Below are 54,608 nucleotides of genomic sequence, written 5' to 3'. Positions count from 1 at the left end.
CGGCGGATACCCGGCGGCTGGTGGAGCCTGGTCGCCGCCGCGCTGGTCGTGTTCGTGATCGCCAACCTGGCGCTGTCCTTCTTCGGGGACGGTGACGAGCCGACGATCTCGTACACCGAGTTCAGCAAACAGGTCGACGACAACAACGTCAGCAAGATCTACTCCAAGGGCGACGCCATCCAGGGCCAGCTGAAACAGGCCCAGGACAGCCCGGACGGCGACGGGACGTACACCAAGTTCAAGACCCAGCGGCCGGCCTTCGCCGACGACCAGCTCTGGGAGGACCTGGCCAGGAACGACGTCACCGTCACCGCGGAACCGGTGGTCCAGCAGCGCAGTCTGCTGGCCAACGTGCTGATCTCGCTGGCGCCGATGCTGATCCTGGTCGTGCTGTGGATCTTCATCGCGCGGCGGATGCGGCCGGGCATGGGCGGCGGGGGCGGCATGTTCGGGCGCAAACCGCCCCCGAAGCCGGTCGAGCTGGAGCCCGGGCAGAAACGGACGACGTTCGCGGACGTGGCCGGCATCGACGAGGTCGCGGGCGAGCTGAACGACGTCGTCGACTTCCTGAAGAACCCCGACGCCTATCGGCGGATGGGCGCCAAGATGCCGCGCGGTGTGCTGCTGGCCGGTCCGCCCGGCACCGGCAAGACGCTGCTGGCGAGGGCCGTGGCGGGCGAGGCGCGGGTGCCGTTCTTCTCGGCGTCGGCCTCCGAGTTCATCGAGATGATCGTGGGCGTGGGCGCCTCCCGGGTGCGTGAGCTGTTCGCCGAGGCCCGGAAGGTGGCGCCGTCGATCATCTTCATCGACGAGATCGACACCATCGGCCGCGCGCGGGGCGGCGGTGGCACGGTGGGCGGTCACGACGAGCGCGAGCAGACGCTGAACCAGATCCTGACGGAGATGGACGGCTTCTCGGGTTCGGAGGGCGTGATCGTGATCGCGGCGACCAACCGCGCGGACGTCCTGGACCCGGCGCTGACCCGGCCGGGCCGCTTCGACCGGGTGGTCAACGTCTCGCCGCCGGACCGGGGCGGCCGGGAGGCCATCCTGCGCATCCACACCCGCGAGATCCCGCTGGCGGACGACGTGGACCTGGCCCAGGTCGCCCGTACGACGCCCGGCATGACCGGCGCGGAACTGGCCAACCTCGCCAACGAGGCAGCCCTGCTCGCCGTGAAGCGGCAGCAGCACTGGGTGACGCGGACCGACCTGTCGGAGGCGCTGGAGAAGGTGCAGCTGGGCGCCGAGCGGGCACTGGTGATGCCCCTGGAGGAGCGTCGGCGCACCGCCTACCACGAGAGCGGGCACGCCCTGCTGGGCATGCTGCAGCCGGGCGCCGACCCGGTCCGCAAGATCACCATCGTCCCGCGCGGGCGGGCGCTCGGCGTGACCCTGTCCACGCCGGACTCGGACAAGTACGCGTACACCCAGGAGTACCTGCGCGGGCGGATCATCGGCGCGCTCGGCGGGATGGCGGCCGAGCACGTCGTGTTCGAGGTGGTCACCACCGGCGCGGAGAACGACCTGGAGCAGGTCACCAACATCGCGCGCGGGATGGTGGCCCGCTGGGGCATGAGCGAGCGGGTGGGCCGGCTCTCCGCCCTTCCCGGTGACGCCCAGCAGGCGTACGGCCTCGCCGCCGCGCCCCAGACCCTGGACGTGATCGACGGCGAGATGCGCCGCATCGTGGACGAGTGCTACGAGGAGGCCTGCCGCAAGCTGCGCGACCACCGCGGGCAGCTGGACGCCCTGGCGGAGGCGCTGCTGGAGAAGGAGACGCTGGAGGAGGCGGACGCCTACCGGATCGCGGGCATCACCCGGCTGACCAAGGACGACCCCGAGTCCTCCTGAGCGGCGGCTACGGCACCCGGGCGATCAGATAGCGGAACACGTTCGGCATCCACACCGTCCGGTCGGCCCTGCGGTACGGGTGCAGGGCCTCCCGCATCTCCTTGTCGACCTGGGCCGGGTCGGTCGCGGTGATCGCCGCGTCGAACAGGCCGGTGGAGAGCAGTCCGCGCACCGCGCTGTCCATGTCGGCGTACCCGAAGGGGCAGGCGACCCGTCCCGAGCCGTCCGGGCGCAGTCCGGCGCGCTCGGCGACCTCCTCCAGGTCGTCTCGCAGGGCCGGGCGCCAGCGGCCGGCACCGTGCAGCGGATCGGCCAGCTTGTCGGCGACGCGCAGCACGGTGGCGGTGGCGCAGCGTTCCGGTGGTCCCCAGCCGGCCAGCACCACGGCCGCCCCGCGCGCGGCGTACGCCGCCGCCGCGGTGAGCAGGCCGGCGAGGTCGTCGGAGTCGCCCGCGCGGCATCCGATGGGCTCGAAGGCGGTGACGATGTCGTAGCCGCCGGCGCGACGGCCGGGCGCGCCCGGCGTGCCGCTCGTGCCGAGTCCGTCGAGCCTGTCGAGTCCGTCGAGTGACGCGGTGACCGCCGGGGCGCCCGCCCGCGCGTGCGTGCCGGTCGTCTCCGCGCGCAGGCGTTCCCGAGCGAGGGTGAGCCGTTCGGGTGAGGAGGACTCGACGCCGGTGGTCTCGGCGCCTCTGGCGGCGGCCGTCAGCAGGGCCAGCCCGCTGCCGCAGCCGAGGCCGAGCAGCCGTGTGCCGGGGCCCACGTCGAGCCGCTCGTAGACGGCCTCGTGGAGCGGGACGAGCATCCGCTCCTGGATCTCGGACCAGTCACGCGCGCGTGCACTCAGGTCCACGCGGGGCTTGTCCCCCGTGTGCGGGTGCTGACGCACGAGCGTAGGTGTCATATGTAAGCGCCCCATTCCGCCGAGAGTTGCCGCTGTCCCCGTTGTTCCGAAGCCCCCGTGACGTGCGCTCGCCCCCCGTATGCCAGGAAACTCCGGGCTCGCGGTGGCGTCCAGTGGTGGGGGGCTCCGGCTTGGTGTTCGGGGGCGGTGGGGGCGAGATTTCACATGCCGGCAACCTCGCGTGGTACGGCGTCGGGCCGTGGACAAGGGGCGGTGCGGGGCGCTGTCGGGGCACGCGGTAACGTCACCGGCGTCGGTGTCGCTGACCCGAGTGCACGGGTGTGCGCGGATGCGCCCCTTGCGCACCGGCGAGCGCCCCGCTTCCGGGCGCGGCGCGGGGTGGAGGCGTACGCGCCGGGGCGTACGTCAGGCTACGTACCACCTTGTGATGAGCTGTGCGGCTTCTCCGCAGATCAGCGCACCCGCCCTCGTCAGGACGCATCAGCGGCAACTGACGGGTACGTGCAAATTATTTGGGATGCCCCGGAATAGGAACACAGCGGGACCCCGGCTCGTTGTGATTACGTGAGCACGACACCACCTGTTCTCGCCGCAGAGCTGGCACAGGCGTGGGCCGACATTCAGCGGTACCACCCCGAGCTGCCGGACCTTGCCGCGCCCGAGTCCCTGATCGGGGAGTCGTCGTCCGCCTGCGGGCACGAGCTCTCCTTCGAGCGACTGCTCCACGAGGCAGTCCACGGCATCGCCGCCGCGCGCGGAATCCGCGACACCTCCCGCGCCGGCCGTTACCACAACCGCAGATTCCTCGCGATCGCCGAGGAGCTGGGCCTCGACCACCCCGAGGAGCCGCACCCGAGCAGCGGCTTCTCACTGGTCACGCTCAACCCCGAGGCCAAGCGCCGCTACCGCGCGACGATCGAGCGCCTGCAGCGCGCCCTGAAGGCGCACACGGCGGCCACCTCCGCCGACACCGCCCGCAGCTTCCGCGGCCCCGCCGCCCGGCACGGCTCCTCCGGCGGGGGCGTGCGGGTGAAGGCGGTGTGCGACTGCGGGCGCAACGTCCGGGTCGTCCCGTCCGTCCTGGCCCAGGCACCGATCGTCTGCGGCGGCTGCGGCAAGCCGTTCCGGATCCCCGAGGTCGTGGGCGCGGCGGCGAGCTGAGGCTCCGGCTGCTCGTGGCAGCCGAAGCCGGCCTCGCCGTACCCCGCGGCGCCGGTCGGGCATCCGGCGTGCGGTCCGGGCACGCCGGATGCCGCTCCGGCGTGCCCGGGCGCGGGTCCGCGCCCTCGCCCGAACCCTTGGTCGGAACCCCTCGATCGGGTGTGGCACAATGGCTAGCTGTACTCGACAGCCGCACAGGACCCCTCTCTCCTCCGGCTGACGCGTCCATCGGGCACTCGGGTACCGCAACCCCACGCGGCTCTCTCGCCGTGCCCAACCACGTCAAATCCAGGAGAACCCACTCCCGTGGCAGTCAAGATCAAGCTGAAGCGTCTGGGCAAGATCCGTTCGCCTCACTACCGCATCGTCGTCGCCGACTCCCGCACCCGTCGTGACGGCCGTGCGATCGAGGAGATCGGCAAGTACCACCCGACGTACAACCCGTCGGTCATCGAGGTCGACGCGGACCGCGTGGCTTACTGGCTCGGCGTCGGCGCCCAGCCGACCGAGCCCGTGCTCGCCATCCTCAAGAAGACCGGCGACTGGCAGAAGTTCAAGGGCGAGCCCGCCCCGGCTCCGCTGCTCGTCGCCGAGCCGAAGAAGGCGCGCCCGTCGTTCGAGGCCCTGGGCGGCGACGACGAGGGCAAGGGTGAGGCCATCACCCAGAAGAAGAAGGCCGAGAAGAAGGACGAGGCCGCGGCCGAGTCCTCCGAGTCGACCGAGGCCTGAGCATGCTCGAGGAGGCTCTCGAGCACCTCGTGAAGGGCATCGTCGACAACCCTGACGATGTGCAGGTCGCCTCGCGCAACCTGCGTCGCGGGCGGGTGCTGGAGGTCCGGGTCCACCCCGACGACCTCGGCAAGGTGATCGGTCGCAACGGCCGCACCGCACGCGCCCTGCGTACCGTCGTGGGCGCCATCGGCGGCCGCGGTGTCCGGGTCGACCTCGTCGACGTGGACAACGTCCGCTGACGCAACGCAGCACCGGCTCGGGCCGGGGAGGGCCACTGGGCCGTCCCCGGCCCGCAGTCGTATGAGCCGTCTTCGGCTCGCAGTCGTTCCGACAGGAGAGCAAGCACAGTGCAGCTGGTAGTCGCACGGATCGGCCGCGCCCACGGCATCAGGGGCGAGGTCACCGTCGAGGTCCGCACCGACGAGCCGGAACTGCGGCTCGCCCCGGGCGCCGTACTCGCCACCGACCCCGCCTCCGCGGGGCCCCTCACCATCGCCGCCGGCCGGGTCCACAGCGGCCGCCTCCTCCTGCGCTTCGAGGGCGTCGGCGACCGCACCGCCGCCGAGGCGCTGCGCAACACCCTGCTGATCGCCGACGTCGACCCCGAGGAACTGCCCGAGGGCGAGGACGAGTACTACGACCATCAGCTGATCGACCTCGACGTGGTCACCGCGGACGGGGCGGAGGTCGGCCGGATCACCGAGATCTCCCACCTGCCCACCCAGGACCTCTTCATCGTCGAGCGCCCCGACGGGACCGAGGTGATGATCCCGTTCGTCGAGGAGATCGTCACCGAGATCGACCTGGAGGAGCAGCGGGCCGTCATCGACCCGCCGCCGGGGCTGATCGACGACCGCGCGGAGATCGACTCCAGCCGGGACGAGGCGTAATGCGGCTCGACGTCGTCACGATCTTCCCCGAGTACCTGGAACCGCTGAACGTCTCCCTGGTCGGCAAGGCACGCGCGCGTGGCCAGCTGAACGTGGGGGTGCACGATCTGCGCACGTGGACGTACGACCGCCACAGCACGGTCGACGACACGCCGTACGGCGGCGGCCCCGGCATGGTCATGAAGACCGACCCGTGGGGCGACGCCCTGGACTCCGTGCTGGCAGACGGCTACGAGACCGGCTCGCACGGCCCGGCACTCATCGTCCCCACCCCCAGCGGCCGCCCCTTCACCCAGGAGCTGGCCGTCGAGCTGTCCGAGCGGCCCTGGCTGATCTTCACCCCGGCCCGCTACGAGGGCATCGACCGGCGGGTCGTCGACGAGTACGCGACCCGGATACCGGTCTACGAGGTCTCCATCGGCGACTACGTCCTCGCCGGCGGCGAGGCGGCCGTCCTCGTCATCACCGAGGCCGTGGCCCGGCTGCTGCCCGGCGTCCTCGGCAACGCCGAGTCGCACCGCGACGACTCCTTCGCGCCCGGCGCCATGGCCAACCTCCTGGAGGGCCCCGTCTACACCAAGCCGCCCGAGTGGCGCGGCCGCGGGATCCCGGAGGTGCTGCTCAGCGGGCACCACGGCAGGATCGCCCGCTGGCGGCGGGACGAGGCCCTGCGCCGCACCACGGCCAACCGGCCCGACCTCATCGAGCGCTGCGACCCCAAGGCCTTCGACAAGAAGGACCGGGAGATGCTTTCCATCCTGGGCTGGGCACCCGACCCGGAGGGCGAGCCGTACGGCCGATTTTGGCGCAGGACCGACGGCGTGGAAGAATAGACCGCTGTTGTGCGCCGTCCGGCGTGCGCCCCTGCCACAGGGGGACACGACGCCCGCCCCGACGCGCCCGACAGCATCCCGAACCTCTAGTTCCCGTTGATGACCTGTGGCATCAGCGAAGAAAGCAGACGAAATGTCTCACCTGCTCGACTCCGTCGACGCCGCGTCGCTGCGCAGCGACGTCCCGGCCTTCCGCCCGGGTGACACCGTCAACGTCCACGTCCGCGTCATCGAGGGCAACCGCTCCCGTGTGCAGCAGTTCAAGGGCGTTGTGATCCGTCGCCAGGGTTCCGGCGTGCGCGAGACCTTCACGGTCCGCAAGGTCTCCTTCTCCGTCGGCGTCGAGCGCACCTTCCCGGTGCACACCCCGATCGTGGAGAAGATCGAGCTCGTCACCCGCGGTGACGTCCGCCGCGCCAAGCTGTACTACCTGCGCGAGCTGCGCGGCAAGGCGGCGAAGATCAAGGAGAAGCGCGAGAACTGAGCGCTTCCCGGGGCTTGTCCCCGTGGGGTCCACAGCGGGGCCGGATAGCATCTGGCCCCGATGGACACCGAAGCACAGCCGACGGAGCGCGACCGCTCCTCCCGCCCTTCCGCCACCGAGGACGCCTCGGACGCCGGGGGGCCGGAGGAACGGTCGCGTTTCGCGTTGGTGTCGCGGATCGCCGAGTGGCTCCCGGGCGGACGGATCACCCTGACCGCGCTGTTCTGCCTGCTCTTCGTGCTGCTGCTCAACACCCTGGTGCTGCAGCCGTTCCAGATTCCCAGCGGATCCATGGAGCCCGGATTGAGGATCGGCGACCGCGTTCTCGTAAATAAGTTGGCGTACCGTTTCGGAGCCGAGCCGCGGCGCGGTGACGTCGTCGTGTTCGACGGCAGCGGATACTTCGGGGACGCCGACTACATCAAACGCGTCGTGGGCGTGGGCGGAGACCACGTGGTCTGCTGTGACAAGGAAGGGAGGCTCCGGGTGAACGGCCTGTCGGTCGACGAGTCGACATTTCTGTACCCCGGCGACCGGGCGTCGTCGGTGCCGTTCGACGTCGTCGTGCCCGACGGCACCCTGTTCGTCCTCGGCGACCACCGCAGCGCCTCCAGCGACTCCCGCGACCACCTGGGCTCACCCGGCGGCGGCATGATCCCCGTCGACGAGGTCATCGGCCGCGCGGACGGAATCGCCTGGCCCGTCGGCCACGTCACCCGCCTGCACCGGCCCGACGCCTACGCGCGCGTGCCCGCGAGCACCCCGGACGGTGCCCATGGGTAATCGCGGCAAACCGCGCGGTTCGTCCAACGACCCCGTCGACAACCTCCTGCCCACCGGCACACGGCGCGCCGCCGCACCGGCCGGCGGGCGCTCCCGCGCGGAGCGGCGCAAGCTCCAGCGCAAGGTCAAGCGGCGCCGGCGCCGCTCGGCCATCAAGGAGATACCGCTCCTCATCGGTGTCGCCGTCCTCATAGCACTGGTCCTGAAGACCTTCCTGGTGCAGGCGTTCGTGATCCCGTCGGGCTCCATGGAGCAGACGATCCAGATCGGCGACCGGGTCCTGGTCGACAAGCTCACCCCGTGGTTCGGCGCCGAGCCCGAGCGCGGGGACGTCGTCGTCTTCAAGGACCCCGGCGGCTGGCTCAACGACGAGCAGCCCACCCAGAAGAAGGACGACCCCGTCGTCGTCAAGCAGGTCAAGGAAGGGCTCACCTTCATCGGCCTGCTGCCCTCCGACAACGAGAAGGACCTCATCAAGCGGGTCGTCGGGGTCGGCGGCGACCGCGTCAAGTGCTGCGACGCGCAAGGCCGCGTCACCGTCAACGGCGTTCCCCTGAACGAGGGGGACTACCTGTTCCCGGGCAACGCCCCGTCCGTCACCGAGTTCGACGTCACCGTCCCCGAGGGCCGGCTGTGGGTGATGGGCGACCACCGTGCCGACTCCGCCGACTCCCGCGTCCACCAGGACACCTACGGCGGCACGGTCTCCGAGGACCAGGTGGTGGGGCGGGCGATCGTGATCGCCTGGCCGTTCAACCACTGGACCACGCTCGACGAACCCGAAACATTCTCTTCCGTGGCCGACCCGGCGTCCGGGTCGACCGCGGTCGCCCAGGTGTCGCATAGGGTTGCCTCCGACGTTTCGAACGTGCCGGCACCCAAACCTCTGGAGCCCGGCGCGTCGGATCCGAACGCAATGATCCAGCTCCCGAGCCCTGCGGAACTCCCGCTCGTTATGGGAGTGGTGGGCCTGCGCCGTATCCGGGGCAGGCAGCGGCACAGAGTAAGGAGTTGGCGTGGGGGATGTGGCGGTTGGCGCACGGTCCGGGCACGACGGCGAGGAGCACCGCGGACACCCCGTGGAAGCGGCCGGCCCGGCCGCGGACAGCGCCGTAGCCTCCGGGAGTGACACGACGGCAGCCGAGGGCGGCAGGGTGAGCGACGAGCAGGACACGGCAGGTGGGCAGGGCTCCGGCGGCACTGCCCCCAACCCCCCCAAGAAGCAGCGCTCCTTCTGGAAGGAGCTGCCGATCCTGATCGGTATCGCCCTGGTGCTCGCGCTGCTGATCAAGACGTTTCTGGTGCAGGCGTTCTCCATCCCCTCCGACTCGATGCAGAACACCCTGCAGGAGGGCGACCGGGTCCTGGTCGACAAGCTCACCCCGTGGTTCGGCTCCGAGCCGGAGCGGGGCGAGGTCGTCGTCTTCCACGACCCCGACAAGTGGCTGCTGGGCGAGGTGACGCCCGAGCCGAACGCGCTGCAGACCTTCCTCAGCTGGATCGGCCTGATGCCGTCCTCCGAGGAGAAGGACCTGATCAAGCGGGTCATCGGCGTCGGCGGCGACACGGTCGAGTGCAAGGGCACCGGCCCGCTGAAGGTCAACGGCAAGGCGCTGAACGAGCCGTACGTGTACCCCGGCAACACGCCGTGCAGCGTCGACGACCAGGGCGGCCAGTTCAAGGTGAAGGTCCCCGAGGGCTACATCTGGGTCATGGGCGACCACCGGCAGAACTCGCGCGACTCGCGCTACAACCAGTCGGACAAGCACCAGGGCATGGTCCCGGTGGACGAGGTCGTCGGCCGCGCCATCGTCAAGGCCTGGCCGATCAACCGCTGGGGCACCCTGCCGGTCCCGGACACCTTCGACCAGCCCGGCCTGAACCAGCAGTCGTCGGCCGCCGCGGCCCTGCCGGCCGCGCCGCACGCGCTCGCCCTGGCCGGAGTGGTGCCGGTGGCGCTGTGGCGCCGCAAGCGGTTCACCATCGGGGACCCGCGCTAGGGGACGTCTCGCCGATCATGCCGGGCTCGCGGCGCCTGGCACCGCGCCTCGCCGCGTTGTCGTCGGTCCCCGATGCGCCGCATCGGCTCCCTCCTCCGCCTTGCGATGCACGGCACCAGCCGCCGCTCCCTGATCCGGCCTGATCGACGAGACACCCCCTAGACGGTCCGGGGCCGTCCCCCGCGGCGGCCCGCCCCGGGACGGTCCCGGCCATCCGGTGACCGAGGAGCTGACCGGGTCCGGTACCGCCGGGTAGGGTGCGGACCCATGGGTGGCGAGAGCACGACACACACGGCCCCGCAGAGCGCGGGCGGCACAGGCAACGGCCCGGCGGGCGGCCGGACCGGACAGCGACTGTCCGGGCTGGCGGTCGCGCTGGGCCTCGTGCTGTTCCTCGCCTCCTTCGGATGGGGCGCGGTGGTCTACCGGCCGTACACCGTCCCGACCACCTCGATGGCGCCGACGATCGGCGCGGGCGACCGTGTGCTCGCCCAGCGCGTCGACGGCGCGGACGTGCGCCGCGGCGACGTCGTCGTCTTCAAGGACGCCACCTGGGGCGACGCGCCGATGGTCAAGCGGGTGGTCGCCGTGGGCGGGGACACCGTCGCGTGCTGCCAGGACGGCCGGCTGACGGTCAACGGCAAGGAGATCGAGGAGCCGTACCTGCCCGACGGGGAGGCCGGGTCCGCGAACTTCCCGACCGTCACCGTCCCCGAGGGGAGGCTGTTCCTGCTCGGTGACGAGCGGCACGGCTCCCTGGACTCCACGGCCCATCTGACGGACGCCGCGAGCGGCAGCGTGGCACGCGACAAGGTCTCCGCGCGGGTCGACGCCGTCGTCTGGCCCATGGACGGCATGCTGCCCCCTGCCACCGGCTTCGAGGCCCTCGGCGGCAGCCTGTCCGAGCCGGGGCCGCTGCGGACGATCGGCGCGATGACCGTCGTGGGTGCCGTGCTGGTGCTCGGCGGCGCCGCGTACGGGCCGATCGCGCAGCGCGCCGCCCGCAACCGGAGCCGGACGGAGTCCACCGGTGCTCACTGAGGCGCCGGACGGCGGACCGGCCGGCGACGAGGTGCGCAAGGTCGCTCGCGTCGTGCTGCTCGACCCGCAGGACCGCATCCTGCTGCTGCACGGCCATGAGCCGGACGATCCGGCGGACGACTGGTGGTTCACGCCGGGCGGCGGCCTCGAGGGCGAGGAGACCCGTGAGGAGGCCGCGTTGCGGGAACTCGCCGAGGAGACGGGCATCACGGAGGTCGAACTCGGACCGGTCCTGTGGCGGCGGATGTGCTCCTTCCCGTTCGCCGGCCGCCGCTGGAACCAGGACGAGTGGTACTACCTGGCCCGGACGGCCCATACGTCCGAGGTGGTGCCCGAGGCCGTGAGGCTGACCGAGCTGGAGCGGCGCAGTGTCGTCGGAGCTCGGTGGTGGACGTGTCAGGAACTGACCCGGGCACATGAGACGGTGTATCCGACCAGACTCGCCGAGCTGCTGCGCAGACTACTCGACGAAGGTCCCCCGGCCGGACCGGAGATCCTCGACACGGAAATCGTCTAGAGGCTCACGGGACTGGCGCACAATGGGGGGATCGCACGGCTGAAGGGGAACATGCCATGAGCGCCGAGGACCTCGAGAAGTACGAGACCGAGATGGAGCTCAAGCTCTATCGGGAGTACCGCGATGTCGTCGGTCTGTTCAAGTACGTGATCGAGACCGAGCGGCGCTTCTACCTGACCAACGACTACGAGATGCAGGTGCACTCCGTCCAGGGTGAGGTGTTCTTCGAGGTGTCCATGGCGGACGCCTGGGTGTGGGACATGTACCGGCCGGCCCGGTTCGTGAAGCAGGTCCGGGTGCTCACGTTCAAGGACGTGAACATCGAGGAGCTCAACAAGAGCGATCTGGAGCTGCCGGGCGGGTGATCGCGGCGGTCATCGCCACCCGTGTGAGTGACGGGTTTTTCCACAGTCGCTGAGTTGTCCACCAAGATCCACTCGGTGATGGCGGGTGCGTGACAGTCGGTGCCGGAGGTGGTGCCGACATGAACGCACATCTGGCACACAGCGCACTCGGCAGGTACGGCGAGGAAGTGGCCGCCCGGCGGCTGACCGAGGCCGGCATGACGGTCCTGGAGCGCAACTGGCGCGCCGGACGGACCGGTGAGATCGACATCGTGGCGCGGGACGGCGACGTCCTCGTCGTCTGCGAGGTCAAGACCCGCAGGGCGGGGCGGTTCCAGCACCCCATGGCGGCGATCACGCCGGCCAAGGCGGGCCGCCTGCGACGGCTGGCGGAACGCTGGCTCCAGGAACACGGCGGAGCACCGCCCGGCGGGGTCCGCATCGACCTGGTCGGAGTCGTCCTGCCCGACCGGGGCGCGCCCGTCGTCGAGCACGCGCGGGGGGTGGCGTGATGGGATTCGCGCGCACCTGCTCCGTGGCCCTCGTGGGCGTGGAGGGCGTGGTCGTCGAGGTCCAGGCCGACCTGGAACCGGGCGTCGCCGCGTTCACCCTGGTGGGCCTGCCGGACAAGAGCCTCACCGAGAGCCGGGACCGGGTCCGGGCGGCGGTGGTGAACTCCGGCGCCGAGTGGCCGCAGAAGAAACTCACGGTCGGGCTCAGCCCGGCCTCCGTGCCCAAGGCGGGCAGCGGATTCGACTTGGCCGTCGCCTGTGCGGTGCTCGGCGCCGGAGAGCGCATCGACCCGCGAGTCCTCGCCGACATCGTGATGATCGGCGAGCTGGGCCTGGACGGACGGGTGCGGCCGGTGCGCGGCATCCTGCCCGCCGTCCTGGCCGCGGCCGACGCCGGGTACGAACAGGTCGTCGTACCGGAGTGCGCGGCCGCCGAGGCCGCCCTGGTGCCAGGCGTGTCGGTGCTCGGCGTCCGCAGCCTGCGCCAGCTGATCGCCATCCTCGCCGACGAACCCGTGCCCGACGAGGAGAAGGAGGAGCTGGGCCGCCCGGACCCGCTGCTCGCCGGACTGCGCGTCCCCGGCACCGGCGCCGCCACCGGCATGCACAGCGTGGGCGCCGCCCAGCAGGACCACGGCTACGACCTCGCCGACGTCGTCGGTCAGCTCTCGGCCCGTACGGCGGTGGAGGTCGCCGCGGCCGGCGGCCACCACCTGTTCCTGGAGGGGCCGCCCGGGGCCGGCAAGACGATGCTCGCCGAGCGGCTGCCCGGCATCCTGCCCCGGCTCAGCCGGGAGGAGTCCCTGGAGGTCACGGCGGTGCACTCGGTGGCCGGCCTGCTGCCACCGGGCAAACCCCTGGTCGACGTCCCGCCCTACTGCGCGCCGCACCACTCGGCCACCATGCAGGCACTCGTCGGCGGCGGCCCCGGCGTCGCCAGGCCCGGCGCCGTCTCGCTCTCCCATCGAGGGGTGCTCTTCCTTGACGAGACCCCGGAGTTCAGCGGCCAGGCACTCGACGCGCTCCGGCAGCCCCTGGAGTCGGGGCACGTCGTGATCGCGCGCAGCGCGGGCGTGGTGCGCTTCCCGGCGAAGTTCCTGATGGTGCTCGCGGCCAACCCCTGCCCGTGCGGGCGCTTCTCGCTGACCGACAGCCTGTGCGAATGCCCGCCGTCGGCGATCCGCCGCTACCAGGCCAGGCTCTCCGGTCCGCTGCTCGACAGGGTCGACCTGCGGGTGGAGGTGGACCGGGTGTCGCGCGCCGAACTGACCGGCCTCGGCGCCCGGGGCGACTCGACCGCGACGGTCGCCGACCGTGTGCGCGCGGCGCGGGAGCGGGCGGCGGCGCGCTTCACGGGTACCCCGTGGCGGACCAACAGCGAGGTGCCCGGGCGGGAACTGCGCAGCCGCTGGCACGCGGCGAGCGGCGCGATGGACGAGGCCGAGCGCAGCCTGGAACGCGGGGTGCTGACCGCACGCGGGCTCGACCGGGTGCTGCGGGTCGCCTGGACCGTCGCGGACCTGGTCGGCCACGACCGGCCCGACGCCACCGACGTGGCCCTCGCCCTGCAACTGCGCACAGGTGTCCCGCGCGGGGTGCCGATGGCCATCGGGGCGCTGACGTGAGCGGTGGCAGGGGGGTGAGCGGTGGTCCCGACGTGAGCGGCGGTCCCGTGGTGAGCGGTCGTTCCGAGGTGAGCGGGCGTCCCGAAGTGAGCGGGCGTCCCGAAGTGAGCTGTGGCTCGGACGTGAGCGGTGGCGGTGAGGTGAGCGGTGGCCCGGATGTGAGTGGCTGCCCGGATGCGAGCGGTGGCAGTGACGTGGATGGTGGCCCGGACGTGGGTGGTGGCTCGGACGTGAGCTGTGGCCCGGACAAGGGCCGTGGCCAGGACATGTGCTGTGGCAGTGACGTGGGTGGTTGCCCGGACGTGGGTGGTTGCCCGGACGTGGACGGTGGCCCCGACTGGACCAGCGGCCCGGATGTGGACGGTGGCCCCGGCCGGATCAGCGGCCCGGACGTGAGCTGTGGCCCCGGCCGGATCAGCGGCGGCCCCGACATGCGCGGCGGCGGCGATCCCGATCTGCCGGCCCGGGTCTTCCTCACCCGGGTCATCGAACCCGGCGACGAGATCACCGGGCGGTGGGTGCGGGAGTTGGGTGTGGCGGAGGTCGTACGGCGGTTGCGGGACGGGGAGAGGCCGCTGCCGGGAGTGAGCGGGCGGCGGTGGGAGGGGCTGAGGGCGCGGGCGCTTCGGGCCGAGCCCGAGCGGGATCTCGACGTCGCCCGGGCGGCCGGGGTGCGGTTCCTCGGCCCGGGGGACGTGGAGTGGCCCCGGCAGCTCGACGATCTCGGCGACGCCAGGCCGCTGGGGCTGTGGGTGCGGGGCCGGGCCGACCTGCGGATGTGGGCGTTGCGCTCCGTCGCCCTCGTGGGGGCGCGGGCCTGCACCGAGTACGGCGCCCACATGGCCGCGGGCCTCGCCGCCGGGCTGGCCGAGCGGGGCTGGGTGGTCGTCTCCGGCGGCGCCTACGGCGTCGACGGCGCCGCCCACCGGGGCGCCCTCGGCGCGGGCGGCGCGACCATCGCCGTCCTGGCCTGCGGAGTCGACCGGCCCTATCCGCGCGGACACACCGAGCTGATCGCCAGGATCGCGGAGCAGGGCCTGGTGATCGGCGAGCTGCCGCCCGGGGACCATCCCACGCCCAGCAGATTCGTGCTGCGCAATCGGGTGATCGCCGCTCTCACCCGCGGCACCGTCGTCGTCGAGGCCGCCCACCGCAGCGGCTCCCTCGTCACCGCGCGGGCGGCCCAGCGGCTGGGCCGGCACACCATGGGCGTGCCGGGACCGGCGACCAGCGCGCTGTCGGCGGGCGTGCACGAGCTGCTGCGCGGGGACGCCGTGCTGGTCACCGACGCGGCGGAAGTCGTGGAGCTCGTGGGAGCCATGGGCGAGCTGGCCCCCGACCGGCGCGGGCCGGTGCTGCCCAGGGACCTGCTGGCGCCCGGCGCACGCCGGGTACTGGCCGCGCTGCCCGGGCGGGGCGCGGCCGCGGCGCGGGAGATCGCACTGGGCGCGCAGACGACCGAGGACGACGCGATCGCGAGACTGTACGAGCTTCGAGCACTTGGTTACGTCGAACGACACGGCGACGGCTGGAAGTTGACACGCCAGGCGATGATCTCCGTTCGACGCCCTCGGAGCCCCTGTTGACCCAGCGTGTTCAGCCGTCCGGGGGAACCCCTACGCCCTTGGGAAATCACGGAGTTGGCGGATTGCTGCGGTCACGCAGAGCGACCGCCGTGACCCGGTAGGGCGCGCAGCGGAACGTATCTGCGCCCCCCGCGCGCTCCGATGTTCGCGCACCGCGACACCTCAGTCACGCTACGCTCACGAGGATTCCGACACAGTCCGGCAACTCCACCCCAGAGCGACAGCTCACTCACGTACCACCCTTCACGGCAGAACGGCACAAGGCGACGAATGCCCCAGCACACCTCCGGGTCCGACCGGGCGGCGGTCACACCGGCCGCCCGCGACGGTGGCAGCGTGCGGCCGCCCGCTCCCTCGACGCTCGACGAGCTCTGGCGGTCGTACAAGGCCACGGGCGACGACCGGCTGCGCGAGCAGCTGATTCTGCATTACTCGCCGCTCGTCAAATACGTGGCGGGACGGGTGAGCGTCGGTCTGCCGCCGAACGTGGAGCAGGCCGACTTCGTGTCCTCCGGGGTGTTCGGGCTCATCGACGCGATCGAGAAGTTCGACATCGACCGGGAGATCAAGTTCGAGACGTACGCGATCACGCGGATCCGGGGCGCGATGATCGACGAGCTGCGGGCGCTGGACTGGATCCCGCGCTCGGTACGGCAGAAGGCGCGCAACGTGGAGCGGGCCTACGCGACGCTGGAGGCGCGGCTGCGGCGGACGCCGTCGGAGAGCGAGGTGGCCGCCGAGCTGGGGATCGCCGTGGACGAACTGCACGCCGTGTTCAGCCAGTTGTCGCTGGCCAACGTGGTGGCCCTGGAGGAGCTGCTGCACGTCGGGGGCGAGGGCGGGGACGGGCTCAGCGTCATGGACACGCTGGAGGACACCGCCGCGGACAATCCCGTGGAGGTGGCCGAGGACCGGGAGCTGCGGCGGTTCCTGGCGCGGGCGATCAACACGCTGCCGGAGCGGGAGAAGACCGTCGTCACCCTCTACTACTACGAGGGGCTCACCCTGGCCGAGATCGGGAACGTGCTCGGCGTGACCGAGAGCCGGGTCAGCCAGATCCACACGAAGTCCGTGCTGCAGCTGCGGGCGAAGCTGGCCGGCTTCGGGCGCTGAAGCGCGTACGGCACTGTACTCCCGTCGTGGGCGGTCGGTCCGTAAAGTGGGTTGACGTGCCAAGGATTCGAGCGGCCTCCGTGGCCGAGCACCGGTCGATGCAGCGAGCCGCCCTGCTGGACGCGGCTCGGTCCCTGTTGTCCGAGGGCGGTACGGAGGCGCTGACCTTCCCGGCTCTCGCCGAGAGGACCGGGCTGGCGCGGTCGTCCGTGTACGAGTACTTCCGGTCGCGGGCCGCGGTCGTCGAGGAGCTGTGCGAGGTCGACTTCCCCGTGTGGGCGGCGGAGGTCGAGGCGGCGATGGCCGCGGCGGACGGGCCGGAGGCCAAGGTCGAGGCGTACGTGCGGCGGCAGCTGTCGCTGGTCGGCGACCGGCGGCATCGGGCCGTGGTGGCGATCTCGGCGAGTGAGCTGGACGCGGGGGCGCGGGAGAAGATCCGGGCGGCGCACGGGGCGCTCGTCGCGATGATCGTGGATGTGCTGGGGGAGATGGGGCAAGCGGAGCCCCGGCTCACGGCGATGATGCTGCAGGGCGTCGTCGACTCGGCTGTGCGGCGGATCGAGCTGGGCGTCGAGGAGCCGGGGGTCGTGGCGGAGGCCGCGGTGCGGATGGCACTGCGGGGGGTCCTGGGCTGAGCCCGGTCTCCAGATCGGCCGACAAGGGTGAGCGGCCCGGCGCTACAGGGCGCCGCTCGGCCGCGGCAGCGGCACTCCCAGCACCGGCAGCAGCACCGACGGGCCCTCGTTCACCAGCCACGGGGGCATGATCGACAGCGGGTCCAGGTAGGCCTCGCCCCTCCGCAACCCCCAGTGGACGCACGTGACCGGGCAGTGGGAGCCCGCCGGTTCCACCGTGCCGACCACCTCGCCCGCCGTCACCGGGTCGCCCTTCTTCACGGACGGGCGTACCGGCTCGTACGTCGTGCGCAGCGGGGGAGCGCCCGTGCCGTCGAGTTCCACGGAGACCACGCCCCTCCCCGCCACCCGGCCGGCGTAGGACACCCGGCCGGTCGCGACGGCCAGGACCGGCGCGCCGGGCGCGGCCGCCAGGTCGACTCCGCGGTGGCCCCGGGCGTACGGGGACGGGGGCGGGTCCCAGGCGCGCAGGACCGGCGGGCGGCCGGGGAGGGGCCAGGTGCGGCCCACCGCCGGGACGGGTGGGGCGGGGGAGGGCGCGCCGTCCGCCCGGCCGGCCGGTGTCAGGACCGGCCACAGGCCCAGCAGCGCCGCCGTCACCAGGTACGCGTATCGCTTCGCTCGCATGCCGGAACCGTGCCGCACCCCCGCTGATCACCGCCGGAGCCTGTGGACTACTCCCCGGTTGTGGAGAGCGGCGTCACCCGGCGCTCCGCCGGTCCCGTACACTTCTGATGGCGATCCGGGTCACCGGGTCGACTTCGCACGCCCCGACACCGGGTCCCGGCACCGTCCGGAACCCGGGAGTCAGCGCCCCTCGGTCCTTTGTGGCAACGGCGCGCTGCGGGCGTCAGGCGCGGGAGCCGTCCGGCATCCGCGGCACAACCGAGAAACTCAAGGAGAGTACGGCCATGGCCGTCGTCACGATGCGGGAGCTGCTGGAGAGCGGCGTCCACTTCGGTCACCAGACCCGTCGTTGGAACCCGAAGATGAAGCGCTTCATCTTCACGGAGCGCAACGGCATCTACATCATCGACCTGCTCCAGTCGCTGTCGTACATCGACCGCGCCTACGAGTTCGTCAAGGAGACCGTGGCCCACGGCGGCACGGTCATGTTCGTCGGCACGAAGAAGCAGGCGCAGGAGGCCATCGCCGAGCAGGCCACCCGCGTCGGCATGCCCTACGTCAACCAGCGCTGGCTGGGCGGCATGCTCACCAACTTCTCGACCGTCTACAAGCGTCTGCAGCGCCTGAAGGAGCTGGAGCAGATCGACTTCGAGGACGTCGCGTCCTCCGGTCTGACCAAGAAGGAGCTCCTGGTCCTCTCCCGCGAGAAGGCCAAGCTGGAGAAGACCCTCGGTGGTATCCGCGAGATGCAGAAGGTGCCGAGCGCCGTCTGGATCGTGGACACCAAGAAGGAGCACATCGCCGTTGGTGAGGCCCGGAAGCTGAACATTCCGGTCGTCGCGATCCTCGACACCAACTGCGACCCCGACGAGGTCGACTACAAGATCCCGGGCAACGACGACGCGATCCGCTCCGTCACCCTGCTCACCCGCGTCATCGCCGACGCCGTCGCCGAGGGCCTCATCGCCCGCAGCGGTGTCGCCACCGAGGGCAAGGGCGAGAAGGCCGCGGGCGAGCCGCTGGCCGAGTGGGAGCGCGACCTGCTCGAGGGCGAGAAGAAGGCCGAGGAGGCCCCGGCCGCCGCCGAGGCGCCCGCCGCCGAGGCCGCTCCGGCCGCCGAGGGCGAGCAGGCCTGACCGTCAGCGTCAGCCGTTGACGGCGGGAGCTGACATCAAGTCCGCTCCCGCCGTTCACCCGTAGGTCAGCGCGGCGTCCGCGATCCACACCCTGGATCGCGGACCGTGCAGATCTCCGATCCTCCAGACTTCGAGAAAGATTCACAGACTCATGGCGAACTACACCGCCGCCGACGTCAAGAAGCTCCGCGAGCTCACGGGCGCCGGCATGATGGACTGCAAGAAGGCGCTGGACGAGGCCGAGGGCAACGTCGAGAAGGCTGTCGAGGCGCTGCGCATCAAGGGCCAGAAGGGCGTCGCCAAGCGCGAGGGCCGCTCCGCCGAGAACGGCGCCGTGGTCTCGATCATCGCCGACGACAACTCCTCCGGTGTCCTCGTCGAGCTGAAGTGCGAGACGGACTTCGTCGCCAAGGGCGAGAAGTTCCAGGCCGTGGCCCAGGCCATCGCCGAGCACGTCGCGAAGACCTCCCCGGCCGACCTGGAGGCCCTGCTCGCCTCCGAGATCGAGGCCGGCAAGACCGTCCAGGCGTTCGTCGACGAGGCCAACGCCAACCTGGGCGAGAAGATCGTCCTGGACCGCTTCGCGCAGTACGCCGACGGCTTCGTGCTCGCCTACATGCACCGCACGATGCCCGACCTGCCCCCGCAGATCGGTGTCCTCGTCGAGTTCGACAAGCCGAACGCCGAGGTCGCCAAGGGCATCGCCCAGCACATCGCCGCCTTCGCGCCGAAGTACCTCTCCAAGGAGGACGTCCCGGCCGAGGTCGTCGAGTCCGAGCGTCGTATCGCCGAGGAGACCACCCGCGCCGAGGGCAAGCCCGAGGCCGCGATCGCCAAGATCGTCGAGGGTCGCGTCAACGGCTTCTTCAAGGACGCCACGCTGCTCGGCCAGCCGTACGCGCTGGACAACAAGAAGTCGGTCCAGAAGGTTCTGGACGAGGCCGGTGTCACCCTGAAGCGCTTCGCACGCATCAAGGTCGGCATCTGAGTCCGTACCGCAACGGGTACTCGATCCCGATAGGGTCGGGTGCGGTCGTTTGCGTACGCCGCCACGCACACACGTGTGGCGGGCGACAGCAGATCTGACGAGGAGGCCATTGCCGCGCATGGGATGCGAACGACACCCCACCGGCAATGGCCTTCTTCGTATGTGCAACACGTGAAAGAGGCGGGATCCCCATGACCACCAAGGCCCAGAAGAGCGACGACGGCAAAGTGCCCGGCCGGTTTCTGCTGAAGCTGTCCGGAGAGGCCTTCTCCGGTGGCGGGGGCCTGGGCGTCGACCCCGACGTGGTGCACAAGATCGCCCGCGAGATCGCGGCCGTCGTGCGCGACGGAGCGCAGATCGCGGTCGTCATCGGAGGCGGCAACTTCTTCCGCGGCGCCGAACTCCAGCAGCGCGGCATGGACCGCGCCCGCTCCGACTACATGGGCATGCTCGGCACCGTGATGAACTGCCTCGCCCTCCAGGACTTCCTGGAGAAGGAGGGCATCGACAGCCGGGTCCAGACCGCCATCACGATGGGCCAGGTCGCCGAGCCGTACATCCCGCTGCGCGCCGTGCGCCACCTGGAGAAGGGCCGCGTGGTCATCTTCGGCGCCGGTATGGGCATGCCGTACTTCTCCACCGACACCACCGCCGCCCAGCGCGCCCTGGAGATCGACGCCGAGGCGCTGCTGATGGGCAAGAACGGAGTCGACGGGGTCTACGACTCCGACCCCAAGACCAACCCGGACGCCGTGAAGTTCGACGCGCTCGGCTACGGCGAGGTCATCACGCGCGACCTGAAGGTCGCCGACGCCACGGCCATCACGCTGTGCCGCGACAACAGCCTGCCGATCCTCGTCTTCGAGCTTCTTGCGGAGGGCAATATCGCTCGCGCCGTCAAGGGTGAGAAGATCGGCACGCTGGTGGGTGACCAGGGCAGCCGGGACTGACCGGTGACCACGGCCCCTGACCGGGGGATGGACAATGTCCTGCCGGTCGGGAACCGTGCAGGAAGAAGACGCGACGCAGCCGGCCGCCGACCACAACGTCAACCGCAGCCGGGCCTACTCAAGACACGCAGGAGCAAGTGGTGATCGAAGAGACCCTCCTCGAGGCCGAGGAGAAGATGGAGAAGGCCGTCGTGGTCGCCAAGGAGGACTTCGCCGCGATCCGCACCGGCCGTGCGCACCCGGCGATGTTCAACAAGATCGTGGCCGACTACTACGGCGCACCGACGCCGATCAACCAGCTGGCCTCGTTCTCCGTGCCGGAGCCGCGCATGGCCGTCGTGACCCCGTTCGACAAGAGCGCGCTGCGCAACATCGAGCAGGCCATCCGCGACTCCGACCTGGGCGTCAACCCGAGCAACGACGGCAACATCATCCGTGTGGTGTTCCCGGAGCTGACCGAGGAGCGCCGCCGCGAGTACATCAAGGTCGCCAAGGGCAAGGGCGAGGACGCGAAGATCTCGATCCGCTCCGTGCGCCGCAAGGCCAAGGACGCCATCGACAAGCTGATCAAGGACGGCGAGATCGGCGAGGACGAGGGCCGTCGTGCGGAGAAGGAGCTCGACGACACCACCGCGAAGTACGTCGCCCAGGTGGACGAGCTCCTGAAGCACAAGGAAGCCGAACTGCTCGAGGTCTGATGAACGACTCTTCCTGGGGGACGCCGCAGACCGGGTACTGGCAGCCGTCCGACCAGGGGCCGATCCGGGGTCCGGTCCAGCGGGCCGCCCCGGCGGGTCCCGCGTACGATGCGCTTGACGCGCAGCAGACTCGGCCCATGCCCATCGTGCCCGACGTATCCGCACACGGCGGAAACCAGGATGACGACCGGGGGGCCGCTCGGCTGAGTGGCCCCCTGTTCCGAGACGAGAGCACGTCGGCGCCGTCCCACGCTGCGACGCCGCAGAATCCGGAGCCCATGCACGACGCCCCGCAGCCGGCGCCCGCACCGCAGAAGAAGAGCGCGGGCCGCGACCTCGGTGCCGCGATAGGGGTCGGGCTCGGACTCGGCGCGGTGATCGTCGCCTCGCTGTTCGTCGTCAAGGCCGTCTTCGTCGGTGTCATCGCGGTCGCCGTGGTGGTCGGGCTGTGGGAACTGACCAAGCGCCTGGAGGAACGCAAGGGCATCCGGGCGCCGCTGGTGCCGCTCGCGATCGGCGGCGCCGCCATGGTCGTCGCCGGGTACGTCCGGGGTGCCGAGGGCGCGTGGGTCGCGATGGCGCTCACCGCGCTGGCCGTGCTGGTCTGGCGGATGACGGAACCGCCGGAGGGCTACCTCAAGGACGTCACGGCCGGCGTCTTCGCCGCGTTCTACGTGCCGTTCCTCGCCACGTTCGTCGCGATGATGCTGACGGCCGACGACGGGCCGTACCGGGTGCTGACGTTCCTGCTGCTGACGGTGGTCAGCGACACCGGGGCGTACGCGGTCGGCTGGCGGTTCGGCAAGCACAAGCTGGCGCCCCGGATCAGCCCCGGCAAGACCCGCGAGGGCCTGCTGGGCGCGGTGACGTTCGCGATGGCGGCAGGCGCGCTGTGCATGCAGTTCCTGGTGGACGACGGCAGCTGGTGGCAGGGCCTGCTCCTCGGTCTCGCCGTCGCGGCCAGCGCCACGCTGGGCGACCTCGGCGAGTCCATGATCAAGCGCGACCTGGGCATCAAGGACATGGGCACCCTGCTCCCCGGCCACGGCGGCATCATGGACCGGCTGGACTCCCTGCTCCCCACGGCACCGGTCGTGTGGCTCCTGCTGGTCCTCTTCGTGGGCAGCACCTGACCGCCCACGCCCTACGCTGACGAGCCCCCGCCCTGCCCAAGGGCGGGGGCTCTGTCCTTGGTCCTTTCGGGCGGCCGGGTCACCCGATTGGATCTGCGACACTGGTAGAACCATGCCCAAGCCCGGAGAACTGGCAGTAGTTGGGCAGCAATAAGCCCCCTACCAGCGCGTTCGGCGCGGATAGGGGGCCTGGTTCAGGTCACTGGGCCGTCTCTGGGCCGTCAGGCTCGTGCGGGGCCGGGAGAAGCACCCGATCCACGGCCTTCCTCGTACGCTCCTGGCTCGACGGCATCAGATGCGCGTACACCCGCAGAGTCAGCCCCGGGTCGGAGTGGCCCAGGTACTCACTCACGGCCTTGATGCTCTCGCCGGCGTCCAGGAGCACCGAGGCGTAGAAGTGCCGCAGCGCGTGCATGCCGTGCTCACGGGCCGACTGGTACTTGCCGTTCTCTCCGGCCTCTGCGATCAGACCGGCCGACGCGAGGGCGGGCTTCCACTCCTGGATGTTGAAGTTGCTGCGCCAGACGAGTCCGCTCGCGGTGTTCGTGAACAAGAGGCGAGCCGATACCTTCGGGCCGTCCGGCTTGCGCCAGGGCAAGGTGATCTCGACCGGCTTGAAGGCGTCCATGTGGGCCCGCAGGGCATCAGCCACCGAGGGGGGCAACGGTACGTCCCGTTCCTTGTTGCACTTCGGTGGGGCGAACACGGCCTTGCCCCGAATCAGCTTCACCTGTCGGACCACCCGAATGATGCCGCCGTCGAAGTCGAGCGCATCCTCAGCCAGTCCCACGATTTCCCCCTGACGGAGCCCGCACCCGGCACCCACGTCCACCATGGGCTGGTAGCGCTGGGGGAGTGCCGCGCGGACCGCCTGAACCTGGGCAGGCAGCCACGGCACAACACGGCGTTGCTCGGTGGCCGGCGGGCGGACGGATTTCGCGGAGCACGGGTTGCGGGGCAACAGCCCGTCGTCGACCGCAGCACTGAGCACGGCCCGCACGTCGCCATAGATGTTCCGCGCATAACCGCCACTCACGGCCGGGTCGTTCTCCAGCGCGCTCACCAGGCCGCGGATGTGCTCCGGGCGGAACGAGTCCAGCGGCCGAGAGCCGATCAGCCGGAATGCGTGCAGGCGCAGCCGCTGCTCGACCACCACGTGACTGGCCGGGTCGATGCCGTGCGTCTTGAGCCATTTCTCGGCGTAGCTCTTGAAGGTGATCCGAGCTGCACGCGGGTCGATGTACTGGCCGCGCGACATATCCGAAGCGATGTCGGTCAGCCACTTCTCGGCGAGGCGCTTCTGGCGGTCCGGGAAGCTCTTGGACTTCTCGGTGCCGTCGGGGCCGACGTACCGAGCGCGGTAGCGCATGCCGGTGCCGTGCCGCTCGGTCTTGACCCTGACAGACTTGCCGTCCGGCCCGGTCGCGGTCTTGTACCAGCGGTCTTGGATGTGCCCAGCCATCAGGCGGCCTCCCCGAGCTGGGAGTCCACCCAGGCCCGTACGTCACGCGGGTCGAAGCGCAGGTGCCGGCCGACCCGGAAGCCGCGAGGGCCGGTGTGTTTCCGGCGCCACTGGTAGACCGTCTCCACGCTGGGAAGGTCAAACATCTCGACCAGGTCCTCAGGGGTCAGGAACCGGTTCGGCAGCTCTGAGGCCATGGTCAGCAGTTCCTTTCGTCGGCGAGCTGTGCGGGCAGTTCTTCGCGGGCGAGTTCGCGGCTTTGTTGGATGTCGCGGCGGATGTTGGCGGCGAGCCAGGACTCTCCGGGGGTGTGGCCGTGGCCGGCGTAGGTCCAGTGGGCGAGGGTCAGGGTGGTTGCCTCCGTCTCGCCGTCGGGGTCGGGCAGGCCGAGGGCGGCGCGTTGTTGGGCGGCGCGGTAGTCGGCGCGGGTCTGGCGGAGGGCGCCGAGGGTGGTGGAGTAGCGGCGGGACTTGGTGGAGAAGTGGCCGCGGAAGCCGAGCATGTGGGCCCAGTCGCGGAGCTTGCGGTCCGGGTAGAGCGGGTGCAGGTTGAGGCAGGCGGCGATGAGCCGGGCCGGGTGGTCGGGTACGCCGAGGAGGGCCAAGGCCTCTTTGTTGCCGATGCGGCGGTCGACGGTGCCAGTTGTCTCGGCGGCCTTCGTGGCGTACTTCGCGACGTAGGAGGCGACGGCCTGTTCGGTGATTTCCTCGCCGTCGCCGAAGGCGCGGATCGGGCGTACGTCGAGCTGCATGCCCCAGCGCAGAGCGCGAGCAGGTTGGCCGCCGGAGGCGGGGACGTCGACCGCGACGCGGGCCGCGGCTGCGCGGATGGCGTCGGTGAGCAGGTCGAGGGTGGCCCAGGCCGGGGGCGGGGAGTCGGGTCCCTCGGGGCCGTCGAAGCGGATCACGGCGTGGAAGTGCACGGCGCCGCGTTTCTGGTACTCGGCGACCTTGCCGAAGGAGACCCGGGACTGTTCGCGGGCGGCTTTCTGGGTGAGCCCGGCGCGGCGGGCGATCTCACGGCGGAGGTAGATCGTGAAGTAGCGCCACAGGTCGGAGGCGTGGTTGTTCCACAGCACGGCGCCCGCGTAGTCGTAGGTGTCGGGGTCGAGGGGGGTGCCGAGTTCGGGGGCGTCTTCGGGGTGGTGGGTGCCGCAGGCGCAGGGCCGGTTGCCGGGGCGGTTGTGGACGGGGCCGAAGGAGGGGGCGGTGAGGGTGGCGAAGACGCGGGGGTGGTCGCGGATGGTGTCGGGGGTGCCCTTGGCCGGGTCGCCGATGAGGCCGGCGCGGATGAGGTGGTAGGTGTCGCCCGCGTAGGTCCAGGCGCAGGCGGGGCAGCGGGAGGCGCGGCGGTTGCCGCAGGCGATGCGGAGCCGTCCGCCGGGCTCGGTGTCGGTGGAGTAGTGGTGCAGGACGTGCCGGGTCTGCTTGTCGCGGACGACGACGGAGCCTTGCAGGTGGATGGGGTCGGTGCAGCCGCCGGTGCGGCGGATCTGGTCTTGGATGCGGTCGAAGCCGGGAGACCCGGCCAGCCTCAGCACGTCGGCGAGGGTGGCCGGGTCCAGGCCCGCCATGGTGGCGGTGTCGGTCACGCGTCACCGTCCGCAGCGGTGGCGGCGATCCGGTCGAGGGCCGCGGCGGCTTCGTCGGCGGCGCGAGCGAGGGCGCGCAGGGCGTCGGTGGTGCCCGGACGGGCGATCAGCGCGAGGTCGATGGACTCGCCGCCGACGCGGAGGCTGACGAAGCCTTCGTCCTCGGGCGTGGGGTCGAACACGTTCACGCGGGCGGAGGTGTCCGGCTCCAGGTGGGCGGAGGTGGTGAGGGTCCTCATGGCGGCCGTCACCTCCCGGCGCGGACGAGGCCGGCGGCGGGGGCGGTGCGGCCGGTGCCCTTGCAGCTGGGGCAGGTGATGGTGAGGGTGGCTCGGGTGCCGTCCGGGTGGCGGGTGCCGGTGGTGATGGCGGCGGTGGCGAAGCCGTCGCAGTCGCGGCAGATCCGCCGGGTCGGGGTGTGCTGGGGCATGATGGGGCTCCCTTTCGGGTCCGTTGGATTCGGGAGGGGTCAGGCGCCCGGAGCGGACGAAGTTTGGCGACCGAGGCCGCTCCGGGGGCCGCTTAGCGTGTGTTGCGCCTGCCGTGCCCCTTGACCGCGTACATCACCGAGTCGGCGGAGGAGAGAGCGTCGGTGAGGGTGGGGACCGGCAGGTGTGACCGGTGGCAGTGGCCGACCGAGGCCGACACCGGCAGGACGCAGCCGTTGTGCTCGACGGGCTGGTCCAAGGCGGCCTGGAGGGCGTGGAGGCCGGGGGTGCGGGCGGGCTCGGTGACGATGGCCGCGAATTCGTCTCCGCCGAGGCGGGCGGCGATTCCGTGGCGTCCGCACCAGCTGGTGAGGCGCCGGGCGGTCGCGGTGAGCGCGGTGTCTCCAGCGGCGTGGCCGTGGGTGTCGTTGATGGCCTTGAAGTCGTCGAGGTCGACGAGGACCACGCAGGCGTGCGGGTGCCTGGCCAGCAGGTGTTCGGCGCGGGCGGTCCATCCGGCGCGGGTGTGCAGGCCGGTCAGGGGGTCGCGGCGGGCGGTCGAGAGGCGACGGACCAGCAGGCTGCCGTGGAGGGCCCAGCCCAGGGCCGGTAACCCGGCGGCGATCACGTGCGTGTCCATGTCGGTCACCGCTCCTTCTGGAGGTCCTTGACGAGGAGGCGGAGGACGACGGCGACCACGGCGACGGAGACGCCGGTGATGGCGACCGCGAGGAGCATGGAGACCAGGACGGCGCCGACAACCAGGACCACGGCGCCACCGCCGGCGGCGAGGGCGAGCGCGCTGCCGGGGGTGAGCTGCACGGTGGGCCGGTGCGGGGTCGGGACGACCGCAGCCGGGGCGGTGGGCATCGGGCTACTGGGCTGCAGCGCCGGGGGCGGGGCGGTGTCCTGCGGCGGGTACTTCGGAGTGAACACGGTGAATCTCCTCTCACGGTCAAGTCACTTGTCGAGGGCGGTGCCGATGACGGGGCTAAGGAAGCTGTCGGCGACGAGGTAGCCGCCGAGGAGGAGCACGATCACGAGCCACCAGGGCGGGCGGACAAGCTTGACGCCGAGGTAGCCGACGACGAGGAGCGCGAGCCAGAGCGGAACGTCCACGACGCCTCCTAGGACTTGCAGCGGTGGGTGCGGGCGGCGAGTTCGGCGGCGGAGCGGTCCGGGTAGTCGGCGGAGAAGCCGCAGCCCGGAGCGGTGCAGGCGGCGGTGTGCTTGTTGCGGCCCCGGCCGTCGTAGTACGTGGCGACCTGGACCGGGCCGATGCGGATGCGGTCGCGGAAGCGGCGGTAGACGGCCACGAGCGATCTCCTCCCTGGGCTAGGTGAGTTGGAGCTGGGCCGCGATGGCGTCGGCCATCGGGGCGGGCAGGCCGAGCCGGGCCGATAGCGCGTCGGCGGGCATCGGTGTGCCGGTGGATGCCTGATGGGCGTCGGCGATCTTGCGAGCGTGGTCCAGCAGCGCGGCCGGGACCGACGGAGACGCGGGCGCCGGCGCGGGAGGGGACGGCGCAGCCGGGGCCAGTTCAGGCACCTCGGGTACCGGGTCCGAAGCCGGGGCGGGTTCAGTGGTGTCTATGCGACGCATGTCGGCTTCCGGCGCGGGCGGTTTGTCGTCCACGGGCTGTGCAGACCGCACGGGGGCGGTGGGGCTGTGGACGAGGAGGGTTCCGCCGAGGAAAGCCAGGGCAGGCCAACCGGCGACGAGGATGCGCAGCCAGGCGGGAACGTCGGCCAGGTCGAGGAGTCCGGCGGTGGCGACGTTCGCGCCGAGCGAGGCCGCCAAGGCGATGACGAACCACGTCCAGGCCGAGCGGTCGCGGCGGGCCGTGCGCAGCCGTCGCCAGGCGGCGACCAACAGCAGGTCGACGGAGACCGGATAGGCCCAGGCTTTCCAGCCGGACTGTCCAGCAGCCGCAGCCAGGTCGTGCAGGTGAGCGAAGGACAGAGCACCGGCGATGACGGCCTGAACGAGTACGGCGTCGGGGCGAAGTGGGCGGAGCATGGGGCACCTCCCTTCGAAGGGAAGTCGGGCCGGAAGGGACGGAGCGCGAGGCGCATGCTGCCCCTGGTCCAGCGGCTGTCAGTCGGTGACCGGGCGGGGCTTGACCAGTGACGGACCAGGCGCCGGCGCCTCGGCGGGCACGAAGGGACGGAAGGGCTCCAGCACGGGAAGATCCGGGACCAGGTGAGCGAACTCCCGGCAGACAGCAACTACGTCGTCGCGGGAGGTGTGCGGGGTGCGGATCTTCGACCAGCCGCCCGTGGAGTCCGCTGCCACAGCCGTACCGGGCCGTTCCATCGGGATGAGGCTCGCGGCCGGGACCGCGTCCGGGGCGACATCGGCGAGGCCCATCTCGGCGGTCTGCTTGTCGTTGACCCGGTGGACCACGCGGCCGGTGAGTTGGGCGCGGAGCATGGTGGCGCCCTTGCCCAGCTCTGAACCGAAGCGCTGAGCGCAGATCTCCAGGTAGATGCCGACCGCGCGGGCCATCTGCGCCAGCCGGATCAGCGCGGTCACGATCCGCTCCCGCCGCTCCTCGTCCTTGCGCGAGGAGATCAGGAACAGCTCGGCGACCTCGTCGACCAGGACCACGACCGGCACCGGCCGCACCTCGTCGGGGAGTTCCCAGATGTCGGAAGCGCCGTGCAGGCTCAGCAGGTCGAAGCGGTCTTCCATCTCCGCGACCAGCACATCCAGCAGCGACGCGGCATCGTCCGGGTTGGTGACCAGCGCCGACAGCCGCGGTGCGAAGGCTGTCTGTTCCACCCCGCGCTTGCAGTCGATGCCGACCAGCGCGACGGGGAGCTGCGCCAGTCCCTTGATCAGGCTGCGCTGGTACATCGACTTACCGGAGTGGTTGGCGCCGAGGGTGAGGGCCATGGGTGCCTTGCGGTAGTCCCGCTCGAACGCGGTCCCGTCCTCCCGCAGCGCGACCGGCACCGCCATGTCGTGCGGCCGTGCCTTGCGTGGCATCCTCACCCGGCGCAGTACGTCGTAGCCCGTCATGCGCAGCTCCACGTATCCAGGCTTGGTCGCCACCACGGTCACCGAGTGCACGCCCCAGGCGTGGCGCAGCCGTTCCGAGGAAGCCATCACGTCCGCCGGTTCCAGACCAGCGGGCAGCCGCAGGGTGACCCGCAGGCCGGTGGAGGTGGGGCGGATCCGGCGGATCTTCGGCGGGACCGGCTGCACCTCGCGGCGGGCGACGTTGCGGGTGACGAACGCCCGCAGGCCGGACGGCTGCACCGTCAGCCCGCACACGTCCATCGTGGAGCGGTAGGCGAAGGCGAACCGGCCCCAGGTGAGCGGCGCCCCGACCAGCGACCAGTACACCCGGGGGGCGCGGTACTTGGTGTAGCCGAGCCCGCCGGCACCGGCTAAGGCTGCCGTGGTCTCCAGCCATGTCGTCATGTCGGCCATGGTCAGGCCGCCGGGGTGATCGCGACCGCGCGGAACGAGATGCCGTGGCGCTTCTGTCCGTTGAACTCGTTCTCCCAGTCACGGGCCTTGAGGCCGATCACCTTGACCGGCATGCCCGGCACCAGGTCCCCCTGGTAGCCCGTCTCTGGGATGGTCACCTGGTACAGGTTCCCCTCGCCCTCGTCGGAGACCAGCAGGCCCACGGTCGACAGGCCCGCACCGGTCTCCCGGTCGATGGCCCGCTCACCGGTCTTGGCGTTGGCCATCTTCGGCACCGGCGCGGTCGCCACGAACACCACAGCGGACGACAGATCGATCTTGAACGACGGCATGAGCACATCCCTTGTTTCGGGAGGCCGCCTCGTGCGACCTCTCTAGACATCTCCAGTGGAGCACGTGTCTAGAGATGCCGTCAAGGGAGATGTCTAGAGACGTTGTATCGCGCAGATGCGGGCTACACGCCAGAGCGCAACGCATCTATGGATGCCCTAGGGTGGGGTGTCTAGAGAAGAGAGGAGGGCTCCGAATGGCCACCACCGACGACCGTCGGCCGAAGTACCAGAGGATCGCGGACTCTCTGCGTGAGGCGATCCAGTCGGGCGAATACGGTCCCGGTGATCGGCTCCCGGGAGAGAACGACCTGATGGCCGAGCATGGCGTAGCCCGTATGACCGCGCGACAAGCGCTCGGTGTGCTCCAGAACGAGGGTCTTGCAGAGTCCCGTAAGGGCGCCGGCGTGTTCGTGCGTGCCTTCAAGCCGCTGAGGCGGCGAGGCATCCAGCGACTGTCCCGCGACCAGTGGGGTTCGGGCCGTTCCATCTGGTCGGCGGACATCGAGGACCGCACTCTCGTGGTCGACCAGGTGCAGGTGTACGAGGCCGCCGCACCCGAACGGATCAGCCAAGTGCTCGACATGGAGGACGGCGCGGCAGTATGCGTGCGCAGCCGCCGATTCGTGCTCGACGACAAGCCGATCCTTCTGTCCACCTCGTACCTGCCTGCGGACTTGGTGGCTGGGTCCGCGATCACGCAGGAAGACACCGGCCCCGGCGGTACTTATGCCCGGTTGGCCGAGCTGGGCTACAAGCCCGTGCACTTCCGCGAAGAGATCCGCTCCCGGATGCCGTCGCAGGAGGAGGCAAGCCGCCTTCAGCTCTCCATGGGCACTCCCGTGATCCTCATCTCTCGCACGGCGTTCGCCGAAGAGGGGCGCGCCGTTGAGGTGAACGAGATGATCCTCGACTCGGCCGCGTACGTGCTCGAGTACGACTTCGACGCCTGATCAGCCGACCCAGGTACCCGCGTCTCGGGCAACGCCGTAAATATGGGCGGCCTGGTCGGGAGAGAGCACCGGTGACAGGCCTGACAGGACTCGGTCGAGGTTTTCTACTTCCAAGACGAGGACTGGCGGGTTGGCGTTCTTGACCTTGAGTTTCGCCGCATGCACCACAGAGATCACAGGGCGGACGGGAATCTCGACTCCACAGCGTCGAGTCAGTGCACGGGACACCCGACGTGCTTCCGACTGGCTGACCGCAATGTGACGCTGCACCGCCCCGTTCACCGTGATGGCAGCGTCGCCGTACCAGACGGACTTGTCCCTGTGCCGCTTGGTGTTGATGGAGAAGACGCCAGCGGGGCCTATGACGAGGTGATCGATGTCGGCGCCGCTGGCCCACTGGATGGCGTGGAGCGTGTACCAGCCATGGCCGCGAAGTCTGTCGAGCCGTCTGCCGGTGACGCGTTCCCCGACTAGCCCATCCGACCAGCTGCGGATCTCGGACCGAGGCGACCAACGTTGAACGACTCTCAGCAATGGGTTCGGTTGCAGCTCTCGGATCTTGCGGCGCACCGCGTCGCCCGGACGGTTCCTCGCCAAGTCGCCTGGTAGTGGCTGCACCCTGCCCCCTCGTGTGCACTTCACTGCCAGATCACCACGGAGGCCTACCGAGTCCAAGACCGGTATCAGCCAGGAGCTGTTACAGGTTTCTCTACCTCATCAAGGGCCCGCGCAAGCGCGGGCTGGCCCCTTGGGCCCGACCTCTCTGCGCCTTCGGCGCCGGGGCCGTGCCCCTGGGGCCGCAAGCGAGTTACGGCCTGAGTAGAAACCCGATCAGCACGGCCACGGTCAGAACGAGGCCTCCGGCGGGGGATCGGCCGGCACCGGGATGGAGGGGGCGCCGTTCGAGGCCGCGGGTCCGTAGTGGCGTGCGCGGGGAGCTCCCATCCCGTCCGCCATCGACCCAGGCAGAGCCGAGCAGACGCGGCCCATGGCGTCCAGGTCGTTCGTACAGTGGCGCGCTCCACCTGGACGCCATGAACCACGCCCGCTCCACGGTGTGTGGGTCGACGGCGGACGGGATGGGAGCTGGGGGAAGTGGTGGGCTTGGAGGAGCCGTAAACAGCATCCCGAGAACCTACGACACCGGCACTGGACGCTGGTAGGCCCGGTCATCCATGCTGATCAAGTGGAGCAGCATTGGCCTCGCACTTTGGTCCCGCTGAGCAGGTGGTCACCCGAACTCCGATCGGAGTACTCCACATGGTGGCCACGTATACGTGCGTGGTGTCGTTATGCGTATGGCAATTGTCGCCTTGGTCGTTTCCCTAGCTTCCGCGCTCGGCGCTATCGGATCGTGGATCGTTGCGCAAAGAGCCTTCCGATTCAGCGAGAACGCACGGCAGGAGACCGAAAAGCTCAACAAGCGGGACCTCTTCTTGGCCTTGCACGAGAAGCTCTGCACGCCGGATCAGCTGTGGGGTCGCAGAGTCATCAGAGAGAAGATCAACAACCTGGCAGACGCTAAGCAACTACGAGAGTCAGGTCACGCCGATGGCCAAGCGGCAGCTGGGGCTGTGGCCATGCTCGACATGCTGAGCCTGTACGTCGAGAAGGGCTTCATCGAGAGAGACCTCGTCTTGGAGGAGTGGGGTCACGTCCTAGCGGACCTCGATGACAACGCGGCCATCTTCGTCAAGGATCGCACCATGAACAACCGCCGACCGTGGGTCCACTTTCAAGACTTCTCCGCCGATGCCGTGAAGTGGTCACGAGCTCACCCGAGGTGAGCACTAGCAAGCCCCTTGGTAAATTCGGCTGGCGCAGTATCTATGGGCCAATGGTCTAGCTCGCAGCACGTCGCGGCTTAGCACGACCGGGCTGATGCGTGACAGTGGCGAGAGCTGGTCGACCTTGCGGGCGCGGGGATGCCTCCCCCACAGGGGCGGCAGTCCTAGCCGATCCCCGAGGGTGCCAAGCTACTGACTGATGCCTGACATCAATGATTGACACCAACCACTGCGCCACCACCCAGGTCACGTGGCTCAAGAGCGGCAGGTCAGAGCGCTTCCTGTTCTCTTTCGGCGCCCCGCCCGACTTATGTACTGGAGGCAAGACACTCCAGAGTCGGCTGATCCATGCGTGACCCGCCTTGATCTACTGGCCTGTCGGCCGGGCCGTCCCTGGGCCGTCCGAGGCCGCTCAGTGGTGACCAGTGACGGCTACTAACGACAGTCGTAGCGACCGGCAGCCCCAGGTCACCCGATTGGATCTGCGACACTGGTAGAACCATGCCCAAGCCCGGAGAACTCACTTTCGTCGCGCCGCGCGGAGCCAAGAAGCCGCCGCGGCATCTCGCTGATCTCTCGCCCGCGGAGCGCAAGGACGCCGTCGCGGAGGTCGGTGAGAAGCCGTTCCGTGCCAAGCAGCTCTCGCAGCACTACTTCGCGCGGTACGCGCACGACCCGGAGCAGTGGACCGACATCCCCGCCGGTTCCCGCGACAAGCTGCGCGAGGCGCTGTTCCCGGAGCTGATGACCGTCGTACGGCATCTGTCGACCGATGAGGGCGCCACCCGCAAGACGCTGTGGCGGCTCTTCGACGGCACGCTCGTGGAGTCGGTGCTGATGCGTTACCCCGACCGGGTGACCATGTGCATCAGCTCGCAGGCCGGGTGCGGGATGAACTGCCCGTTCTGCGCGACGGGGCAGGCCGGCCTGGACCGGAATCTGTCGACCGCCGAGATCGTGCACCAGATCGTGGACGGCATGCGCGCGCTGCGCGACGGCGAGGTGCCCGGTGGGCCCGCGCGGCTGTCGAACATCGTCTTCATGGGGATGGGCGAGCCGCTCGCCAACTACAAGCGGGTCGTCGGCGCCATCCGCGCCCTGACCGACCCGGCCCCCGACGGGCTCGGGCTGTCGCAGCGCGGCATCACCGTGTCGACGGTGGGGCTGGTCCCCGCCATCCACCGGTTCGCCGACGAGGGCTTCAAGTGCCGGCTGGCGATCTCGCTGCACGCGCCCGACGACGAACTGCGCGACACCCTCGTACCGGTCAACACCCGGTGGAAGGTGCGCGAGGTACTCGACGCCGGGTTCGACTACGTCGAGAAGTCCGGGCGCCGGCTGTCCATCGAGTACGCGCTGATCCGGGACATCAACGACCAGGCGTGGCGTGGCGACCGGCTCGGGCGGCTGCTCAAGGGCCGGCCCGTGCACGTAAACCTCATCCCCCTGAACCCGACGCCCGGCTCGAAGTGGACCGCGTCGCGGCCCGAGGACGAGAAGGCGTTCGTCGAGGCGATCGCCGCGCATGGTGTGCCGGTGACGATCCGGGACACCCGTGGTCAGGAGATCGACGGGGCGTGTGGTCAGCTCGCGGCCACCGAGAGGTAGTCTGGCCGCCGTCCGCGCAGTAAGAACAACTGCGGTAAGTACATCTTCATATTCCGACAGGGGAGCGCCACAGCGCTGAGAGTGCGGCACACGGCCGCAGACCCTCCGAACCTGGCCCAGGTCATTCTGGGTAGGGAGATCGGTCACCACTCGAGCTGTTGCGCCCTGCCCGGAGCCTTCGGATCTTCCGAGAGCCCCGGGCAGGGCCGCGTCTCTTCCTGGTCACCCCAGGAGGAATTCAGTGAGCATCACCAGCAAGCGGTTCGCGGCCGTCGTCGTGGGCCTCGGCATGGTCGGGCTGTCCGCGTGCGGGTCGTCCGACGGCGACCAGGCGGGCGGCGGCGACTCCAAGACCGTCACGCTCGTCAGCCACAACTCGTGGGCCGTCTCGAAGGACGTCCTCGCCGCCTTCGAGAAGGAGTCCGGCTACAAGGTCCGGGTCCTGGAGGACGGCGACGCCGGCCAGGCCGTCAACAAGGCGATCCTGACGAAGGACAACCCGCAGGGCGACGTGTTCTTCGGCGTCGACAACACGCTGCTGTCCCGCGCCCTCGACAACGGGCTGTTCCAGTCGTACGAGCCGAAGGGCTCCGACCGGGTCCTGCCCGAGTACCGCGTCGACCAGGACAAGCACCGGGTCACGCCCGTCGACACCGGCGACATCTGCGTCAACTACGACAAGGCGTACTTCAGCGAGCACAAGCTGACCCCGCCCGACTCGTTCGACGACCTGATCAAGCCGGAGTACAAGAACCTCCTGGTCACCGAGAACGCCTCCACCTCCTCGCCGGGCCTCGGCTTCCTGCTGGGCACCGCCGCCCAGTACGGCGACGACGGTTGGCAGGACTACTGGAAGAAGCTGAAGGCCAACGGCGTGAAGGTGGTCGACGGCTGGGAGCAGGCCTACAACGAGGAGTTCTCCGGGTCCGCCGGCGGCAAGAAGGCGGGCGCCGACCGGCCGCTGGTCGTGTCGTACGCCTCCTCCCCGCCCGCCGAGGTGATCTACGCCGACCCCCAGCCGAAGACCGCGCCCACCGGTGTCGCCGAGGGCACCTGCTTCCGGCAGGTCGAGTACGCGGGGCTGCTGAGCGACGCGAAGAACGCGGAGGGAGGCAAGGCGCTGCTGGACTTCCTGGTGAGCAAGCGGTTCCAGGAGGACATGCCGCTGAACATGTTCGTCTACCCGGTGGTCGAGGGCGCCGAGGTGCCCGAGGAGTTCGTGAAGTTCGGCCCGCAGGCCGAGGCCCCCGAGACGATGGACCCGGCGAAGATCGCCGACAACCGTGACGACTGGGTCAAGTCGTGGACCTCGCTCGTACTGAAGTAGCCGTCAGGGCCCGCGGGAGCGCGGCGGCGCGGCTCGGCCTGATGGCCCTGCCCGTCGCGTTCTTCGCGGTCTTCTTCGCCTACCCTGTCGCCGCGATCGTCGCCCGCGGCCTGAACGTCGACGGGGCCTGGCGGTTCGGGCGGCTGTGGGACGTGCTCGCGCAGCCCGACATCCGGCACGTCCTGTGGTTCACCACCTGGCAGGCGCTCGTCTCGACGGCCCTCACGCTGCTGATCGCGCTCCCCGGCGCGTATGTCTTCGCACGCTTCGACTTCCCGGGCAAGCAGGTCCTGCGGGCCCTGGTGACGGTGCCCTTCGTGCTGCCCACGGTCGTGGTCGGCACGGCGTTCCTGGCGCTGCTCGGGCGGGGCGGGCTGCTCCAGGACCTTTGGGGCGTACGGCTGGACACCACCGTGTGGGCGATCCTGCTCGCGCACGTCTTCTTCAACTACGCCGTCGTCGTCCGCACGGTCGGCGGACTGTGGGCGCAGCTCGACCCCCGGCAGGAGGAGGCCGCGCGGATGCTCGGCGCGTCCCCCTTCCGGGCCTGGCGGCAGGTCACCCTGCCCGCGCTCGCGCCCGCCGTGGCCGCAGCCGCGCTGATGGTGTTCCTGTTCACCTTCACCTCGTTCGGCGTGGTGCAGATCCTCGGCGGCCCCGGGTTCTCCACGCTGGAGGTGGAGATCTACCGGCAGACCTCGGAGATCTTCGACCTGTCCACGGCCGCCGTGCTCACCCTCGTGCAGTTCGCCGCCGTGGGCTCGATCCTCGCCGTGCACGCCTGGACGGTACGGCGGCGGGAGACCGCGCTGCGGCTGGTGGACGCGTCGGTGACGGCGCGCCGGCCGCGCGGGGCAGGGCAGTGGGCGCTGCTGGCCGGGGTGCTCGTCACCGTCGTCGTCCTCATCCTGCTGCCGCTGGCCGTGCTGGTGCAGCGGTCCCTGGACGCGCCCGGCCTCGCCTACTACGAGGCGCTGACCCGCGAGGACGGCGGCACCTTCCTGGTCCCGCCCATCGAGGCGGTCGGCAACTCGCTGGAGTACGCCCTCGCCGCCACCGCCATCGCCGTACTGATCGGCGGTCTGGCCGCCGCGGCCCTCACCCGGCGGGACGCCGGACGGTTCGTCCGCGGGTTCGACGCGCTGCTGATGCTGCCGCTCGGCGTCTCCGCGGTGACCGTCGGCTTCGGCTTCCTGATCGCGCTCGACGAGCCACCGCTGGATCTGCGGGCCTCCTGGATCCTGGTGCCGCTGGCGCAGGCGCTGGTCGGGGTGCCCTTCGTCGTACGGACCATGCTGCCCGTGCTGCGGGCGGTGGACGTACGGCTGCGCGAGGCGGCTGCGGTGCTCGGGGCGTCGCCGTGGCGGGTGTGGCGGGAGGTCGACCTGCCGATGGTGCGGCGGGCGCTGCTGGTCGCGGCCGGGTTCGCGTTCGCCGTGTCGCTGGGCGAGTTCGGGGCGACCGTCTTCATCGCCCGGCCCGACAATCCCACGCTGCCGGTCGCCGTGGCCCGGCTGCTGGGGCGGCCCGGGGACCTCAACTACGGTCAGGCGATGGCCCTGTCGACGATTCTGATGGTGGTGTGCGCGGTGGCGCTGCTGGTGCTGGAGCGACTGCGGACCGACCGGACGGGGGAGTTCTGATGCTGCTGCGGCTCGACGGTGCCACGGTGCGGTTCGGCGGGCGGGCCGTGCTCGACGCGGTCGGTCTCGCCGTCGCCGAGCACGAGGTGGTGTGCGTGCTCGGGCCCAGCGGCAGCGGCAAGTCGACCCTGCTGCGGGCGGTGGCCGGGCTGCAACCCCTCGACGCCGGGCGGGTGGTGCTCGACGGGCGCGACCAGACGGGGGTGCCCGCGCACCGGCGCGAGGTCGGACTGATGTTCCAGGACCACCAGCTGTTCCCGCAGCGGGACGTCGGCGGCAACGTGGCCTTCGGGCTGCGCATGCACGGCGTTCCCCGGCGCGGGCAGGACGAGCGGGTGCGGGAGTTGCTGGAGCTCGTCGGACTGCCCGGTGCCGCGCGCCGGGCCGTGGCCGCGCTGTCCGGCGGCGAGCAGCAGCGCGTCGCGCTGGCCCGCGCGCTCGCGCCCCGGCCCCGGCTGCTGATGCTCGACGAGCCGCTGGGCCAGCTCGACCGCTCGCTGCGGGAGCGGCTGGTGGTGGAACTCCGCGAGCTGTTCGGTCGGTTGGGCACCACCGTGCTCGCCGTGACCCACGACCAGGGCGAGGCGTTCGCGCTCGCCGACCGGGTCGTGGTGATGCGGGACGGGCGGATCGCCCAGTCCGGGACGCCGCTCGAGGTGTGGCAGCGGCCGGCGGACGCGTTCGTGGCCCGCTTCCTCGGCTTCGACAACGTGGTCGACGCCACCGTCACCGGGCAGGTCGCCGCCACCCCCTGGGGCAAGCTGCCGGTCCCCGAAGGCGCCACCCAGGGGCCCGGCACACTGCTCGTACGGCCCGCCGGAGTGCGCCTGGTGGCCGCCGACGCGGGCCTGCGCTGCACGGTCGCCGCCCGCACTTTCAAGGGCACTCATGTCGCCGTGCACCTCCAGCCCGAGGGCGCCCCGCGCCTGGAGGCGGCGTGCGCGCTGCGGTCGGCGCCCGAGGTCGGGGACGTGGTCGGCGTGGAGTTCGACATGGCCGAAATCGTGGTGCTGGACCGGGTGGGCGGCTCATAGGGTGCGAGTCATGACCCGACTTGCATATGACCGTTACTGCGATGAAATCGCCCATCAGGTGGGCCAGTTGAGGAAGCTGATCACGTCCGGCGCGGACCTCGCCGCCACCGTGCCGACCTGTCCCGACTGGTCGCTGGAACAGCTCGTCCGGCACACCGGTGGTGCCCTGCGCTGGGCGGAGCTGCTGGTGCGCACCCGGGCCGAGGAGAAGATCGAGCCGAGGGACGTGCCGGGCGCCGGCGGTCCCGAGGCCAGGGGCGACGCGGAGGCGCTGGACGCCTGGCTGGCCGAGACCGGCGAGGCGGTCGTCGCGACGCTGCGGGAAGCGGGTCCCGACGCCAAGGTGTGGGCGTGGTCCGGTATCAACAGCAGCGGGTTCTGGGCCCGCCGGATGACCCATGAGATCACCGTGCACCGCGCCGACGCGGCGCTCACCGTGGGGCAGCCCTACGAGGTGGCGCCCGAGGTGGCGGCCGACGCCGTGGACGAGTGGCTGGAGATCGTGCGGTTCATGCAGCGGGTCATGCCGGACGGCCCGGCGGGCGGACTGCGCGGCATGGGGCGCGGCATCCACCTCCACGCGACCGACGCCGCGCCCGGACTCGACGCCGAGTGGGTCATCGAGCTGACCGAGGACGGGGTCGACTGGCGCCGCGGCCACGAGAAGACTGCCGTCGCCCTGCGCGGCCCGCTCACCTCGGTGCTGCTCGCCTTCTACCGCCGGCTGCCCCTGGACAGCCCGGAGGTCGAGGTGCTCGGCGACCGGGAACTGCTGGAGTTCTGGCTGGAGCGGGCGACGTTCGGCTGAGCCGGACCGGGCCCCCGACGCGTCGCGCAGGCCCGCTCCCGTGGTCGTACCGGGGGCGGGCCGTCGTACGTGAAGGACCAGTGGTACCTGGTTGACCTGGTTGATCAGCGGTACGTGGTGATCAGCGGTCGCCGTTCGTGCCGCGGCGGCGCATGCCGAGGAACACCGCGCCACCGCCGACGACGACCAGAGCGGCCGCGATGCCGACGATCAGCCCGGTGCCGGAGCTCGCGCCGGTCTCGGCGAGGTGGGACTCGCCGACCGCGGGTGCCGGGGCGTTGCTCGGAGTGTCGGCGGATGCCGAGCCGTCACTTCCGGAGGCGGCCGGGGCGGACGGGGTGGAGGGGACCGGGGTGGCGGTGCCGCCCGGGGTCGACGGGGTGCCCGAGGGGGACTCGGACTCCGACGGGGTGCCGGACGGGGTCGGCGTCGGCGTGGGTGCCGGGCTGTCTCCGGCCGCGCAGGCGGTGGACGGGGTGGTCAGGAACGGCGCGATGTCCTCGTCGACCTGGTTCCCGGCCTTGACGCGGATGCGGTACGTGGCGTTCGGCTCCCAGTCCTCCGCGAAGGTGACCGTGGCACCCTCGCGTGAGCCCTTGACCTTCCGGCTGCCGACGAAGCGGGCGTCGGCGCCGTTGTTCTCCAGGTAGACCGAGACGGTTGCCGGGGTGCCGGTGGGGTCTTCGTCGGTGACCGTGATGACGCCCTTGGCGCCGTCGCAGTCCGCTGCGGCGGAGAACTCGCCGATGCCATCGGCGAGGGCGGTGCCGGCGGCGCCGAGCGCCAGCGCGGCGGAAGCGGAGAGGACACCGAGCATGCGCACGGGACGTGCGACGTTACGGCGGGTTATGGACACGTTTGTCCTTACGGGATACGCACATGCGGGGGGTTGACGGGGGCGGGGTGACGCCCGCCTGTGGCAGGCGCCCGGCGTCCCCAGGAGGCTCACAGGTTTATAAGCGCTCCGTAAGAAGTGTCAACGCATGTGCGCGGTACGGGCGTTGCCTTTGCCCGCTTATTAACCGCCCGCACGTTTCGACGGGCCGTCAGCCCTCCACGGCCGCCGGGTCCATCCAGACGACCTCCCAGGTGTGGCCGTCGAGGTCGTCGAAGGCACGGCCGTACATGAAGCCCATGTCCTGGGTCTCGCCGGTGTCCTTGCCGCCCGCCGCGATCGCCTTGTCCACCAGCTCGTCGACCTTCTCGCGGCTCTCCGCGCTGAGCGCGATGAGGACCTCGCTGCTCTTCGTGGCGTCGACGATCTCCTTCTTGGTGAACTGGGCGTACTTCTCCTTGGTGAGCAGCATCGCGACGATCGTGTCGCTGATCACCACGCTGGCCGCGGTCTCGTCGCTGAACTGGGCGTTGATCGAGTAGCCCAGCTCGGTGAAGAACTTCTTCGAGGCGTCGAGGTCGCCGACGGCCAGGTTCACGAAGATCATCTGCTGGTACATGGTGAGGTCTCTCCCTGGGGTGGTGCCGGGTTTCCGGTTCCGCTGTCGTTCTCGTGGGGTCAGACCGGGGAGCCGACAGGAACTCATCGGCGTTCGGAGATTTTTTTCGTACGAGTTCTGAGCGGGCCGCGAATCAGTGGGTCAGCGGCTGGGCCGCCAGCGCCGCGACGAGCAGGGTCAGCGGGCCGAACACCGTCAGCAGCGCACCGGCGCGCAACGCGGCGGCGCCGCGCAGCACGGTGGCGGGGGCGCCCAGGCGGAGCAGGGCGGCGGTGGTGTCGGCGCGGACCTGCCGCGCCTCCACGGCGGCGGTGAGGAGGGTCGCGGTGGTGCAGCCGGCGACCAGGAACGCGCCCAGCGTGGTGAGCGGGCCGAGGGCGGCCTGGTCCTGGAGCGCGGCGAGGGCGTAGCCGGCGGAGGCCACCGCGCAGACCACGCCCAGGGGGCGGCCGATGCGGCCGGCCTCCGCCATCAGCGCGCGGCCCGCGAGGAGACGCAGCGCGCCGGGGTGGGCGGCTTGCAGCAGCCGGCCGCAGAGGTGGGTCAGGCCGGGGCCGGCCAGCGCGAGCCCCACGGCGGTCAGGGCCCAGCCGACCAGGACGCCGAGCGGCCCGACGCCCAGGCCGCCGGGCATGGTGACGTCGGTGGGGACCGCGGTGCGCCCGGCGTAGGCCTCGGCGGCCAGCCCGGCGGCGAGGGTGGCGATGCCCCAGGGGAGGGTCGCGGTCGGGTTGGGGGAGGTCGCCTGCGCGGTGCCCGGCGTCACGCTGCGGGGATCGGGCGCGCCGTCCGGGTCCGCAGCGGTCGCGCTGTCCGGGGCTGGGGCGTTCGCGCCGCCCGGCGCCGGCCGGGTGCCGTCCGCGCCCGTCTGTGCCGCGGACGGTACGACCGCCCGCGGGCCGCCGGTGCCTGCCGTGGCCCGCCGGTCACCCGCACGGGACCCGAATCTCCCGTACGTGCCGAACGTCTCCGGGCCCCGCGTCCGGCCCCCGAACGCGCCGAAGCGGCCGAAGTGGCGGTGGGAGGCCTTGGGGCGGGGGTCCTGGGGACGGAGGGTGAGGGCCACCGAGAGGGACGCCGTCGTCGGGATCGAGGCCAGGAGAGTGAGGGTCGCCGGGAGGGGGAGTGGCTGGTCGGCCGCCAGGAACTCCGCCGCCGCGCCGTCGAAGGGCAGGCCCGTGAGGTCGCCGCGCAGGTGGAGGAAGAAGAGCAGGGCCAGCATGGAGCCCAGGGTGGAGGCCAGGGCGGTGGTGACCGTCGAGATGGCCATCAGGCGGGCCGGGCCCAGGCCGATCGCCGCGAGGCCGGGGCGCGGCGCCGTCGCGGGGTCGGTGCGGGCGACCGCGACGGCGAAGTGGACCGTCGCGGCGAGCGGGGCCGCGCACCAGGCGAGCCGGAGCAGCAGGGATCCGGCGGGGTCGTCGGGGTGGCCGAGCGCGTAGCCCAGCGCGGACAGCAGGAGGAAGCCCGTACCCGCCGAGGCCGCCGCGACGAGCAGGCGGCGCAGCTGGACGGCCGGGTGGGCGCTGCGGGTCAGGCGGAGAGCGAGCACGCGGCCCGGCCTTCCGTCTCGGGGGTCGGGGGCAGGTGGACGGTGTTGACGCAGCGTCCGTCCAGCAGGGAGACCGTGCGGTCGGCAAGGGCCGCCGTCTCCGCGTCGTGGGTGGCCAGCAGCACCGTGATGCCGTGCGAGCGGGCCGCCGTGGTGAGGGTGCGCAGCACGTGACCGCGGTCCGCGCGGTGCAGCGGCGCGGTCGGCTCGTCGGCGAACAGCACGGTGGGCGCGGGGGCGAGCGCGCGGGCGATGCAGACGCGCTGGCGTTCGGACTGGAGCAGGTCGGCGGGCCGTTTGCGGGCCTTCTCGCCGATGTCGAGCCGTTCCAGCCACTCCTGGGCGGCGACCTTGGCCCGGCGCCGGCTGGTGCCGCGCAGCATCAGCGGGAGCGCGGTGTTCTCCCAGACGTTCAGCTCCGGTACGAGGGAGGGGGCGGGCTCGATCCAGCCGAACCGGTCGCGGCGCAGCCGTTCACGGGCGATGGGGCCCATGGTGTGCACGGGGACGCTGTTGAACCAGACCTCGCCGCGCTGGGCGCGCAGCTGCCCGGACAGACAGCCCAGCAGGGTGCTCTTGCCGCTGCCGCGCGGGCCGTTGACGGCCAGGATCTCGCCCTCGCGGACGCCGAGCGAGACGCCGTTCAGCGCGGGCGAGCCGTCCCGGTGCGTGAAGTGCAGTGACCGTGCCCAGAGCACGTCGCTGTCCGGCAGGGCCTCCATGGGCGTACACCTCGGTTCAGATCCGTAGTTCCCGTGCCAGTTCCCCCGTGCGGGGGAACGAAGACGGGGCCGATCGGTTACCAGGCACGCTAGGGATCCGGGGCGGGAACGCCGGACAGCACGCGGCCCGGGGTGCGCCCTTCTCACTCGTTCGGGCGCACCCCGGGCCACAGCACCGCGGGGATCTACAGCTTGGTCCACGCCTCCGTCAGGGTGGCGCGCAGGATCTGCTCGATCTCGTCGAACGTCTCCTGGTCGGAGATCAGCGGCGGGGCGAGCTGGATGACCGGGTCACCCCGGTCGTCGGCACGGCAGTACAGGCCGTTGTCGAAGAGGGCCTTCGACAGGAAGCCGTACAGGACGCGCTCGGTCTCCTCCTCGTTGAAGGACTCCTTGGTGTTCTTGTCCTTCACCAGCTCGATGCCGTAGAAGTAGCCGTTGCCGCGGACGTCGCCGACGATCGGCAGGTCGTGCAGCTTCTGCAGGGTCTGCAGGAAGGCGCCCTCGTTGTCCAGCACGTGCTGGGTGAGGTTCTCGCGCTCGAACAGGTCGAGGTTGGCGACGCCCACCGCGGCCGACACGGGGTGACCGCCGAAGGTGTAGCCGTGCAGGAAGGTGTTGTCGCCCTTGTAGAACGGCTCGGCGATGCGGTCGGAGACGATGCACGCGCCGATCGGGGAGTAGCCCGAGGTCATGCCCTTGGCGCAGGTGATCATGTCCGGGACGTAGCCGAACTTGTCGCAGGCGAAGATCGTGCCGAGGCGGCCGAAGGCGCAGATGACCTCGTCCGACACCAGCAGCACGTCGTACTTGTCGCAGATCTCGCGGACCCGCTGGAAGTAGCCGGGCGGCGGCGGGAAGCAGCCGCCGGCGTTCTGCACCGGCTCCAGGAAGACCGCGGCGACCGTGTCGGGGCCCTCGAAGAGGATCTGCTGCTCGATCTGGTCGGCGGCCCAGCGGCCGAAGGCCTCGGGGTCGTCGCCGAAGATCGGGGCGCGGTAGATGTTGGTGTTCGGCACCTTGTGCGCGCCGGGGACCAGCGGCTCGAACGGGGCCTTCAGGCCCGGCAGGCCGGTGATGGACAGGGCGCCCTGCGGGGTGCCGTGGTAGGCGACCGCGCGGGAGATGACCTTGTACTTGGTCGGCTTGCCCTGGAGCTTGAAGTACTGCTTGGCGAGCTTCCAGGCGGTCTCGACCGCCTCGCCGCCGCCGGTGGTGAAGAAGACCTTGTTGAGGTCGCCCGGCGCGTAGTCGGCCAGCCGCTCCGCCAGCTCGACGGCCTTCGGGTGGGCGTAGGACCAGACGGGGAAGAACGCCAGTTCCTGGGCCTGCTTGAAGGCGGTCTCGGCGAGCTCCGTGCGGCCGTGACCGGCCTGGACCACGAACAGGCCCGCGAGACCGTCGAGGTAGCGCTTGCCCTTGTCGTCGTAGATGTAGGTGCCCTCACCGCGGACGATGGTCGGGACGGGGGAGTTCTCGTACGACGACATGCGGGTGAAGTGCATCCACAGGTGGTCGTACGCGCTCTGGCTGAGGTCCTTGGTGCTCACGGTTATCGGGTCCTCACGGGTTATCGGGTTCCCCACATGTAGGTCTGCTTCTTGAGCTTCAGGTAGACGAAGCTCTCGGTGGAGCGCACGCCGGGCAGCGCCCGGATGCGCTTGTTGATGACGGACAGCAGGTGGTCGTCGTCCTCGCAGACGATCTCGGCGAGGATGTCGAACGAGCCCGCGGTCATCACCACGTACTCCACTTCCGCCATGCCGGTCAGCGCGTCGGCGACCGACTCCACGTCGCCCTCGACGTTGATCCCGACCATCGCCTGTCGGCGGAAGCCCACGGTGAGCGGGTCCGTGACGGCGACGATCTGCATCACGCCCTGGTCGAGCAGCTTCTGGACGCGCTGGCGCACGGCGGCCTCCGACAGGCCCACGGCCTTGCCGATGGCGGCGTACGGCCGGCGGCCGTCCTGCTGGAGCTGTTCGATGATGGCGAGGGAGACGGCATCCAGCTGGGGGGTGCCGTTCCTGGACTCGCGGGAGTCCCTCTGGTCTGCGCTTCGACTGGCCACGACCTCACTGTGCACGAGGACTCGATAGTTTTGCAAGGCAGGATCGATGAAATCCGTTGTTTGTGAGATTCCAGCTTGCGGATTTCGCAGATTCGACGCGCCGGGGGGTGTTGAAACCGTGGGCAGAGCGACTAGGGTGGGCATCTCAAGGAATGGACACCGACAGGAGGGCCGGCAGTGACCACCGAACTGCGTCGCCTGCGCAACTACATCGACGGAGAGTTCCGGGACGCCGCCGACGGACGCACCACCGAGGTGGTGAACCCCGCCACCGGCGAGGCGTACGCCACCGCGCCGCTGTCCGGGCAGGCTGACGTCGACGCCGCCATGGCGGCCGCCGAGGCCGCGTTCCCGGCGTGGCGGGACACGACCCCCGCCGAACGGCAGAAGGCCCTTCTGAAGATCGCGGACGCGTTCGAGGAGCGCGCCGAGGAACTGATCGCGGCCGAGGTGGAGAACACGGGCAAGCCCGTCGGGCTGACCCGCACCGAGGAGATCCCTCCGATGGTCGACCAGATCCGCTTCTTCGCGGGCGCCGCGCGGATGCTGGAGGGCCGCTCCGCCGGTGAGTACATGGACGGTCTGACCTCGATCATCCGCCGTGAGCCGGTCGGCGTCTGCGCCCAGGTGGCGCCGTGGAACTACCCGATGATGATGGCCGTGTGGAAGTTCGCCCCGGCCATCGCCGCGGGCAACACCGTCGTGCTGAAGCCGTCGGACACCACCCCGGCCTCCACCGTGCTGATCGCCGACATCATGGGCTCGATCCTGCCCAAGGGCGTCTTCAACGTCATCTGCGGCGACCGCGAGACCGGCCGTCTGATGGTCGAGCACCCGACCCCGGCGATGGCCTCCATCACCGGCTCGGTGCGCGCCGGCATGGCCGTCGCCGAGTCCGCCGCCAAGGACGTCAAGCGCGTCCACCTGGAGCTCGGCGGCAAGGCCCCGGTCGTCGTCTTCGAGGACACCGACATCGCCAAGGCCGTCGAGGACATCTCCGCCGCGGGCTTCTTCAACGCCGGCCAGGACTGTACGGCCGCCACCCGCGTGCTGGTCCAGGAGTCCATCCACGACGAGTTCGTCGCCGCGCTCGCCAAGGCCGCCGCCGAGACCAAGACCGGCCAGCCGGACGACGAGGACGTGGCGTACGGCCCGCTGAACAACCCCAACCAGCTCAAGCAGGTCGCCGGCTTCATCGAGCGGCTGCCCGCGCACGCCAAGGTCGAGGCTGGCGGCCACCAGGTCGGTGACAAGGGCTACTTCTACGCCCCGACCGTCGTCTCGGGCCTCAAGCAGGACGACGAGATCGTCCAGAACGAGGTCTTCGGCCCGGTCATCACCGTGCAGTCCTTCACCGACGAGGAGCAGGCGGTCACCTGGGCCAACGGCGTCGAGTACGCCCTCGCCTCCTCCGTGTGGACCAAGGACCACGGCCGCGCCATGCGGATGTCCAAGAAGCTCGACTTCGGCTGCGTGTGGATCAACACCCACATCCCGCTGGTCGCCGAGATGCCGCACGGCGGCTTCAAGAAGTCCGGCTACGGCAAGGACCTGTCGGCGTACGGCTTCGACGACTACACCCGCATCAAGCACGTCATGACGTCGCTGGACGCATGATCACGCGGGGGTACGTGAACCCGTGACTCGTGGCCCCGGACGGAGGACGGACCGTCCGGGGCCACGTCATGTCCGGCGCCACCTTCGGCGTCGTGTCAGGAGTCGTCTCCGGCATCTGGAGTCGTCTCCGGCGTCTGCTTAGGCGTCACGTTCGACAGGGCTCGGCGGCGCCCGCCGCCCTCACCGGACTCGCCGGCTGCGGCGTCCTGGCCGCGTACGCCGCGGCCGGCGACCGCGCCACCCGCGATCTCTCCGCCACCGACAAGCGGCTGACCTGGGCGAACTGGCCGCTGCACATCGACACCGACGACGCGGACGAGACCAGCCGGCCCAGCCTGCGGGCGTTCGAGCGCCGAACCGGGATCTCCGTCGACTACGTCGAGGAGATCGACGACAACGACGAGTTCTTCGGCAAGATCGGCCCCGCGCTGATGAACCACCAGCCCACCGGCCGCGACCTGATCGTCATCAGCGACTGGATGTGAGCCCGGTTCGTCCGGCTGGGCTGGGTGCAGGAGATGGACCGCGCACGGCAGCCCAACGTCACCCGGTACCTCGACTCGCTGCTGAGCTCGCCCGCCTTCGATCCCGGCCGCGCGTCCACCGTGCCCTGGCAGTCCGGCATCACCGGCAACGACTCCATCAAGGATCTCTCCGGCGCGACGTCCTCGCCTGCCAGGCGTACTCCGGAGACGTCATCCAGCTCCAGGCCGACGACCCCGGCATCCGCTTCGTCGTCCCCGAGGAGGGCGCCGAGCTGTGGTCCGAGTCCCTGATGATCCCCGACCTCGCCTCGCACAAGGCGAACGCCGAGCGGCTGATCGACCACTACTACCAGCCAGCCCGAGGTCGCCGCCGAGCTGGCCGCCTGGGTGAACCACGTCTGCCCCGTGCCGGCCGCGCGGGACGTGCCGGCCTCCGCCAAGGACGCGGAGACCGCCGCCCGGGCGGAGGACCCGCTGATCCTCCCGGACGCCGGGATGCGTGAACGGCTCGCGATCGCGCGGGACATCACGTCCGGGGAGCGGGTGGAGTTCGGCAAGCGGTGGAACGCGATCGCCGGGCTGTGACGGCCGCGTTCCGTCAGTGACCGTGCGGGCTCTCCTCGTGCTGCTCCGAGGCCGGGGCGTCCGAGGCGGCCGGGGCGGCCGGGGCCCGCTCGCCCGCCCGGACCGTGAAGGCCGCCGTGTGGACCTCGCCGTCGGCCTTGAAGTCGAGGAAGAGGCGGTAGGCGCCCTCGGTGGGGGCGGTGGCGGAGAAGGCGACCTCGGGGCCGGAGACGGCGGTGCCGTGGGCCTCCTCGTGCGGGTGGACGTGCAGGTAGGCGAGGTCTCCGGAGCGCAGGGCGACCAGGTGGCCGTAGGCGCCGAGGTAGGGCTGGAGGCCGGTGACCGGCTCGCCGTCGCGGCGGACGGTGAACGTGAGGTCGCTCTCGCCGCCGGCCTTCAGGGTGCCGTCGAGGGTGACGGTGTAGCCGTCCACGGTGGCCGTGGCGGCGGGCGCGGGCAGGGCGTCCGGGGTGTAGGAGCCGGAGGCCGCGAGGTCGGCGCCGAGGGTCAGGCCCTCCCGCTCGGCGGCGGGGGTGAAGTCGGCGAGGACGCGGTAGCCGCCGGGGTCGGGGAGGGTGGCGGTGGTGGTCCAGGTGCCGTCGGCCGAGCGGCTGGGGTGCAGGTGCCGGTAGGCGGTCAGGTCGCGTGAGGCGACGATCAGGTGCAGTTCCTTCTCGTGCTCGCGCCGGTACTCGGTCACCGGCCGGCCCTCCGCGTCGCGGATGACGAACCGCAGGGTCGCCGGGGTGTCCGCGCGCACGCGGGGGGTTTCGAGGTCGAGGGTGTAGCCCCCCTCGGAGACCTGGAGACCGCCCGGTGTGGTGCCGGCCGGCGTCGCGGACGCGGGGGAGGAGTGGGCGGCCGACTCGTGTCCCCCGCCGTCGTCCGTGGAGATCGGGGAGACGGCGGCGCCGATGCCGTACGCGGCGGCGAAGGACGCGGCCAGGGCGGCACCGAAGGCGCCGATCTTCTGCAGGGGATGCATCTCTGACTCCAGACTGCTCTTGATCCCAGTACGGGGAGGGGGTATATATGTGAGCACCTTATACCCCCAGGGGGTATCAAGTGAAGAGGGCTCGAGAGAGCCGGCGAGCGGGAATCCCAGGAGGAGCGATGATCACTACGGCCCCCGGTGCCACCGAGGTCGAACTCACCATCGGCGGAATGACCTGCGCCTCCTGTGCGGCGCGCATCGAGAAGAAACTCAACCGCATGGACGGCGTCACCGCCACCGTCAACTACGCGACGGAGAAGGCGAAGGTCACCTACGCGGAGAGCGTGACCGTCCCCGATCTGATCGCCACCGTCGAGGCCACCGGATACACCGCGCACGAACCTGCGCCCCCCGAAGCCCCGCAGGAGAGGGCGGAGGCCGCGGCCGACGAGCTGAAGCCGCTGCGGGAGCGGCTGATCACCGCCGTGGTGCTCGCGGTGCCGGTGATCGCGATGGCCATGGTCCCGGCGCTCCAGTTCGAGTACTGGCAGTGGCTGTCCCTCACTCTCGCCGCACCCGTCGTCACCTACGCCGCGTGGCCGTTCCACCGCGCCGCCTGGACCAACGCCCGGCACGGCGCCGCCACCATGGACACGCTGATCTCAGTGGGTACCTCGGCGGCGTTCCTGTGGTCGCTGTGGGCGCTGTTCCTCGGCAGTGCGGGCACCCCCGGCATGACCCACCCCTTCGAGCTGACCATCGCCCGCAGTGACGGCGCCGGGAACATCTACCTGGAGGCCGCCGCCGGCGTCACCGCGTTCATCCTGGCCGGCCGCTACTTCGAGGCCCGCTCCAAGCGCAAGGCGGGCGCTGCCCTGCGGGCGCTGATGGAACTCGGCGCGAAGGACGTCACCGTGCTGCGCGGCGGCACCGAAGTGCGCGTGCCCATCGGGGAGTTGAAGGCCGGGGACCGCTTCCTGGTCCGGCCCGGCGAGAAGATCGCCACCGACGGCACCGTCGTCGAGGGCACCTCCGCCGTCGACGCCTCCATGCTCACCGGCGAGTCCGTCCCCGTCGAAGTCGGCGTCGGCGACTCCGTCACCGGTGCCACCGTCAACGCGGGCGGCCGGCTCGTCGTCGACGCCACCAGGGTCGGCGCCGACACCCAGCTCGCCCGGATGGCCAAGCTGGTCGAGGACGCGCAGAACGGCAAGGCCGCCGCACAGCGCCTCGCCGACCGCATCTCCGGCGTGTTCGTGCCGGTCGTCATCGCCCTGGCCCTCGGCACCCTCGGCTTCTGGCTCGGCAACGGCGCCGGACTGACCGCCGCCTTCACCGCCGCCGTCGCCGTGCTGATCATCGCCTGCCCGTGCGCCCTCGGGCTGGCCACGCCGACCGCGCTGATGGTCGGCACCGGGCGCGGCGCCCAGCTGGGCATCCTGATCAAGGGCCCGGAGGTCCTGGAGTCCACCCGCAAGGTCGACACGATCGTCCTGGACAAGACCGGCACCGTCACCACCGGCAAGATGACCCTGCTCGCCGTGCACACCGCCGAAGGCACAGGCGCCGACGAGGTCCTGCGTCTCGCCGGGGCCCTGGAGAACGCGTCCGAGCACCCCATCGCCCAGGCGGTCGCCGCCGGAGCCACCGAGCGGACCGGCACCCTGCCCGTCCCGGAGGACTTCGCCAACGTGCCGGGACTCGGCGTGCAGGGCGTCGTCGACGGGCACGCCGTCCTCGTCGGACGGGAGAAGCTGCTGGAGGAATGGGCGATCGGGCTGCCCGCGGAGCTGAAGGAGGCCAAGGCGCGGGCCGAGGCCGCGGGGCGGACCGCCATCGCCGTGGCCTGGGACGGTGAGGCGCGGGCCGTCCTGGAGGTCGCCGATGCCGTCAAGGACACCAGCGCGGAGGCCGTCCGCCGGCTCCGGGCGCTCGGGCTGCGGCCCGTGCTGCTCACCGGCGACAACCGGGCCGTCGCCGAGGCGGTGGCCGAGGAGGTCGGCATCGACGAGGTGATCGCCGAGGTGCTGCCCGAGGACAAGGTCGAGGTCGTCAAGCGGCTGCAGGGCGAGGGCCGTACGGTCGCCATGGTCGGCGACGGGATCAACGACGCCGCCGCGCTCGCCCAGGCCGACCTGGGCCTCGCGATGGGCACCGGCACCGACGCGGCGATCGAGGCCGGCGACCTCACCCTGGTCCGTGGCGACCTGCGTGCCGCCGCCGACGCGATCCGCCTCTCGCGCCGGACCCTCGGCACCATCAGGTCCAACCTCTTCTGGGCCTTCGCCTACAACGTGGCCGCGCTGCCGCTCGCCGCGGCGGGCCTGCTGAACCCGATGATCGCGGGGGCGGCGATGGCGTTCTCGTCGGTGTTCGTGGTGGGCAACTCGCTGCGGCTGCGGGGGTTCAAGGCCGCGGACTGAGGAACGGCGAGGGCGGATCGCACCGGGGGCGACCGCGAGGTCGCCCCCTTCCGCATGGGCTACTCGAGGGCCGCCGCCACGATGCCGTCGACCACCGGGTTGCCCGACTCGTCCTTCGCGGCGGTGTCGTTGACCGAGTAGACGACGGTGCGGGAGAGATCCCGGGTGGCGCCGATGCCCGTGCTGTAGCCGTACCGGCCGCCGGACTTGAACCAGTAGACCCGGCCCTCGTACTCGAAGCGCTGCAGCCCGGCGCTGTAGGTGGCGCCCTCGATGTGCGCCGGGACCCGGAACATCTCCCGCAGCTGCGGCCGCGGCACGATCCGGCCCCGGAACAGGGAGTCGACCAGCCGCTCCAGATCGGCGGTGGTGGAGATCATGTCGCCGGCCGCCCGGCGGTCCGCCTGGTTCCACTCGGTGACGTCGACGAGCCGGGTCGTGCCGTCGGGCCGCGGCATCACCTGGTAGCCGCGGTTGTGCGGGCCGTCGATCCGGGGGCCGGTGCCGGGGAAGTACGTGTCCCGCATCCCGGCGGGCCGCAGCACGCGCCAAGTGGCCTCCGAGGCGTACGAGTGGCCGGTGACCTTCTCGATGAGCAGGCCGAGGATCGTGTAGTTGATGTTCAGGTAGTGCTGCCGCTTCCCGGGGCGGAACTCCGGCCCCTTCGCCACCGCCGACGCCACCACCCGCTCCGGGGTGAGCGTGTCGAAGCGGTGCGCGTACTCCTCCTCGACCGTGCTTCCGAGGCCGTCGCCGGGCTGGATGCCGCTGGTGTGGTTCAGCAGCTGCCGTACCGTGACCGGCCGGAACTCCGGGCCGAGCAGTCCGGGGAGGTAGTGCTGCACGGGCCGGTTCAAATCGATCCGGCCCTCCGCGGCGAGGTCCAGGACGACGGCCGCCGTCACCACCTTCGTCGTGGAACCGGCGCGGAAGCGGCCGTCCGGGTCGGCCGCGCGGCCGCTCACCAGATCGCGCACGCCCGCGCTGCCCCGCCAGACCCCGTCCGTGCCGCCGATCCGCACCAGGGCGGCGGTGGCGTGCGCGTTCGGCACGTCCTCGAGCGCCGCGCTCAGGGCGACCGTGTCCGGAGCCTGCCGCTGCTGCCGGTCGGCGGCGGGCGGCGCGGGGGAGGCCACGGCGGGGCCCGCTGCCAGCGGACCACCGGCCGCGAGGGCTAGGGCGAGGGCCGCGGCCGTGGTCGTACGACGGCTGAGACGCATCGGAGGTCGGCTCCTGGGGTCGGCGGGACGATGCTGATCATCTTCCCGGGGTGCCGTCCCGCCCCGGATCGCCCGTGAGGAGGGTGCCGGACCCTGGTCAGGCCCGGATCAACAGCGCCGCGTGCCCCGGGAGTTGTCAGGAGAAGCCCCTAGGGGGTGTCTCGCCGATCAGGCCGGGCTCGCGGCGTCTGGTGCCGCGCCTCGCCGCGTTGTCGTCACTCCCCGATGCTCCGCATCGACTCCCTCCTCCGCCTTGCGATGCACGGCACCAGACGCCGCTCCCTGATCCGGCCTGATCGGCGAGACACCCCCTAGGGGGCGGGTTCGTGACGCTCCTGGGCCGCCATCACCTCGTCGCCGTGCTCGAACGCCCAGGCCCCGAAGACGTCGATCGGGGCCAGCAGGGTCCGGCCGAGCGCGGTGAGCTCGTACTCCACGCGCGGCGGGGCGCCGCCGTACGCCCGCCGGGCGACGAGCCCGTTGAACTCCAGCCGGCGCAGCGTCTGCGTCAGCACCTTCTGGCTGATCCCGCCGATGCGCTCACGCAGTTCGCCGGGGCGGTACGGGCCGTCCTTGAGCGCCCATATCACCACCGCGTTCCAGGTGTTGGCGAGCAGGTCGAAGGCGAGCCGGGCACGGCAGTCGGCGAGGAAGGCCTGGTCGTCGGTCACGCACCAAATGGTGCCCGAGCGGCCTCCTACGGTGCTGCCCATGCGGATCGGAATTCTCGGAACCGGAGACATGGCGGACGCGCTGGGCACGCGGTGGCGGCGGGCCGGCCACGAGGTGAGGGCCGGCGGACGCCGGGACGGTGGACTGCGCGCGGCGGCCGGACACGGCACGGACGCGGTGCTGCTGGCACTGCCCTACCAGGCCGTCATGGAGGTGGTCGGCGAACTGGCCGACGTGCTGCACGGGCGGACACTGATCGACTGCACCAACCCGGTCGGCCCCGGCTTCGCGCTGCGCACGGCCGGCGGCCCGTCGGCGGCCGAACGCGTCGCCGCCGCCGCGCCCGGCGCCCACGTCGTCAAGGCCTTCAACCTCTGCCACGTCGACGTCTGGCGGCTGACCCCGCCCGTCTTCGACGGCCGCCCGTTGGCGGTGCCGCTGTGCGGCGACGACGCGGGCGCGCTGTCCGTCGTACGGCGGCTCGTGCGCGACCTCGGCTGCGAGCCACTGTCCGCCGGGGGCCTGGACCGGGCCGGGCTGGTGGAGGCGACGGCGGCGCTGCTGATCGGGCTGTGGGTGGGGGAGGGGGCGGACGCCCAGGCCATCGCGCCGCCGCTGGAGTACGCCGGTCCGCGCGCCTAGCGGCCCAGCGGAAAGTACTTGACGCAATGGAAAGTGCTGCACTACTTTCCATTGCGTCAAGTAGTTCCCGAGGAAGCAGGTACTCGCGCATGGACAAGACGCCGGACGGGATGCCGGAGACGACGCGGGGCATGACGCCGGACCCCGCCGACGTCCTCGCCGAGATCGAGCGGGTCCAGCAGAAGGGCTACGCCGACCAGCGGCTCCCGCTCTGGTACCTGCCGAGTGTGGTCGCCCTGGTCACCGTCGCCGCGATCGCGACCGAGCTGGACGGCGCCGCGCAGATCGCCCTCACCGTGGCGGACGTCGCGGGCATCGCCGCGCTCACCCGGACGCTGGCCGCCCGCATGCGCGTCAGATGGCGGCCACGCACCTGGACCGTCAACGCCGGTGTGCGGATGGCACTCTGGCTGGCCTCGATCTGCGGTGTCTGGGGGCTCGTGCCGGTCATCATCGACAGCTTCGTCGAGTCCACGATCTGGCAGAAGGTCATCGCCGGTGTCGTCGCCGCCCTGTACACGGCGGCCACCAACCGCTGGGCCGAGAACCAGGTGCTGGCCCACTCGACGGGAAGGGTCGTCCGGTGAACCTCGACCCGGTGATCCACGCACCCGCCCGGCTCCAGATCGTCTCCCTGCTGGCGGCGGCGACCGAGGCCGAGTTCGCCTTCGTCCGCGACAGCCTCCGGATCAGCGACTCGGTCCTGTCCAAGCACGCCGCCGCCCTGGAGAAGGCGGGCTACGTCGAGATCCGCAAGGGGTACGTCGGCAAGCGCCCGCGGACCTGGCTCAGCCTCAGCCCGCAGGGCCGTCAGGCCTTCACCGAGTACGTCGCCGCACTCCAGCGGATCGTCGGCCGGCCCCTCGCCGAGAAGCCGGCCGACGGCGAGGCCCCCTGACGGACGCCATGGCGCTGCGGCCTCAGGCCCCGTGCCCGCGGCGCAGCGCGCACAGGGCGTCGATGCGGTTGGTGGTGATGGAGTCGACGCCCGCGGCGAGGAGGCGGCGCATCGCGCGGACCGTGTCCGGGGTCCACACCGACAGCAGGTAGCCGTCGCGGTGGACGCGGGCGGCGAGGTCGCGATCGACCAGCCCGAAGCGGTAGTTGAGCCAGCGCGGGCGGACCGCGTCCAGCAGCGCGGGCCGCGGCGGGGCCAGTGTCGTCCAGGTCAGGGCGATCTCCGCGGCCGGATCGGCGGCCCGCACCGAGAGCATCGCGGTGGCGCCCGCGCAGTAGAAGACGCGGCCCTCGGCGCCGCACTCGCGGACCACGTCCACCACCCGGCGCGCAGCCCGGACGTCCGGGCGGCCGGGCAGGTCCAGCATCACCCGGCTGCC

60 protein-coding genes, 1 pseudogene and 1 riboswitch (2 of these 62 cut by a window edge) are annotated in these 54,608 nt (G+C 71.1%); of the genes and pseudogenes, 36 read left to right on the top strand and 25 right to left on the bottom strand.

What is annotated here, in order from left to right; all coding sequences use genetic code 11:
• Positions 1-1,854, top strand: the 3' portion of a protein-coding gene (ftsH, locus tag ACSU6L_RS10900; RefSeq protein ID WP_437055895.1) for an ATP-dependent zinc metalloprotease FtsH. Its footprint begins 93 nt before the window's first position; the window shows 1,854 of its 1,947 coding nt (coding positions 94-1,947); its start codon lies off the left edge, out of view; it ends in the stop codon at positions 1,852-1,854.
• A 7-nt stretch (positions 1,855-1,861) separates the two neighbouring features.
• On the opposite strand, the gene ACSU6L_RS10895 is transcribed toward ftsH, so the two are convergent.
• The gene (locus ACSU6L_RS10895) at positions 1,862-2,758 is read right to left on the bottom strand and encodes an SAM-dependent methyltransferase (protein ID WP_437055893.1); all 897 of its coding nucleotides are present in this window, start codon (positions 2,756-2,758) and stop codon (positions 1,862-1,864) included.
• A 525-nt stretch (positions 2,759-3,283) separates the two neighbouring features.
• On the opposite strand from ACSU6L_RS10895, the gene ACSU6L_RS10890 reads away from it, so the two are divergent.
• The 17 genes from ACSU6L_RS10890 to ACSU6L_RS10810 all read left to right on the top strand — a co-directional run bounded on the left by ACSU6L_RS10890 (position 3,284) and on the right by ACSU6L_RS10810 (position 16,975).
• A complete protein-coding gene (locus ACSU6L_RS10890) occupies positions 3,284-3,880 on the top strand; it encodes a hypothetical protein (protein WP_073941163.1) in 597 nt (198 codons plus the stop codon).
• Between the two features lie 306 nt (positions 3,881-4,186).
• The gene (rpsP, locus tag ACSU6L_RS10885) at positions 4,187-4,609 is read left to right on the top strand and encodes a 30S ribosomal protein S16 (protein WP_073941164.1); all 423 of its coding nucleotides are present in this window, start codon (positions 4,187-4,189) and stop codon (positions 4,607-4,609) included.
• 2 nt (positions 4,610-4,611) lie between these two features.
• Complete coding sequence (locus ACSU6L_RS10880) at positions 4,612-4,851, top strand: RNA-binding protein (RefSeq protein WP_029385578.1); 240 nt, start codon at positions 4,612-4,614, stop codon at positions 4,849-4,851.
• Positions 4,852-4,959: 108 nt separating this feature from the next.
• Positions 4,960-5,502 carry a ribosome maturation factor RimM gene (gene rimM / locus ACSU6L_RS10875; protein WP_437055890.1) on the top strand — a complete coding sequence of 181 codons (543 nt, stop codon included), beginning with the start codon at positions 4,960-4,962 and terminating at the stop codon, positions 5,500-5,502.
• Complete coding sequence (gene trmD / locus ACSU6L_RS10870; protein ID WP_437055888.1) at positions 5,502-6,335, top strand: tRNA (guanosine(37)-N1)-methyltransferase TrmD; 834 nt, start codon at positions 5,502-5,504, stop codon at positions 6,333-6,335. Before rimM ends, trmD begins: the two co-directional genes overlap by 1 nt.
• A gap of 133 nt (positions 6,336-6,468) precedes the next feature.
• Positions 6,469-6,819: a 50S ribosomal protein L19 gene (gene rplS / locus ACSU6L_RS10865; RefSeq protein WP_073941167.1), complete on the top strand. Its 351-nt coding sequence runs from the start codon at positions 6,469-6,471 to the stop codon at positions 6,817-6,819.
• Positions 6,820-6,879: 60 nt separating this feature from the next.
• Entirely contained in the window at positions 6,880-7,602 is a 723-nt protein-coding gene (gene lepB, locus ACSU6L_RS10860) for a signal peptidase I (RefSeq protein ID WP_437055886.1), read from the top strand.
• Complete coding sequence (gene lepB / locus ACSU6L_RS10855) at positions 7,595-8,731, top strand: signal peptidase I (protein ID WP_437055884.1); 1,137 nt, start codon at positions 7,595-7,597, stop codon at positions 8,729-8,731. The genes lepB (ACSU6L_RS10860) and lepB (ACSU6L_RS10855) overlap by 8 nt, the downstream gene beginning before the upstream one ends.
• Entirely contained in the window at positions 8,619-9,602 is a 984-nt protein-coding gene (gene lepB / locus ACSU6L_RS10850) for a signal peptidase I (protein ID WP_437055882.1), read from the top strand. The genes lepB (ACSU6L_RS10855) and lepB (ACSU6L_RS10850) overlap by 113 nt, the downstream gene beginning before the upstream one ends.
• Positions 9,603-9,869: 267 nt before the next feature.
• Positions 9,870-10,643, top strand: a complete 774-nt coding sequence (gene lepB, locus ACSU6L_RS10845; protein WP_437055880.1) for a signal peptidase I — start codon at positions 9,870-9,872, stop codon at positions 10,641-10,643.
• Entirely contained in the window at positions 10,633-11,160 is a 528-nt protein-coding gene (locus tag ACSU6L_RS10840) for an NUDIX hydrolase (protein ID WP_437055878.1), read from the top strand. Before lepB (ACSU6L_RS10845) ends, ACSU6L_RS10840 begins: the two co-directional genes overlap by 11 nt.
• Before the next feature lie 56 nt (positions 11,161-11,216).
• Positions 11,217-11,525 (top strand): DUF2469 domain-containing protein, encoded by a 309-nt coding sequence (locus tag ACSU6L_RS10835; RefSeq protein WP_003965949.1) that lies wholly within the window; start codon positions 11,217-11,219, stop codon positions 11,523-11,525.
• Between the two features lie 89 nt (positions 11,526-11,614).
• Positions 11,615-12,016 carry a YraN family protein gene (locus ACSU6L_RS10830; protein ID WP_073941173.1) on the top strand — a complete coding sequence of 134 codons (402 nt, stop codon included), beginning with the start codon at positions 11,615-11,617 and terminating at the stop codon, positions 12,014-12,016.
• On the top strand, positions 12,016-13,641 hold the full coding sequence (locus tag ACSU6L_RS10825; RefSeq protein WP_437055876.1) for a YifB family Mg chelatase-like AAA ATPase: 1,626 nt from the start codon (positions 12,016-12,018) through the stop codon (positions 13,639-13,641). Before ACSU6L_RS10830 ends, ACSU6L_RS10825 begins: the two co-directional genes overlap by 1 nt.
• Before the next feature lie 431 nt (positions 13,642-14,072).
• Entirely contained in the window at positions 14,073-15,227 is a 1,155-nt protein-coding gene (gene dprA, locus ACSU6L_RS10820) for a DNA-processing protein DprA (RefSeq protein ID WP_437064846.1), read from the top strand.
• Positions 15,228-15,497: 270 nt separating this feature from the next.
• The gene (gene whiG, locus ACSU6L_RS10815; protein ID WP_437055874.1) at positions 15,498-16,340 is read left to right on the top strand and encodes an RNA polymerase sigma factor WhiG; all 843 of its coding nucleotides are present in this window, start codon (positions 15,498-15,500) and stop codon (positions 16,338-16,340) included.
• Positions 16,341-16,420: 80 nt separating this feature from the next.
• Positions 16,421-16,975: a TetR/AcrR family transcriptional regulator gene (locus tag ACSU6L_RS10810; protein WP_437055872.1), complete on the top strand. Its 555-nt coding sequence runs from the start codon at positions 16,421-16,423 to the stop codon at positions 16,973-16,975.
• A 42-nt stretch (positions 16,976-17,017) separates the two neighbouring features.
• On the opposite strand, the gene ACSU6L_RS10805 is transcribed toward ACSU6L_RS10810, so the two are convergent.
• Complete coding sequence (locus tag ACSU6L_RS10805; protein WP_437055870.1) at positions 17,018-17,602, bottom strand: murein hydrolase activator EnvC family protein; 585 nt, start codon at positions 17,600-17,602, stop codon at positions 17,018-17,020.
• A 284-nt stretch (positions 17,603-17,886) separates the two neighbouring features.
• Between ACSU6L_RS10805 and rpsB the strand changes: the two genes are divergently transcribed.
• The 5 genes from rpsB (at position 17,887) to ACSU6L_RS10780 (ending at position 22,507) form a co-directional block, all read left to right on the top strand.
• On the top strand, positions 17,887-18,738 hold the full coding sequence (rpsB, locus tag ACSU6L_RS10800) for a 30S ribosomal protein S2 (RefSeq protein ID WP_437055868.1): 852 nt from the start codon (positions 17,887-17,889) through the stop codon (positions 18,736-18,738).
• A 151-nt stretch (positions 18,739-18,889) separates the two neighbouring features.
• Positions 18,890-19,726, top strand: coding sequence for a translation elongation factor Ts (gene tsf / locus ACSU6L_RS10795; RefSeq protein WP_073941180.1), 837 nt, complete (start codon positions 18,890-18,892; stop codon positions 19,724-19,726).
• Between the two features lie 191 nt (positions 19,727-19,917).
• Positions 19,918-20,676: a UMP kinase gene (gene pyrH, locus ACSU6L_RS10790; protein WP_073941181.1), complete on the top strand. Its 759-nt coding sequence runs from the start codon at positions 19,918-19,920 to the stop codon at positions 20,674-20,676.
• A 140-nt stretch (positions 20,677-20,816) separates the two neighbouring features.
• On the top strand, positions 20,817-21,374 hold the full coding sequence (frr, locus tag ACSU6L_RS10785) for a ribosome recycling factor (RefSeq protein ID WP_043506945.1): 558 nt from the start codon (positions 20,817-20,819) through the stop codon (positions 21,372-21,374).
• Positions 21,374-22,507, top strand: a complete 1,134-nt coding sequence (locus ACSU6L_RS10780) for a phosphatidate cytidylyltransferase (RefSeq protein WP_437055865.1) — start codon at positions 21,374-21,376, stop codon at positions 22,505-22,507. Before frr ends, ACSU6L_RS10780 begins: the two co-directional genes overlap by 1 nt.
• A 199-nt stretch (positions 22,508-22,706) precedes the next feature.
• Here ACSU6L_RS10780 and ACSU6L_RS10775 read toward each other — a convergent pair whose 3' ends face one another.
• The 12 genes from ACSU6L_RS10775 to ACSU6L_RS10720 all read right to left on the bottom strand — a co-directional run bounded on the left by ACSU6L_RS10775 (position 22,707) and on the right by ACSU6L_RS10720 (position 29,758).
• Positions 22,707-23,969 (bottom strand): tyrosine-type recombinase/integrase, encoded by a 1,263-nt coding sequence (locus tag ACSU6L_RS10775; RefSeq protein ID WP_437055863.1) that lies wholly within the window; start codon positions 23,967-23,969, stop codon positions 22,707-22,709.
• Complete coding sequence (locus ACSU6L_RS10770; protein ID WP_437055861.1) at positions 23,969-24,166, bottom strand: helix-turn-helix transcriptional regulator; 198 nt, start codon at positions 24,164-24,166, stop codon at positions 23,969-23,971. The genes ACSU6L_RS10775 and ACSU6L_RS10770 overlap by 1 nt, the downstream gene beginning before the upstream one ends.
• Before the next feature lie 2 nt (positions 24,167-24,168).
• Entirely contained in the window at positions 24,169-25,560 is a 1,392-nt protein-coding gene (gene repSA / locus ACSU6L_RS10765; protein ID WP_437055859.1) for a replication initiator protein RepSA, read from the bottom strand.
• The gene (locus tag ACSU6L_RS10760; protein WP_437055857.1) at positions 25,557-25,799 is read right to left on the bottom strand and encodes a hypothetical protein; all 243 of its coding nucleotides are present in this window, start codon (positions 25,797-25,799) and stop codon (positions 25,557-25,559) included. Before ACSU6L_RS10760 ends, repSA begins: the two co-directional genes overlap by 4 nt.
• Positions 25,800-25,807: 8 nt before the next feature.
• On the bottom strand, positions 25,808-25,990 hold the full coding sequence (locus tag ACSU6L_RS10755) for a hypothetical protein (protein ID WP_437055855.1): 183 nt from the start codon (positions 25,988-25,990) through the stop codon (positions 25,808-25,810).
• A gap of 92 nt (positions 25,991-26,082) precedes the next feature.
• On the bottom strand, positions 26,083-26,628 hold the full coding sequence (locus tag ACSU6L_RS10750) for a GGDEF domain-containing protein (RefSeq protein ID WP_437055853.1): 546 nt from the start codon (positions 26,626-26,628) through the stop codon (positions 26,083-26,085).
• 5 nt (positions 26,629-26,633) lie between these two features.
• Complete coding sequence (locus ACSU6L_RS10745; RefSeq protein ID WP_437055851.1) at positions 26,634-26,924, bottom strand: SpdD protein; 291 nt, start codon at positions 26,922-26,924, stop codon at positions 26,634-26,636.
• 24 nt (positions 26,925-26,948) lie between these two features.
• Positions 26,949-27,107: a hypothetical protein gene (locus ACSU6L_RS10740; protein ID WP_437055850.1), complete on the bottom strand. Its 159-nt coding sequence runs from the start codon at positions 27,105-27,107 to the stop codon at positions 26,949-26,951.
• A gap of 8 nt (positions 27,108-27,115) precedes the next feature.
• Complete coding sequence (locus ACSU6L_RS10735; RefSeq protein ID WP_437055848.1) at positions 27,116-27,304, bottom strand: mobile element transfer protein; 189 nt, start codon at positions 27,302-27,304, stop codon at positions 27,116-27,118.
• Between the two features lie 19 nt (positions 27,305-27,323).
• Positions 27,324-28,007: a DUF2637 domain-containing protein gene (locus ACSU6L_RS10730; protein WP_437055846.1), complete on the bottom strand. Its 684-nt coding sequence runs from the start codon at positions 28,005-28,007 to the stop codon at positions 27,324-27,326.
• A 78-nt stretch (positions 28,008-28,085) separates the two neighbouring features.
• A complete protein-coding gene (locus ACSU6L_RS10725) occupies positions 28,086-29,426 on the bottom strand; it encodes an FtsK/SpoIIIE domain-containing protein (protein ID WP_437055844.1) in 1,341 nt (446 codons plus the stop codon).
• Positions 29,427-29,428: 2 nt separating this feature from the next.
• Positions 29,429-29,758 (bottom strand): SCO3933 family regulatory protein, encoded by a 330-nt coding sequence (locus tag ACSU6L_RS10720; RefSeq protein WP_437055842.1) that lies wholly within the window; start codon positions 29,756-29,758, stop codon positions 29,429-29,431.
• 194 nt (positions 29,759-29,952) lie between these two features.
• On the opposite strand from ACSU6L_RS10720, the gene ACSU6L_RS10715 reads away from it, so the two are divergent.
• Positions 29,953-30,708, top strand: a complete 756-nt coding sequence (locus ACSU6L_RS10715) for a GntR family transcriptional regulator (protein WP_437055840.1) — start codon at positions 29,953-29,955, stop codon at positions 30,706-30,708.
• Here ACSU6L_RS10715 and ACSU6L_RS10710 read toward each other — a convergent pair whose 3' ends face one another.
• On the bottom strand, positions 30,709-31,278 hold the full coding sequence (locus tag ACSU6L_RS10710) for a nuclease-related domain-containing protein (protein WP_437055838.1): 570 nt from the start codon (positions 31,276-31,278) through the stop codon (positions 30,709-30,711).
• A gap of 728 nt (positions 31,279-32,006) precedes the next feature.
• Between ACSU6L_RS10710 and ACSU6L_RS10705 the strand changes: the two genes are divergently transcribed.
• The 6 genes from ACSU6L_RS10705 (at position 32,007) to ACSU6L_RS10680 (ending at position 38,915) form a co-directional block, all read left to right on the top strand.
• Positions 32,007-32,495 (top strand): hypothetical protein, encoded by a 489-nt coding sequence (locus tag ACSU6L_RS10705; protein WP_437055836.1) that lies wholly within the window; start codon positions 32,007-32,009, stop codon positions 32,493-32,495.
• Positions 32,496-32,996: 501 nt separating this feature from the next.
• Positions 32,997-34,103 carry a 23S rRNA (adenine(2503)-C(2))-methyltransferase RlmN gene (rlmN, locus tag ACSU6L_RS10700; RefSeq protein WP_073941183.1) on the top strand — a complete coding sequence of 369 codons (1,107 nt, stop codon included), beginning with the start codon at positions 32,997-32,999 and terminating at the stop codon, positions 34,101-34,103.
• 48 nt (positions 34,104-34,151) lie between these two features.
• Positions 34,152-34,258, top strand: a riboswitch (TPP riboswitch).
• 134 nt (positions 34,259-34,392) lie between these two features.
• Positions 34,393-35,430, top strand: coding sequence for a thiamine ABC transporter substrate-binding protein (locus ACSU6L_RS10695; protein WP_437064845.1), 1,038 nt, complete (start codon positions 34,393-34,395; stop codon positions 35,428-35,430).
• Positions 35,406-37,073 (top strand): ABC transporter permease, encoded by a 1,668-nt coding sequence (locus tag ACSU6L_RS10690; RefSeq protein ID WP_437055834.1) that lies wholly within the window; start codon positions 35,406-35,408, stop codon positions 37,071-37,073. Before ACSU6L_RS10695 ends, ACSU6L_RS10690 begins: the two co-directional genes overlap by 25 nt.
• Entirely contained in the window at positions 37,073-38,107 is a 1,035-nt protein-coding gene (locus ACSU6L_RS10685; RefSeq protein ID WP_437055832.1) for an ABC transporter ATP-binding protein, read from the top strand. The genes ACSU6L_RS10690 and ACSU6L_RS10685 overlap by 1 nt, the downstream gene beginning before the upstream one ends.
• 10 nt (positions 38,108-38,117) lie before the next feature.
• Positions 38,118-38,915, top strand: a complete 798-nt coding sequence (locus tag ACSU6L_RS10680; protein WP_437055831.1) for a maleylpyruvate isomerase family mycothiol-dependent enzyme — start codon at positions 38,118-38,120, stop codon at positions 38,913-38,915.
• Positions 38,916-39,036: 121 nt separating this feature from the next.
• On the opposite strand, the gene ACSU6L_RS10675 is transcribed toward ACSU6L_RS10680, so the two are convergent.
• The 6 genes from ACSU6L_RS10675 to ACSU6L_RS10650 form a co-directional block, all read right to left on the bottom strand.
• On the bottom strand, positions 39,037-39,732 hold the full coding sequence (locus ACSU6L_RS10675) for an LAETG motif-containing sortase-dependent surface protein (RefSeq protein ID WP_437064843.1): 696 nt from the start codon (positions 39,730-39,732) through the stop codon (positions 39,037-39,039).
• 229 nt (positions 39,733-39,961) lie between these two features.
• On the bottom strand, positions 39,962-40,369 hold the full coding sequence (locus tag ACSU6L_RS10670; protein ID WP_437055829.1) for a VOC family protein: 408 nt from the start codon (positions 40,367-40,369) through the stop codon (positions 39,962-39,964).
• Between the two features lie 133 nt (positions 40,370-40,502).
• Positions 40,503-41,921, bottom strand: coding sequence for a hypothetical protein (locus tag ACSU6L_RS10665; protein WP_437055827.1), 1,419 nt, complete (start codon positions 41,919-41,921; stop codon positions 40,503-40,505).
• Complete coding sequence (locus ACSU6L_RS10660; protein WP_437055825.1) at positions 41,903-42,643, bottom strand: ABC transporter ATP-binding protein; 741 nt, start codon at positions 42,641-42,643, stop codon at positions 41,903-41,905. Before ACSU6L_RS10660 ends, ACSU6L_RS10665 begins: the two co-directional genes overlap by 19 nt.
• A 185-nt stretch (positions 42,644-42,828) precedes the next feature.
• Positions 42,829-44,193, bottom strand: coding sequence for an aspartate aminotransferase family protein (locus tag ACSU6L_RS10655; RefSeq protein ID WP_437055823.1), 1,365 nt, complete (start codon positions 44,191-44,193; stop codon positions 42,829-42,831).
• 20 nt (positions 44,194-44,213) lie between these two features.
• The gene (locus ACSU6L_RS10650; protein WP_073941193.1) at positions 44,214-44,729 is read right to left on the bottom strand and encodes an Lrp/AsnC family transcriptional regulator; all 516 of its coding nucleotides are present in this window, start codon (positions 44,727-44,729) and stop codon (positions 44,214-44,216) included.
• 162 nt (positions 44,730-44,891) lie between these two features.
• Here ACSU6L_RS10650 and ACSU6L_RS10645 point away from each other — a divergent pair, with 162 nt between their 5' ends.
• Positions 44,892-46,331: a gamma-aminobutyraldehyde dehydrogenase gene (locus ACSU6L_RS10645; RefSeq protein ID WP_437055820.1), complete on the top strand. Its 1,440-nt coding sequence runs from the start codon at positions 44,892-44,894 to the stop codon at positions 46,329-46,331.
• A gap of 68 nt (positions 46,332-46,399) precedes the next feature.
• Positions 46,400-47,401: pseudogene (locus ACSU6L_RS10640) on the top strand (spermidine/putrescine ABC transporter substrate-binding protein).
• A 13-nt stretch (positions 47,402-47,414) separates the two neighbouring features.
• Here ACSU6L_RS10640 and ACSU6L_RS10635 read toward each other — a convergent pair.
• Positions 47,415-48,365 (bottom strand): hypothetical protein, encoded by a 951-nt coding sequence (locus ACSU6L_RS10635; RefSeq protein ID WP_437055819.1) that lies wholly within the window; start codon positions 48,363-48,365, stop codon positions 47,415-47,417.
• A 128-nt stretch (positions 48,366-48,493) separates the two neighbouring features.
• Here ACSU6L_RS10635 and ACSU6L_RS10630 point away from each other — a divergent pair, with 128 nt between their 5' ends.
• On the top strand, positions 48,494-50,737 hold the full coding sequence (locus tag ACSU6L_RS10630; protein ID WP_437055817.1) for a heavy metal translocating P-type ATPase: 2,244 nt from the start codon (positions 48,494-48,496) through the stop codon (positions 50,735-50,737).
• Between the two features lie 59 nt (positions 50,738-50,796).
• Here the strand turns inward: ACSU6L_RS10630 and ACSU6L_RS10625 are convergent, their stop codons facing one another.
• Positions 50,797-51,957: a serine hydrolase domain-containing protein gene (locus ACSU6L_RS10625; protein WP_437055815.1), complete on the bottom strand. Its 1,161-nt coding sequence runs from the start codon at positions 51,955-51,957 to the stop codon at positions 50,797-50,799.
• Positions 51,958-52,268: 311 nt separating this feature from the next.
• On the bottom strand, positions 52,269-52,628 hold the full coding sequence (locus tag ACSU6L_RS10620) for a winged helix-turn-helix transcriptional regulator (protein WP_437055813.1): 360 nt from the start codon (positions 52,626-52,628) through the stop codon (positions 52,269-52,271).
• A 40-nt stretch (positions 52,629-52,668) separates the two neighbouring features.
• Between ACSU6L_RS10620 and ACSU6L_RS10615 the strand changes: the two genes are divergently transcribed.
• The 3 genes from ACSU6L_RS10615 to ACSU6L_RS10605 all read left to right on the top strand — a co-directional run bounded on the left by ACSU6L_RS10615 (position 52,669) and on the right by ACSU6L_RS10605 (position 54,169).
• Entirely contained in the window at positions 52,669-53,271 is a 603-nt protein-coding gene (locus ACSU6L_RS10615) for an NADPH-dependent F420 reductase (protein ID WP_437055811.1), read from the top strand.
• Between the two features lie 89 nt (positions 53,272-53,360).
• Positions 53,361-53,858, top strand: a complete 498-nt coding sequence (locus tag ACSU6L_RS10610) for a hypothetical protein (protein WP_437055809.1) — start codon at positions 53,361-53,363, stop codon at positions 53,856-53,858.
• Positions 53,855-54,169, top strand: coding sequence for a winged helix-turn-helix domain-containing protein (locus tag ACSU6L_RS10605; protein ID WP_437055807.1), 315 nt, complete (start codon positions 53,855-53,857; stop codon positions 54,167-54,169). Before ACSU6L_RS10610 ends, ACSU6L_RS10605 begins: the two co-directional genes overlap by 4 nt.
• A 22-nt stretch (positions 54,170-54,191) precedes the next feature.
• Here the strand turns inward: ACSU6L_RS10605 and ACSU6L_RS10600 are convergent, their stop codons facing one another.
• Positions 54,192-54,608: the 3' portion of a glycerophosphodiester phosphodiesterase gene (locus tag ACSU6L_RS10600; protein WP_437055805.1), read on the bottom strand. The gene runs 276 nt beyond the window's last position; the window shows 417 of its 693 coding nt (coding positions 277-693); its start codon lies beyond the right edge, outside the window; the stop codon is at positions 54,192-54,194.

The organism is Streptomyces sp. enrichment culture (genome assembly GCF_964272855.1).
Taxonomy (GTDB): domain Bacteria; phylum Actinomycetota; class Actinomycetes; order Streptomycetales; family Streptomycetaceae; genus Streptomyces.
The sequence above is the reverse complement of the archived record's forward strand: the minus strand, read 5'-3'. Positions and strand labels throughout refer to the sequence as shown.

Bases quoted from the DNA above. Each gene is read 5' to 3' on its own strand.
- whiG (WP_437055874.1), top strand. From the start codon at position 15,498: ATGCCCCAGCACACCTCCGGGTCCGACCGGGCGGCGGTCACACCGGCC.
- ACSU6L_RS10760 (WP_437055857.1), bottom strand. From the start codon at position 25,799: ATGAGGACCCTCACCACCTCCGCCCACCTGGAGCCGGACACCTCCGCC.
- ACSU6L_RS10825 (WP_437055876.1), top strand. From the start codon at position 12,016: ATGGGATTCGCGCGCACCTGCTCCGTGGCCCTCGTGGGCGTGGAGGGC.
- ACSU6L_RS10775 (WP_437055863.1), bottom strand. From the start codon at position 23,969: ATGGCTGGGCACATCCAAGACCGCTGGTACAAGACCGCGACCGGGCCG.
- ACSU6L_RS10725 (WP_437055844.1), bottom strand. From the start codon at position 29,426: ATGGCCGACATGACGACATGGCTGGAGACCACGGCAGCCTTAGCCGGT.
- lepB (WP_437055884.1), top strand. From the start codon at position 7,595: ATGGGTAATCGCGGCAAACCGCGCGGTTCGTCCAACGACCCCGTCGAC.
- ACSU6L_RS10705 (WP_437055836.1), top strand. From the start codon at position 32,007: ATGGCAATTGTCGCCTTGGTCGTTTCCCTAGCTTCCGCGCTCGGCGCT.
- lepB (WP_437055886.1), top strand. From the start codon at position 6,880: ATGGACACCGAAGCACAGCCGACGGAGCGCGACCGCTCCTCCCGCCCT.
- ACSU6L_RS10895 (WP_437055893.1), bottom strand. From the start codon at position 2,758: ATGACACCTACGCTCGTGCGTCAGCACCCGCACACGGGGGACAAGCCC.
- ACSU6L_RS10675 (WP_437064843.1), bottom strand. From the start codon at position 39,732: ATGCTCGGTGTCCTCTCCGCTTCCGCCGCGCTGGCGCTCGGCGCCGCC.
- ACSU6L_RS10730 (WP_437055846.1), bottom strand. From the start codon at position 28,007: ATGCTCCGCCCACTTCGCCCCGACGCCGTACTCGTTCAGGCCGTCATC.
- ACSU6L_RS10610 (WP_437055809.1), top strand. From the start codon at position 53,361: ATGGACAAGACGCCGGACGGGATGCCGGAGACGACGCGGGGCATGACG.
- pyrH (WP_073941181.1), top strand. From the start codon at position 19,918: ATGACCACCAAGGCCCAGAAGAGCGACGACGGCAAAGTGCCCGGCCGG.
- rpsB (WP_437055868.1), top strand. From the start codon at position 17,887: ATGGCCGTCGTCACGATGCGGGAGCTGCTGGAGAGCGGCGTCCACTTC.
- ACSU6L_RS10695 (WP_437064845.1), top strand. From the start codon at position 34,393: ATGGTCGGGCTGTCCGCGTGCGGGTCGTCCGACGGCGACCAGGCGGGC.
- ACSU6L_RS10750 (WP_437055853.1), bottom strand. From the start codon at position 26,628: ATGGACACGCACGTGATCGCCGCCGGGTTACCGGCCCTGGGCTGGGCC.
- ACSU6L_RS10670 (WP_437055829.1), bottom strand. From the start codon at position 40,369: ATGTACCAGCAGATGATCTTCGTGAACCTGGCCGTCGGCGACCTCGAC.
- tsf (WP_073941180.1), top strand. From the start codon at position 18,890: ATGGCGAACTACACCGCCGCCGACGTCAAGAAGCTCCGCGAGCTCACG.
- ACSU6L_RS10685 (WP_437055832.1), top strand. From the start codon at position 37,073: ATGCTGCTGCGGCTCGACGGTGCCACGGTGCGGTTCGGCGGGCGGGCC.
- ACSU6L_RS10755 (WP_437055855.1), bottom strand. From the start codon at position 25,990: ATGCCCCAGCACACCCCGACCCGGCGGATCTGCCGCGACTGCGACGGC.
- trmD (WP_437055888.1), top strand. From the start codon at position 5,502: ATGCGGCTCGACGTCGTCACGATCTTCCCCGAGTACCTGGAACCGCTG.
- ACSU6L_RS10835 (WP_003965949.1), top strand. From the start codon at position 11,217: ATGAGCGCCGAGGACCTCGAGAAGTACGAGACCGAGATGGAGCTCAAG.
- rplS (WP_073941167.1), top strand. From the start codon at position 6,469: ATGTCTCACCTGCTCGACTCCGTCGACGCCGCGTCGCTGCGCAGCGAC.
- ACSU6L_RS10635 (WP_437055819.1), bottom strand. From the start codon at position 48,365: ATGCATCCCCTGCAGAAGATCGGCGCCTTCGGTGCCGCCCTGGCCGCG.
- ACSU6L_RS10715 (WP_437055840.1), top strand. From the start codon at position 29,953: ATGGCCACCACCGACGACCGTCGGCCGAAGTACCAGAGGATCGCGGAC.
- lepB (WP_437055880.1), top strand. From the start codon at position 9,870: ATGGGTGGCGAGAGCACGACACACACGGCCCCGCAGAGCGCGGGCGGC.
- ACSU6L_RS10625 (WP_437055815.1), bottom strand. From the start codon at position 51,957: ATGCGTCTCAGCCGTCGTACGACCACGGCCGCGGCCCTCGCCCTAGCC.
- rlmN (WP_073941183.1), top strand. From the start codon at position 32,997: ATGCCCAAGCCCGGAGAACTCACTTTCGTCGCGCCGCGCGGAGCCAAG.
- dprA (WP_437064846.1), top strand. From the start codon at position 14,073: ATGCGCGGCGGCGGCGATCCCGATCTGCCGGCCCGGGTCTTCCTCACC.
- ACSU6L_RS10770 (WP_437055861.1), bottom strand. From the start codon at position 24,166: ATGGCCTCAGAGCTGCCGAACCGGTTCCTGACCCCTGAGGACCTGGTC.
- ACSU6L_RS10615 (WP_437055811.1), top strand. From the start codon at position 52,669: ATGCGGATCGGAATTCTCGGAACCGGAGACATGGCGGACGCGCTGGGC.
- ACSU6L_RS10805 (WP_437055870.1), bottom strand. From the start codon at position 17,602: ATGCGAGCGAAGCGATACGCGTACCTGGTGACGGCGGCGCTGCTGGGC.
- ACSU6L_RS10680 (WP_437055831.1), top strand. From the start codon at position 38,118: ATGACCCGACTTGCATATGACCGTTACTGCGATGAAATCGCCCATCAG.
- ACSU6L_RS10780 (WP_437055865.1), top strand. From the start codon at position 21,374: ATGAACGACTCTTCCTGGGGGACGCCGCAGACCGGGTACTGGCAGCCG.
- ACSU6L_RS10880 (WP_029385578.1), top strand. From the start codon at position 4,612: ATGCTCGAGGAGGCTCTCGAGCACCTCGTGAAGGGCATCGTCGACAAC.
- ACSU6L_RS10630 (WP_437055817.1), top strand. From the start codon at position 48,494: ATGATCACTACGGCCCCCGGTGCCACCGAGGTCGAACTCACCATCGGC.
- ACSU6L_RS10720 (WP_437055842.1), bottom strand. From the start codon at position 29,758: ATGCCGTCGTTCAAGATCGATCTGTCGTCCGCTGTGGTGTTCGTGGCG.
- ACSU6L_RS10660 (WP_437055825.1), bottom strand. From the start codon at position 42,643: ATGGAGGCCCTGCCGGACAGCGACGTGCTCTGGGCACGGTCACTGCAC.